Origin of the sequence: Saccharothrix coeruleofusca, from assembly GCF_017876325.1 — a bacterium.
Classification (GTDB): domain Bacteria; phylum Actinomycetota; class Actinomycetes; order Mycobacteriales; family Pseudonocardiaceae; genus Actinosynnema; species Actinosynnema coeruleofuscum.
This window is the reverse complement of the sequence record NZ_JAGINV010000001.1, coordinates 4,107,278-4,164,948: the sequence shown is the minus strand read 5'-3', so window position 1 is coordinate 4,164,948 and position 57,671 is coordinate 4,107,278. Positions and strand designations below refer to the sequence as shown.

Annotated in this window: 43 protein-coding genes, 1 tRNA gene and 1 pseudogene (1 of these 45 cut by a window edge); 16 read left to right on the top strand and 29 right to left on the bottom strand. The window is 70.0% G+C overall.

The genetic code is table 11. The features are described from left to right. Nucleotides 1–1,039: 1,039 nt before the first annotated feature. Nucleotides 1,040–2,449: a glycoside hydrolase family 43 protein gene (locus tag JOF41_RS18470; RefSeq protein WP_209620726.1), complete on the top strand. Its 1,410-nt coding sequence runs from the start codon at nt 1,040–1,042 to the stop codon at nt 2,447–2,449. Between the two features lie 100 nt (nt 2,450–2,549). On the opposite strand, the gene JOF41_RS18465 is transcribed toward JOF41_RS18470, so the two are convergent. Beyond that, nucleotides 2,550–3,491 carry a DNA polymerase domain-containing protein gene (locus JOF41_RS18465; protein WP_209620723.1) on the bottom strand — a complete coding sequence of 314 codons (942 nt, stop codon included), beginning with the start codon at nt 3,489–3,491 and terminating at the stop codon, nt 2,550–2,552. A gap of 50 nt (nt 3,492–3,541) precedes the next feature. On the opposite strand from JOF41_RS18465, the gene JOF41_RS18460 reads away from it, so the two are divergent. Then, complete coding sequence (locus JOF41_RS18460) at nt 3,542–4,453, top strand: Gfo/Idh/MocA family protein (protein WP_209620720.1); 912 nt, start codon at nt 3,542–3,544, stop codon at nt 4,451–4,453. A gap of 84 nt (nt 4,454–4,537) precedes the next feature. On the opposite strand, the gene JOF41_RS18455 is transcribed toward JOF41_RS18460, so the two are convergent. Further along, on the bottom strand, nt 4,538–5,143 hold the full coding sequence (locus tag JOF41_RS18455; RefSeq protein WP_209620717.1) for an acetoacetate decarboxylase family protein: 606 nt from the start codon (nt 5,141–5,143) through the stop codon (nt 4,538–4,540). A gap of 235 nt (nt 5,144–5,378) precedes the next feature. On the opposite strand from JOF41_RS18455, the gene JOF41_RS18450 reads away from it, so the two are divergent. Further along, a complete protein-coding gene (locus JOF41_RS18450) occupies nt 5,379–6,074 on the top strand; it encodes a lytic polysaccharide monooxygenase auxiliary activity family 9 protein (protein ID WP_229795960.1) in 696 nt (231 codons plus the stop codon). Nucleotides 6,075–6,123: 49 nt separating this feature from the next. On the opposite strand, the gene JOF41_RS18445 is transcribed toward JOF41_RS18450, so the two are convergent. Beyond that, nucleotides 6,124–6,987, bottom strand: coding sequence for an alpha/beta fold hydrolase (locus JOF41_RS18445; RefSeq protein WP_189225027.1), 864 nt, complete (start codon nt 6,985–6,987; stop codon nt 6,124–6,126). Nucleotides 6,988–7,048: 61 nt separating this feature from the next. Further along, nucleotides 7,049–8,374 (bottom strand): M20/M25/M40 family metallo-hydrolase, encoded by a 1,326-nt coding sequence (locus JOF41_RS18440; RefSeq protein ID WP_189225028.1) that lies wholly within the window; start codon nt 8,372–8,374, stop codon nt 7,049–7,051. Between the two features lie 142 nt (nt 8,375–8,516). Between JOF41_RS18440 and JOF41_RS18435 the strand changes: the two genes are divergently transcribed. Further along, on the top strand, nt 8,517–9,755 hold the full coding sequence (locus JOF41_RS18435) for an SLC13 family permease (protein ID WP_209620714.1): 1,239 nt from the start codon (nt 8,517–8,519) through the stop codon (nt 9,753–9,755). A gap of 12 nt (nt 9,756–9,767) precedes the next feature. Here the strand turns inward: JOF41_RS18435 and JOF41_RS18430 are convergent, their stop codons facing one another. Continuing rightward, nucleotides 9,768–10,493: a TROVE domain-containing protein gene (locus tag JOF41_RS18430; RefSeq protein ID WP_209620711.1), complete on the bottom strand. Its 726-nt coding sequence runs from the start codon at nt 10,491–10,493 to the stop codon at nt 9,768–9,770. 332 nt (nt 10,494–10,825) lie between these two features. Between JOF41_RS18430 and JOF41_RS18425 the strand changes: the two genes are divergently transcribed. Next, nucleotides 10,826–11,644, top strand: a complete 819-nt coding sequence (locus JOF41_RS18425) for an integrase core domain-containing protein (RefSeq protein WP_244989625.1) — start codon at nt 10,826–10,828, stop codon at nt 11,642–11,644. 278 nt (nt 11,645–11,922) lie between these two features. Here JOF41_RS18425 and JOF41_RS18420 read toward each other — a convergent pair whose 3' ends face one another. The 6 genes from JOF41_RS18420 to JOF41_RS18395 all read right to left on the bottom strand — a co-directional run bounded on the left by JOF41_RS18420 (nt 11,923) and on the right by JOF41_RS18395 (nt 25,268). After that, a complete protein-coding gene (locus tag JOF41_RS18420; RefSeq protein WP_209620709.1) occupies nt 11,923–13,212 on the bottom strand; it encodes a TIGR02679 family protein in 1,290 nt (429 codons plus the stop codon). A gap of 3 nt (nt 13,213–13,215) precedes the next feature. Continuing rightward, on the bottom strand, nt 13,216–17,403 hold the full coding sequence (locus JOF41_RS18415; protein ID WP_209620706.1) for a TIGR02680 family protein: 4,188 nt from the start codon (nt 17,401–17,403) through the stop codon (nt 13,216–13,218). A 24-nt stretch (nt 17,404–17,427) separates the two neighbouring features. Then, a complete protein-coding gene (locus JOF41_RS18410; protein WP_209620703.1) occupies nt 17,428–18,663 on the bottom strand; it encodes a TIGR02678 family protein in 1,236 nt (411 codons plus the stop codon). Continuing rightward, nucleotides 18,660–20,183, bottom strand: a complete 1,524-nt coding sequence (locus JOF41_RS18405; protein ID WP_209620701.1) for a DUF2397 domain-containing protein — start codon at nt 20,181–20,183, stop codon at nt 18,660–18,662. Before JOF41_RS18405 ends, JOF41_RS18410 begins: the two co-directional genes overlap by 4 nt. 193 nt (nt 20,184–20,376) lie before the next feature. Then, a complete protein-coding gene (locus JOF41_RS37855) occupies nt 20,377–24,027 on the bottom strand; it encodes an AAA family ATPase (RefSeq protein ID WP_209620698.1) in 3,651 nt (1,216 codons plus the stop codon). Next, entirely contained in the window at nt 24,027–25,268 is a 1,242-nt protein-coding gene (locus JOF41_RS18395) for a metallophosphoesterase family protein (RefSeq protein WP_307867459.1), read from the bottom strand. Before JOF41_RS18395 ends, JOF41_RS37855 begins: the two co-directional genes overlap by 1 nt. A gap of 295 nt (nt 25,269–25,563) precedes the next feature. Between JOF41_RS18395 and JOF41_RS18390 the strand changes: the two genes are divergently transcribed. From JOF41_RS18390 to JOF41_RS18380, 3 genes are read left to right on the top strand one after another with little or no spacing between them, the layout of a single operon-like run. Beyond that, nucleotides 25,564–27,837 (top strand): tellurite resistance TerB family protein, encoded by a 2,274-nt coding sequence (locus JOF41_RS18390; protein WP_209620695.1) that lies wholly within the window; start codon nt 25,564–25,566, stop codon nt 27,835–27,837. Beyond that, complete coding sequence (locus JOF41_RS18385; protein WP_209620692.1) at nt 27,834–29,156, top strand: ATP-binding protein; 1,323 nt, start codon at nt 27,834–27,836, stop codon at nt 29,154–29,156. The genes JOF41_RS18390 and JOF41_RS18385 overlap by 4 nt, the downstream gene beginning before the upstream one ends. Then, entirely contained in the window at nt 29,131–31,965 is a 2,835-nt protein-coding gene (locus JOF41_RS18380; protein WP_209620689.1) for a DEAD/DEAH box helicase, read from the top strand. Before JOF41_RS18385 ends, JOF41_RS18380 begins: the two co-directional genes overlap by 26 nt. Nucleotides 31,966–32,659: 694 nt before the next feature. On the opposite strand, the gene JOF41_RS18375 is transcribed toward JOF41_RS18380, so the two are convergent. From JOF41_RS18375 to JOF41_RS18365, 3 genes are all read right to left on the bottom strand, one after another. Then, complete coding sequence (locus JOF41_RS18375; protein WP_209620686.1) at nt 32,660–33,256, bottom strand: DUF8817 family protein; 597 nt, start codon at nt 33,254–33,256, stop codon at nt 32,660–32,662. 532 nt (nt 33,257–33,788) lie between these two features. After that, nucleotides 33,789–35,285: a glycerol kinase GlpK gene (gene glpK / locus JOF41_RS18370; RefSeq protein WP_209624289.1), complete on the bottom strand. Its 1,497-nt coding sequence runs from the start codon at nt 35,283–35,285 to the stop codon at nt 33,789–33,791. A 25-nt stretch (nt 35,286–35,310) separates the two neighbouring features. Beyond that, on the bottom strand, nt 35,311–36,075 hold the full coding sequence (locus tag JOF41_RS18365; RefSeq protein ID WP_189225096.1) for an IclR family transcriptional regulator: 765 nt from the start codon (nt 36,073–36,075) through the stop codon (nt 35,311–35,313). A gap of 239 nt (nt 36,076–36,314) precedes the next feature. Between JOF41_RS18365 and JOF41_RS18360 the strand changes: the two genes are divergently transcribed. The 4 genes from JOF41_RS18360 to JOF41_RS18345 are packed head-to-tail and all read left to right on the top strand — an operon-like array spanning nt 36,315 to nt 40,397. Continuing rightward, nucleotides 36,315–37,082 carry an MIP/aquaporin family protein gene (locus JOF41_RS18360; protein WP_209620684.1) on the top strand — a complete coding sequence of 256 codons (768 nt, stop codon included), beginning with the start codon at nt 36,315–36,317 and terminating at the stop codon, nt 37,080–37,082. A gap of 22 nt (nt 37,083–37,104) precedes the next feature. Further along, nucleotides 37,105–38,622 carry a glycerol kinase GlpK gene (glpK, locus tag JOF41_RS18355; RefSeq protein ID WP_189225032.1) on the top strand — a complete coding sequence of 506 codons (1,518 nt, stop codon included), beginning with the start codon at nt 37,105–37,107 and terminating at the stop codon, nt 38,620–38,622. Between the two features lie 25 nt (nt 38,623–38,647). After that, complete coding sequence (gene glpD / locus JOF41_RS18350) at nt 38,648–40,252, top strand: glycerol-3-phosphate dehydrogenase (RefSeq protein ID WP_189225033.1); 1,605 nt, start codon at nt 38,648–38,650, stop codon at nt 40,250–40,252. Nucleotide 40,253: 1 nt separating this feature from the next. Further along, a complete protein-coding gene (locus JOF41_RS18345; protein ID WP_189225034.1) occupies nt 40,254–40,397 on the top strand; it encodes a hypothetical protein in 144 nt (47 codons plus the stop codon). Between the two features lie 326 nt (nt 40,398–40,723). Here the strand turns inward: JOF41_RS18345 and JOF41_RS38635 are convergent. Then, nucleotides 40,724–40,949 (bottom strand): annotated as a pseudogene (locus JOF41_RS38635) (transposase); the annotation flags it as partial. 78 nt (nt 40,950–41,027) lie between these two features. Here JOF41_RS38635 and JOF41_RS18335 point away from each other — a divergent pair. Next, entirely contained in the window at nt 41,028–42,110 is a 1,083-nt protein-coding gene (locus tag JOF41_RS18335) for an integrase core domain-containing protein (RefSeq protein WP_209620678.1), read from the top strand. Then, nucleotides 42,107–42,508, top strand: a complete 402-nt coding sequence (locus JOF41_RS18330; protein WP_209620675.1) for a hypothetical protein — start codon at nt 42,107–42,109, stop codon at nt 42,506–42,508. The genes JOF41_RS18335 and JOF41_RS18330 overlap by 4 nt, the downstream gene beginning before the upstream one ends. Here JOF41_RS18330 and JOF41_RS18325 read toward each other — a convergent pair. The 3 genes from JOF41_RS18325 to JOF41_RS18315 all read right to left on the bottom strand — a co-directional run bounded on the left by JOF41_RS18325 (nt 42,490) and on the right by JOF41_RS18315 (nt 43,483). After that, nucleotides 42,490–42,572, bottom strand: a tRNA-Leu gene (locus tag JOF41_RS18325). The two genes, JOF41_RS18330 and JOF41_RS18325, sit on opposite strands and share 19 nt — an antisense overlap. Before the next feature lie 404 nt (nt 42,573–42,976). Beyond that, on the bottom strand, nt 42,977–43,174 hold the full coding sequence (locus tag JOF41_RS18320; RefSeq protein WP_307867718.1) for a transposase: 198 nt from the start codon (nt 43,172–43,174) through the stop codon (nt 42,977–42,979). 90 nt (nt 43,175–43,264) lie between these two features. Continuing rightward, nucleotides 43,265–43,483: a hypothetical protein gene (locus JOF41_RS18315; protein ID WP_209620669.1), complete on the bottom strand. Its 219-nt coding sequence runs from the start codon at nt 43,481–43,483 to the stop codon at nt 43,265–43,267. Between the two features lie 709 nt (nt 43,484–44,192). On the opposite strand from JOF41_RS18315, the gene JOF41_RS18305 reads away from it, so the two are divergent. Beyond that, nucleotides 44,193–45,146 carry a trypsin-like serine peptidase gene (locus JOF41_RS18305; RefSeq protein ID WP_209620666.1) on the top strand — a complete coding sequence of 318 codons (954 nt, stop codon included), beginning with the start codon at nt 44,193–44,195 and terminating at the stop codon, nt 45,144–45,146. A gap of 858 nt (nt 45,147–46,004) precedes the next feature. Here JOF41_RS18305 and JOF41_RS18300 read toward each other — a convergent pair. The 3 genes from JOF41_RS18300 to JOF41_RS18290 all read right to left on the bottom strand — a co-directional run bounded on the left by JOF41_RS18300 (nt 46,005) and on the right by JOF41_RS18290 (nt 48,565). Continuing rightward, nucleotides 46,005–46,199 carry a ferredoxin gene (locus tag JOF41_RS18300; protein WP_209620663.1) on the bottom strand — a complete coding sequence of 65 codons (195 nt, stop codon included), beginning with the start codon at nt 46,197–46,199 and terminating at the stop codon, nt 46,005–46,007. A 38-nt stretch (nt 46,200–46,237) separates the two neighbouring features. Continuing rightward, on the bottom strand, nt 46,238–47,440 hold the full coding sequence (locus JOF41_RS18295) for a cytochrome P450 (protein ID WP_209620660.1): 1,203 nt from the start codon (nt 47,438–47,440) through the stop codon (nt 46,238–46,240). A gap of 159 nt (nt 47,441–47,599) precedes the next feature. Next, entirely contained in the window at nt 47,600–48,565 is a 966-nt protein-coding gene (locus tag JOF41_RS18290; RefSeq protein ID WP_189225043.1) for a ketopantoate reductase family protein, read from the bottom strand. Nucleotides 48,566–48,653: 88 nt separating this feature from the next. Here JOF41_RS18290 and JOF41_RS18285 point away from each other — a divergent pair, with 88 nt between their 5' ends. After that, the gene (locus JOF41_RS18285) at nt 48,654–49,223 is read left to right on the top strand and encodes a TetR/AcrR family transcriptional regulator (protein WP_209620658.1); all 570 of its coding nucleotides are present in this window, start codon (nt 48,654–48,656) and stop codon (nt 49,221–49,223) included. Nucleotides 49,224–49,795: 572 nt separating this feature from the next. Here the strand turns inward: JOF41_RS18285 and JOF41_RS18280 are convergent. The 8 genes from JOF41_RS18280 to JOF41_RS18250 all read right to left on the bottom strand — a co-directional run. After that, nucleotides 49,796–51,289 (bottom strand): tryptophanase, encoded by a 1,494-nt coding sequence (locus tag JOF41_RS18280; protein ID WP_372448487.1) that lies wholly within the window; start codon nt 51,287–51,289, stop codon nt 49,796–49,798. Between the two features lie 5 nt (nt 51,290–51,294). After that, nucleotides 51,295–52,419 (bottom strand): tryptophan dimethylallyltransferase family protein, encoded by a 1,125-nt coding sequence (locus JOF41_RS18275; protein ID WP_209620655.1) that lies wholly within the window; start codon nt 52,417–52,419, stop codon nt 51,295–51,297. A gap of 184 nt (nt 52,420–52,603) precedes the next feature. Further along, entirely contained in the window at nt 52,604–52,732 is a 129-nt protein-coding gene (locus JOF41_RS37850; RefSeq protein ID WP_268248799.1) for a hypothetical protein, read from the bottom strand. 926 nt (nt 52,733–53,658) lie between these two features. Continuing rightward, nucleotides 53,659–54,261 (bottom strand): SMI1/KNR4 family protein, encoded by a 603-nt coding sequence (locus tag JOF41_RS18270; RefSeq protein ID WP_209620652.1) that lies wholly within the window; start codon nt 54,259–54,261, stop codon nt 53,659–53,661. A gap of 68 nt (nt 54,262–54,329) precedes the next feature. Beyond that, a complete protein-coding gene (locus JOF41_RS37190; RefSeq protein ID WP_244989623.1) occupies nt 54,330–54,914 on the bottom strand; it encodes a NucA/NucB deoxyribonuclease domain-containing protein in 585 nt (194 codons plus the stop codon). After that, complete coding sequence (locus JOF41_RS18260) at nt 54,799–56,034, bottom strand: acyl-CoA dehydrogenase family protein (RefSeq protein ID WP_209620646.1); 1,236 nt, start codon at nt 56,032–56,034, stop codon at nt 54,799–54,801. The genes JOF41_RS37190 and JOF41_RS18260 overlap by 116 nt, the downstream gene beginning before the upstream one ends. A 159-nt stretch (nt 56,035–56,193) precedes the next feature. Then, the gene (locus JOF41_RS18255; RefSeq protein WP_209620642.1) at nt 56,194–57,447 is read right to left on the bottom strand and encodes a flavin-dependent oxidoreductase; all 1,254 of its coding nucleotides are present in this window, start codon (nt 57,445–57,447) and stop codon (nt 56,194–56,196) included. 9 nt (nt 57,448–57,456) lie between these two features. Beyond that, nucleotides 57,457–57,671: the 3' portion of a nucleotide disphospho-sugar-binding domain-containing protein gene (locus tag JOF41_RS18250; RefSeq protein ID WP_209620639.1), read on the bottom strand. 55 nt of this gene lie beyond the right edge of the window; 215 of the gene's 270 nt are visible here — the last part of the coding sequence; the start codon falls outside the window, past its right edge — the gene reads right to left on this strand; the stop codon is at nt 57,457–57,459.

The window sequence follows — 57,671 nt, the reverse complement described above, 5'->3', positions numbered from 1 at the left end:
GCCCAACTGGTCGCGAGCCGAGTCCACCTCGCGTGGAGCCTCCCGACGGGAGCGGGAGCCATCCTCGCCAGCGCACGTCAACGTCCACTGTGGACGAGATGTGGCAGCCCTGGGAAGCCTTGAGCGGTGACTCTCCGTCCCTGACGCTGGACTTTCGGTCAATGTAGCCACGGGAAAGACCGGTAGTCAACGGTTGCCCGGCGCGATCATGTGAACGCTCACTTAGCTCAACCTCGGTGTTGGCGAGCTCGAAGGTGGGGGGGACAACCGTTGCCACCCGGGAAATCCGCCGAAACTTACTCCATATGGCTCATTGGTTTCGAGTCGATTCGACGGTCATTATGTGAGCGTGAACATGAGCTAGCGTCCCCGCCTGGCCGATGTGGCGCGACAGGCCGACAGGTGTCACGAGCGCTTCTCGGACCGTCCCGCCGCCTGCTTCGGACCGGTCGCACCGGGCCGTCGCCCCGACCGCGCTCCCCGCGTCGATCAAGGCGAAGCGCGTTGGCGTGCGCTTGTGCTCACTCGGGACTGGGAGTGCTTCCAGCGCATCGGCATCCTCAACGAGGAGGGGCAACGTGGCCGTACCCGGCAATCCGCTGAGACCGAGGGGATCGTGCTGTTCGCGGCCTCCTGGACCGAGCACCCCACCCCGCCTCCCGGTGCGCGGAGGGGCGGTGCGATGCGACGGATCACCGCAGGGCGGCTCGCCGCGGTGGAGCACCCGTTGTTCACGCTCACAAGACAGGGTCCCCAGGTAGGTGCGACCGATGGTTCGAGCGAATCTCCACTCGAGGCGGAAGTCGTGATTGAACCGGCGATGCGTCTCCTACCTGCTGAAATGTGATTCAGCGTTCGATTGTTCGATGATCCTTCGACGACAGTTTCGACGACAGCGAGGCGGGAGTGGATGAGCGCTAACAATTCGCCGCGATGGCATGTTGGCTGTCCGTCGTCGGCGTGGCTGCAGCTGCTCGCAAGTCGGGGCCCCGCGACCCGGTACGGCACTCGCGGTGACCTCCTGTCGAAGGGGACGACCGTGCGACGTCGAAGGCGCCTGCTCGCCTGGGCCGTGGGCGTCGTATCGGTCCTGGCGCTGTTCCCGGACGCGGCCAGGGCCGACAACCCCGTCGTCCAGCACATCTACACCGCCGACCCGGCACCGATGGTCCACAACGGACGAATGTACGTCTACACCGGACGCGACGAGGACGGCTCGACCACGTTCACCATGCGCGAGTGGCGGGTTTTCTCCTCCACCGACATGGTGAACTGGACCGACCACGGCGTGCCGATGAACCTCGGCACCTTCGCGTGGGCCGACGCCAACGCCTGGGCGGGGCACACGATCGAGCGCAACGGCAAGTTCTACTGGTACGTCCCGGTCCGCCGCCGCGGTGGCGGGATGGCCATCGGCGTGGGCGTCTCGGACAGCCCCACCGGCCCGTTCCGCGACGCCATCGGCCGCCCGCTGGTGGAGAACGGCGAGATCGACCCGCACGCCTTCATCGACGACAGCGGCCAGGCCTACCTCTACTGGGGCAACCCGAACCTGTGGTACGTGCGGCTGAACGCCGACATGATCTCGTTCTCCGGCAGCCCGACCCGCATCCCGCTCACCACCGCCGGGTTCGGCACCCGCACCGGTCACCCGACCAGGACCACGCTGTACGAGGAAGCGCCCTGGGTCTACAAGCGCGACGGCCTGTACTACATGATCTTCGCGGCGCAGTGCTGCTCGGAGTTCATCGCCTACTCCACCGCCCCGAGCCCCACCGGGCCGTGGACCTATCGCGGCACGGTCATGCCGACCCAGGGTTCCAGCTTCACCAACCACCCAGGCATCGTGGACTTCAAGGGCGGTTCCTACTTCTTCTACCACAACGGCGCCCTGCCCGGCGGGGGCGGCTACACCCGGTCGGTGGCGATCGAGAAGTTCACCTACAACGGTGACGGCACCATTCCGGGGTTGACCATGACCAGCACGGGCCCCCCGCCTGCGGACTCGCTCAACCCCTACGTCCGCCAGGAGGCGGAGACCATCGCCTGGGGCTCGGGCATCGAAACCGAACCCGCCTCCGAGGGCGGCGTGAACATCGGCTCCCTCCAGAACGGCGACTACACCAAGGTCCGCAACGTCGCCTTCGGCGCGGGTGCCTCGTCATTCACCGCCCGCGTCGCCTCGGCCACCGCAGGCGGCACGATCGAGGTGCGCCTGGGCGGCGTCACCGGCACGGTCGTGGGCCGGTGCGCGGTCCCCAACACCGGCGGCTGGCAGACGTGGCGATCGGTGACCTGCCCCGTCAGCGGTGCCTCCGGCAACCAGGACGTGTTCCTGCGCTACACCGGTGGGAGCGGCTACCTGTTCAACGTGAACTGGTGGCAGTTCTCGGCCGCGCCGGGCGTCGTCCCCGACGACCGGACACCGGATTTCCTGCCACGGGGGTGAGACCTCGCCGTGGCAGGCGACAAGACCGCCACCGCCGGCCGAGGCAGATCGACCTGGCCACCCCGCTCATCCGGCTTTGCCGACAGGCCCCGGCTCGGATTCAGGTCCGGCGTTCGCGGGCCCGGCGCTTGCCCTCGTGCATGGCCTGCACGCGGGCGACGGGGATGGTGTGGCCCTCGGCGACCAGGTCGTCGGGCAGGGACTGGGGCGCGGGCATCCGCGCGGCCCACGGGTCCTGGCCGCCGAGCAGGTCCACGGCGGTGCGCACGGTGAAGTCGCGCGGCGAGACCGAGTCCAGGTCATCCCACGCCACCGGGAACGACACCGTCGTGCCCGGTCGCACCCGCGGGCTGTAGGCGGCGGCGACCGTGGCGCCGTGGGCGCGGGTGGAGTCCAGGAACACCTTGCCGTGCCGCTCCTCCAGGACGAACGCGGTGGTCGCCAGCTCCGGGTCCAGCCGCTCGGCCCGCGCCGCCAGCGCGCGGGTCGCCGCGGCCACGTCGTCGGCGTGCGCGTCGACCGGCACGAAGACGTGCAGCCCCTTGGCCCCGCTGGTCTTGACCACCCCGGTCAGCCCGTCGTCGGCCAGCGCCTGCCGCACCAGGCGGGCCGCGCCGACCACCGAGGAGAACCCGGCGCCCTCCGGGGGGTCGAGGTCGAGCACCAGGTGGGTGGGGCGGTCCAGCCGCCCGTCCAGCCCCAGCGTCACGTGGTACTCCACGGCCCGCTGGTTGGCCAGCCACAGCAGCGTGCGCCGGTCGTCGCACAGCGCGTAGGTGATCTCGCGCCGGGACCGCTCGGCCCACACCCGCGTCGTGCGCACCCAGTCCGGCGTGTACTTGGGCAGGTTCTTCTGCATGAACGGGGCCTGCCCGCGCAGCACCCGCACCACCGACAGCGGCCTGCCGCGCAGCTCGGGCACGATCCGGTCGCGCACCGCGTCGAGGTAGTCCACCAGGTCGCGCTTGGTCGCCCCGGCGCCGTCGAACAGCGGCTGGTCGAGGTTGGTCAGCGCCACGCCGTCCCGCTGCTCACCGCTCATGGCCCCACCCTCTCCACCGCGCCGCCGCGCGGCAAGTGGAGAATGCGGACGTGCACCAGGTGCGGGTGGGGTTGGTCGGTCTCGGGGTCATCGCGCGGACGCACCTGGAGGTGCTGGCCGAGCGCCCCGACGTGGCGCTGGAGTTCACCGCGGCCCCGGAGGGGGACCCGCTGGCCGGGGTCGCCCACCACCGCGACCTGGCCGCCGCGCTGGCCTCCCACGAGCCGGACCTGATCGTCATCGCCACCCCCACCGACACCCACGCCGAGCTGGCCGAGCTGGCGCTGACGCGGTCCGGCGCCCGGCTGCTGGTGGAGAAGCCGCTGGTGCACGACCTGGCACTGCTGGAGCGGCTGCGCGCGCTGGCCCCCGAGCGGGTGTTCACCGCGCACCACTTCGCCTTCTCCTCGGAGGTGCGCTGGGCCGCCGAGCAGCTGCGGCGGCACCCCGAGTGGGGGCCGGTCACGCGGATCACCTCGGCCTTCCACGACCCGTACGCGGTGCTCGGCGAGCGGGCCTTCGCCTCCTACGCCTCCAGCTGGACCGACTCCGGTGTCAACCAGCTGAGCATGATCGCCCGCTTCGTCGAGCTGGAGGCGCTGACCTCGCTGCGCGAGGACGACGGCGGCGCGACCTCGTGGGGCGCCGCCCGGTACCGCTCGCGCGGGCGCACCGGCACGGCCCGGCTGCGCACCAGCTGGCTGGCCGGGTCCAGCAGCAAGGAGACGGTGCTGGTGCTCGCCGAGTCGGGGGTGGAGCTGTGGCTGGACCACACCGCGCTGACCGGGTTCGCCGCGCGGGAGGGGGAGCTGCTGGCCACCTGCGACACCGACGGCCGCACCCCGCGCAAGATCGCCCACTACCGGCCGCTGTACGACAGCCTGCTCTCCGCCGCGCCGGACCCGGTGCTGGGCTTCGAGCTGACCGAGCGGATCACCGCCGTCCACCGCGCCCGGCCGTGACCACCCCGCACCGCGTCGGCAAGTACCACCCGACCCGTCCCCCGGGGCCGGTTTCCACTACCCGGCGCCCCCGACGCGGAGCGCTCACCGGGCGCGCGGCCCGAACCGCAGCCGCGCGTCCGTGACGGCCACGCTGACCAGCGGACGCGCGCCGGTCACCCACGCCAGCGGCCCGGACAACCGCCACGCCGCCCGCACCGGGCGCACCCTCCCGCTGACGCGCAACGGGGTGCGGACCAGCTCGCCGCCCAGCTCCTGCCACGTCGAGGCCCACGCGGGCGCGGGCACCCCGGAGGGCAGGCCCGCGCACCGCACCGAGGCCACGACCTCGCCATCCACCCGCGCGGACGCGGTGAAGTCCCCGGCCACCTCGAACTCCGCCATCTCCTTGGGGATGCCCCACAGCTCTCGCCCGCCCGCGCGGGAGGCGGCGCTGTCGACCCAGATGTGAGTGATCGACACCCCTGGGCGCGTGCCGCCGCGCACCGCGACCGCGGCCAGCAGCTCCCGGTAGGTCAGCACGCCGCCGGGCAGGTAGTCGACGAACGCGGTGGCCACCACGGCCCGCCCGCGCAGCGCCAGCGGCCGCACGCCCACCGGCAGCGCGGGCAGCCGGTCCCGGTCGACCGACCACAGCGACACGCAGGCCCGCGCCCGCAGGTTCCACGGTTCGGGCGGATAACCGTCCACTCGGGACTCCTCGCTCGCTGGTAGGCGCGGCCGGGGCCGTCCGCGTGCCGAACAGTCTGCGCCGCCCGACCGCCCTCGGCGAGTCCCCGGCGAAGGCGGACGCGCTCCACCGCCGGGTCACCGGGCGGGCCAGGACCCCGGCGGGGTCGACGGGGAGGCGGCGACGGCCGGGGTCCGCTATTCTGGGAACGCTCCCAGAAGGCTCCGTCCGCCGCCGGGGGCCGCTGGAGCTCCGATGTCGTCGATCAACGGAGATTTGGCGGTGTTCATGCTTTCCACCAGCGCAACCACCACCCGACGAGTGCTGACGGTGCTGGGCGCGACCCTCGCCCTGCTCACCACCCTGGTCACCGGCAGCGCCTCGGCCCACGGCGCGGTCAGCGACCCGCCCGCCCGCCACTACGACTGCTACCAGCGATGGGCGGCCAACTGGCAGTCGCCGGAGATGGCCACCCAGGACCCGATGTGCTACCAGGCGTGGAAGGCCGACCCCAACGCCATGTGGAACTGGAACGGCCTGTTCCGCGAGGGCGTCAAGGGCAACCACCAGGGCGCCATCCCCGACGGGCAGCTGTGCAGCGCGGGCCGCGCCCACAGCGGCCGCTACGCCGCCCTGGACACGCCCGGCAACTGGAAGACCGTGGACAAGCCGCGCAGCTTCCGGCTCAACCTGCACGACCAGTCCGCGCACGGCGCGGACTACATCCGCGTCTACGCCACCCGGCAGGGCTTCGACCCGACCACCCAGCGCCTGCGCTGGAGCGACCTGGAGCTGGTCGGCCAGACCGGCAAGATCTCCACCGGCCCCACCACCCCGGTCGAGGTCAACGCGGCGGGCCGCACCGGCCACCACGTCCTCTACACGGTGTGGCAGGCCAGCCACCTCGACCAGTCCTACTACTTCTGCAGCGACGTCAACTTCACCGGCTGACCACCGCGTCCCCGCCGCCGGGCAGCAGGCCCGGCGGCGGGCGGGGTGCTCACGCGGGGGAGGGGGACAGCAGCCCGACGATCCGCTCCGCCACCTCCGCGGGCCGCTCCAGCGGCAGCATGTGCCCCGCGTCGGGGACCACCGCGCACTCCCCGCCGACCGCGCGGGCCAGCGCCCTGGCGTTGGACTCGGGCACCAGCCGGTCCTCGTCGCCCACTATCGCGGCCACCGGCCGCTCCCCGGCCACGGTCAGCGCGGCCTCCCGGTCGTAGCGGTCGATCGCGGGCCGGAACAGCGCGACGGTCTCCGGCCAGTGCCGCCACACCATCTCCGCGGTCAGCTCCACGTCCTGCGGTCGCGGCTGGTCGCCGAACAGCCACCAGCGCAGCCCCGCGGTCTTGGCGGGCTCGATCCGCTCCCGCACCGCCCGCACCAGCGGCCCGAACGCCCGCTCCAGCTCGCGCACCAGCTTGCCCAGCGCCCTGGGCCAGGCCAGCGACGTCTCGGCCAAGTCGGTCGCCGCGGTGGACACGAACAGCACCCCGGCCACCCGCTGCCGGTACAGCCGGGGGCGGCGCTCGGCCATCGCCATGACCGCCATGCCGCCCATCGCGTGCCCCACCAGCACGACCCGCCCCGAGGGAACCAGCCGCTCCACCAGCTCGCCAAGGTCGTCGCCGAGCCGCTCGATCGTGGCGGTCTCCCCGGTGGCGGGGGAGGAGTCGCCGTGCCCGCGGTGGTCGTAGGCGACGACCCCGACGTCGGCGGGCAGCTCGGCCACGACGCGGTGCCAGCTGCGGTGGTCCAGCGCGTAGCCGTGCGCGAGCACCACGGTCACCTCGGCGTCCGGGGGACCGCCGCGCACCACGTTCAGCTCGGCGCCGTCCTCCAGCCGCACCCGTTCGGTCGCCATGCCGCTGCCCCTTCCGGCCGTCGTCGACTCCGCGATGACCAACGACGGCCGGGGCGATACGTCACGAGTTGCGCAGGAACCGCTCCAGCACCCGCACGCCGAACCGCAGCGCGTCGACCGGCACCCGCTCGTCCACCCCGTGGAACAGGCCGGAGAAGTCCAGGTCGGCGGGCAGCTTCAGCGGCGCGAACCCGAAGTTGCGGATGCCCAGCCGCTGGAAGGACTTGGCGTCGGTGCCACCGGAGAGCATGTAGGGCAGCACCTTCGCGCCGGGGTCCTCCGCGGAGATCGACGCCACCATCGCGTCCACCAGCGCCCCGTCGAAGGTCGTCTCCACCGGCGGCAGCCCGATCCACTCGCGCTCCACCTCCGGCCCCAGCAGCTCCGCCAGCTCCCGGTCGAACGCCTCCTCCCGGCCGGGCAGGATGCGGCAGTCCACGGTCGCCTCGGCCACCGACGGGATCACGTTGGCCTTGTAGCCGGCGGACAGCATCGTCGGGTTGGCCGTGTCGCGCAGCGTCGCGCCGATCATCCGCGACAGCGCGCCCAGCTTGCCCACCGCCCCCTCGATGTCGTCCTCGGGGAACTCCAGCCCGGTGATCTCCGAGACCCCGTCCAGGAACTCCCGCACCGACGGGGTGAGCACGATCGGGAAGCGGTGCTGGCCCAGCTTGGTCACCGCCGCGGCCAGCTTGGCCACCGCGTTGTCCCGGTGGATCATCGACCCGTGGCCCGCCGTGCCGCGCACCCGCAGCTTGAGCCACCGGATGCCCTTCTCCGCGGTCTCCACCAGGTAGGCGCGCACGTCGTCCTTGAGCGTGATGGAGAACCCGCCGACCTCGCTGATCGCCTCGGTGACGCCCTCGAACAGCTCCGGCCGGTTCTCCACCAGCCACTTGGCCCCGAACAGCCCGCCCGCTTCCTCGTCGGCCAGGAACGCGAACACGATGTCGCGCGGCGGCACGATCCCGTCCCGCTTGAACCGGCGGGCCACGGCCAGCGACATGGCGACCATGTCCTTCATGTCGACCGCGCCGCGCCCCCACACGTAGCCGTCCTGCACGGCGCCGGAGAACGGGTGCACCGACCACTCGGAGGCGTCCGCGGGCACCACGTCCAGGTGGCCGTGCACCAGCAGCGCGCCGCGCGACGGGTCGCCGCCCGCCAGCCGGGCGATGACGTTGCCCCGTCCCTTGGCCCCGGACTCGACGTAGGTGGTCTCGTAGCCCACCTCGGCCAGCTTCTCCGCGACCCACTCGGCCGCCGCGCGCTCGCCCACCACGGTCGCCGGGTCCCCGGTGTTGGTGGTGTCGATCCTGATCAGCTCGCTGGCCAGCGAGACGACCTCGTCCTGCGCCAGGTCCAACCCGTCACCCAAGTTCTCCACCAGCACTTCCTACCACTGGGCGCGGCCCGCGCGCGGACGAGTCCCACCGCCCGCCCGGCGCACCGCGACCGGGGACGGGCAGCTACTTGACCAACGCGGCGAGTAACCACGACAGTGGCTCAGACCACTCCAGGAGGTGTCGTTGACAGCCCAACTGGTCTCGATCCTGGTCCTCGCGGTGATCTTCCTGCTCGCCACCACCCTGCCGGTCAACATGGGCGCGCTGGCCTTCGCGGGGGCGTTCCTGGTCGGCACCCTCGCGGGCGGGATGGACGGCGACGCCATCTTCGCGGGCTTCCCCGGCGACATCTTCGTGGTGCTGGTCGGCGTGACCTACCTGTTCGCGCTGGCCAGGGCCAACGGCACCACCGACTGGCTGGTCGCGGCCGCGGTCCGCCTGGTCGGCGGGCGCACCGCGCTCATCCCGTGGGTGATGTTCGCCATCACCGCCGTGCTCACCGCCATCGGCGCGGTCAGCCCGGCGGCGGTGGCCATCGTCGCCCCCGTCGCCCTGGGCTTCGCCGCCCGGCACGGCATCAACCCCCTGCTCATGGGGGCCATGGTGGTGCACGGCGCCCAGGCGGGGGGCTTCTCGCCCATCAGCGTCTACGGCTCGATCGTCAACGGCATCGTCGAGCGCGACGGCATCCCCGGCAACCCGCTCGTGCTCTTCCTGGCCAGCCTGGTGGCCAACACCGCCATCGCCGCGGTCCTGCACGCCGTCCTGCGCCGTCGCGGCACCGCGCCGCAGGAACCGCCCCCCGAGCAGGCCGCCACCACCAAGCCGCGCCTGCCGGTCGTGGCCACCCTGACCGGTCTGGTGGCCCTGGTCCTCAGCACCCTGGTGCTCGACCTGGACGTGGGCCTGACCGCCATCACCCTCGCCGTGCTGCTCAGCATCGCCTGGCCCGCCACCAGCCGCCAGGCCGTCGCCGAGATCACCTGGCCCACCGTGCTGCTGATCTGCGGCGTCCTGACCTACGTCGGCGTGCTGCGGGAACTGGGCACCATCGACTACGCGGGCAACGCGGTCAGCGACGTCGGCATCCCCGTCCTCGCCGCGCTGCTGCTGTGCTACACCGGCGCCGTCGTCTCCGCCTTCGCCTCCTCCGTGGGCATCATGGGCGCCCTGATCCCGCTGGCCGTGCCGTTCCTGGCGCTGGGCACCGTGGGGCCGGTCGGCATGGTCGCGGCACTGGCCGTCTCCGCGACCGTGGTCGACGTCAGCCCGTTCAGCACCAACGGCGCGCTGGTGCTGGCCAACGCCAAGGACGTCGATCGCGACCGGTTCTTCAAGCAGCTGCTCGCCTACGGCGGCGTGGTCGTCGCGGTCGCGCCCCTGGTGATCTGGCTGGTCCTCGTCGTGCCCGACTTCGGCTGAGCCGCCCCGTCCTCAGAACGGCCACGTGGCGTCCCGCCCGGCCTCCAGCAGCGGGATCATCCGGAACGCCTGGTCGCCCAGGCCGCCGAAGGTGTGCCGGTTGCCGCCGCCCGACGCCGCGTGACCGAACCGGTACCCGGCGAGGTTCCACGTGTAGAGCGGTACGCTCGCGGGCAGGGCGCGGCCGACGTCGCCATAGGCGGCCTGCTCGTCGGTGAGGATCACGACCCGGTCGTGGCCGTCGAAGTGGCGCCGCACGGCGGCCTTGGTGCGCGTGCCGCTGCCGATGAAGTAGCCACCCTCCTTCCAGCGCTGCACAGCGCGCAGCAGCGACTCGCCCTTCGCCACGTCGAACGGCCTGGTGCTGTCCGAGAAGGACACCACCTCGCCGTGCTCGCAGCGCAGGCCCAGCGCGATGCCGAACACCGCGGCCGCGTCCCACCGCATCAGGCTGCCGTCCCTGGAGAAACGCGAGTCCATGGAGCCCGAGGTGTCGACCAGGATCAGCGTCCGCCCGCCGAGCGCGGGCACGTTGGGCAGCGAGTGGTCGATCGCCCGCTCCAGCGCCCACGCCCACCGCAACGACGGCACCGCCCGGTGCGCGGACAGGAACCGCATCGGCAGCTGTCGCGACCGCTGGACCCGCGCCGGATCGGCCAGCCGCGCCGCGACCTCGGCCGCCACCGCGTCCGAGACCCCGGCCTGGTCGAAGTTGCGCAGGTTGCGCAGCAGCGCCATGTTGTGCCGCTCGAAAAGTCATCGTCGCTGGTGGAGCGGGGTGTCACCGTGTTGAGATCATGTCTGGGTGATCGTGTCCCTGCTGTACAAGGTGACCCGGAGGTTGCTGTCCGTTCCGGCGGTCCTGTTGCGCGGCGAGGCGGCGAAGGAAGCCGAGCTGCTTGTGCTGCGGCACGAGAACGCGGTACTCCATCGGCAAGTCGCGGGCCCGGTCCGCTACGAGCCCGCGGATCGGTTCTGGTTCGCTGCCCTCTTCGGGCTGGTGGATCGTCGACGTTGGTCAGAGGTCTTTCCAGTCACGCCGGGCACCCTGCTCGCCTGGCACCGCAGATTTGTGGCTCGTTGGTGGGACTACTCCGCGCGTCGACGTACCGGACGTCCACCGACACGAGTCGCGACCAAGTCGCTCGCGCTGCGGCTCGCCAAGGAGAACCCCCCGATGGGGTCACCGGCGAATCCAGGGCGAACTGGCCCGCCTCGGCCATCACATCGCACCCTCGACCGTCTGGCGGATCCTGCATGACGCGGGCATCGACCCGGCACCACGCCGCTGCGGCCCGACCTGGCGGGAGTTCCTCACCGCCCAGGCCGACAGCATCATCGCGGCGGACTTCCTCCACCTCGACACCGTGCTCGGTCGAAGGCTCTACGCGCTGGTGTTCCTCGAACACGGCACCAGACGCCTGCACATCACCGGCGTCACCGCCCACCCGACACAGGCATGGACCGTGCAGCAAGCCAGGAACCTCGCCGCAGACCTCGACACGCGCATGGAATCTCTGCGCTTCCTACTACGCGGCCGCGACGGCAAGTACGGCCAGACCTTCGAGACCGTCTTCCACGCTGACGATCTCCACGTGATCAAGAGCGCACCGCAGGCGCCCCGGATGAACGCCTACTGCGAACGGGTCATCGGCACCATCAGACGCGAACTCCTCGACCACATCCTGATCACCGGCGAGAGCCACGCACGGCATGCCCTCAAGACCTACGAAGACCACTACAACCGATACCGACCCCACCAGGCCCGCGACCAACTACCACCCGAGACCCAGGAGCAACCTCCGCCAGTCCACGACCTCGACACCCACAGACTGCTTCGCACCCGCATCCTCGGCGGACTCATTAACGAATACAGACAAGCCGCCTGACCAGCAGCGATGACTTCTCGAGCGGCGCACGGTCGAGTTGCCCCGTCCGATCCTGCGGGCCGCATAAACACAAAACCACGGGTCCGATCTGATAAACTCAAGATCGAACCCGTGGGGTAAAACTGTGTCCGAGAGGTTTACCCGAACACGCAGGTGTGGGAAATTTCCCACTCCTCTCGAAGTGGAGTGGCTCATAACTGCAGCTTAGCAGTGGTTTGGAGCACCTTCGTAAGAGTGGGGAATTCCCCACTCTTACTTTCGTTCAGCGGAACAGAGTGTCACCGGTTCAAGTCGTCGAGCAGCAGTGCCAGGACCGCTTCTTCGTGCACCGCTACCCGGTGTTCGCGCATCGCCTCGGCCAGCCCGGGACTCCACGGTGTGTCCGGCATCGGGCCGCTGAGCGGGAGACGAGCCGAAACGACCGCATCGAGGTAGTCACCGGCCGCGTAACGCCAAGGCCGCACGCCCCGGTCGAACAGCCGCTTGGCGATCTGGATACCCGCGACATCGAAGTCGCCGTGGTACCTCACGGTGGCGCCATCGGCGATGAGCCGATCCAGCGCATGCAGTGCGACGGTGGCGGGGTTGCCGGAGGTGCACAGCAACGGCATCGACGTGCCCGCCCGTGCCGCTGCCTGGAGGACCTGGGGGTTCTCGCAAGCGAACACCTCCTGCCCGGCGACGACCCAAGGGCGGTTCGCGCCGGCGCGCCACTCCTGCGCCGTCACGTGGGTGACCAGACCGAGGTCGGCACGGGCGCGCATCATCACCGACCACGGGTCGTCGCCCGGCGGACGCACCGCCCACGTCAACAGGGTGCCCGACACCGCGTCGGGGCTGACTCCCACCGCGCTCCACAGATCTCGGCGAGCAGCGGCGGTCGCGGGGAAGGGCATCCCGGTCGCAGCGGCGACAGCCCGGAGGACCACGGCCGCGGTGACCTGCCCGTCATCCAACGCATGGGCGTCTGCGCAGACGGCGCCGGCCAGTTCGGCGAGTTCGAAGGTCGACTCGACGGGAACCGCGTCCGCCACGGCGCCTGGCGTGCGGGACGCCAGCGGCACGGTCCGAGCCAAGGTCCGCAACACCGCCATCGCTTGCCGGATCACGGTTTCCGCTTCGTCCCCCGCGCGGCTGAGGAGGCCCGTGCGACGCAACCCGTCCCGCCAGACGGGTATCCACGGCGCGGCGTCCAGTCCGGATTCGGCGACGGCGCGCTCCCAGAACGCCCATAGGTCGAGCTTCGTCACTTCGCGCGCCTTGCTCGCCGCCTTCCGGTCCACGAGGGGACCGCCGGTCAGTTCCGCGACCACGGTGACCAGTCCGTGGGCGATCGCCGAAGCCCTGAGCACGGCATCCAGCTCGGCCAAGCGGACCCTGTTCCGCCCTTGCGGCACAGTGCGGCCGAGCAGCCCGGACAGGTCTTCGGCGCCCTGGTAGTCCAAGTCCACGACGACGACTCCGGTCGCGGAGAGGCCGTTGCCCTCCAGTCGTTTGCGGATCAAACGCCACAACGGTTCCAGACCGGCCAGGTAGTCGCGGGCCGGTGCGGGGATGTGGTCGGCCACGGCTCAGTCCGTCGAGTGCAGGTAGTGCCGGTTGCGGCCGTCCCAGTGCACGTGGGTGGCGGCTGCCGCGGTTCCTTCGGCTCGGCGGATCTCGTAGACGTCGACACTGGGAACCTGCGGGTAGGCGCCCCACAGCGCGTGACCGGTCATGCAGAAGTCGACGTCCATGCGCACGAGAAGACCCATCAGCTCGGCGATGGTCCGGTCGTCGACCTTGGCGAAGGCGTCGTCGAGCAGGATCAGGCGCAGCGCGCTGCCCGTGTCCGGCAAGCCGGACAGGTATGCGTCCGCGGCGGCGAAGAGCGCGACGTAGGAGACGAACCTGGTCTCGCCTTGGGAGAGCTTCGCCCGTCGGCTGATCTTGCGGATCTGGCCGGGCTCTGGACCGGTGATCGACACCTCCACGCGGTGCCACTGCCGGTAGTCCAGCGCCGCGCGCAGGTGTTCGCCGTACCCCGCGTCGGCGTCGTGCTCGAACCGCTCGTCGACACGGTCCTTGAGCAGCCGGATGAGTTCGTCCGTGTGCTCCGCCGGGCGCACGGCGGCGCTGGCCGCGACCAGTTCGCGGATGCGTCCGATGGGGCTGTCCTTGGGCTCGACCAGTTCCCAGCGCAACCGCACGCCGATCCCGTGGCTGGTCCTGATGTTCGTGAGGCTGGTGTTCATCGCGCGCACCAGATCTTCTGCCTGCATCAGCCTGCGCCGGAGTTCCTCGCCCACGCCGCCGATGACGAAGTCGGTGAACACGCGGTGCTCGCGGTCGGTCAGCGCCGCTGCCGCACTGGCGGCTTGCTCGCGCAGCCGCGCCGCGGCGACGGCCACCGGCTGTCGGCCCACCGCGTCGGTGAGGTCCACCAACCACATGCCTTCTTCGTTGGTGGGCGTGAGGTCGAAGGTGTTGGCCAGGTTGCCGCCGACCGTGCGCAGCGAACGCATCAGGCCGTTGTCGTCGACCGCCTGCCCCTTGCGGTCCAGTACTTGCTGCACTGCAGCGACGAGCCGCTCCACTGCAGGACCCGTTGGCGCATCCGACGGCGTGCACAGCGCGAGCAGATCCGCTGCGGCGGTTCCCGCAGCGGCGTCCGCGATGCCGGGAAGGCTCACCTGCACCGTGAGCCGCGCCAGAGCCTCATGGGTGTGCACGACGGCGTTGTCGGCTTGGGTCTTCGTCGACGTCACAGATTGCTTCGCCTTGTCGACCTCCTTGTCCAGTCGGCGTTCCTCGGCGGACAAAGTGCCGACCAACGTGCGTACTCCGCGGTGTTCGGCTTCGGCCGCCTCCAGTTGCCTGGTCACCTCGTCGGCTTCGGCCCCCAGCGAGTCGCGGAGGGTGGTGAACTTCTCGTTTTCGCCGTGCCACACGGACCACGATTCCTGCGCGGCCGATTCAGCCTTCCGACGCAGGACCGAGGTGTTGCCGGCGGTCTCCACCGCCTCTTGGTGCTCAGTGCGGCGTCGCTGGACTGAGTCGAGCCGTTCAGCGAGAACCTGGCAGTTGTACTTGGCTGCGTTCGCGCCCGCTTTGACCTCGCCGAGCTGCGCCCGGTCGGCCGGAAGCCCCAAGCGGGCGCAGCTCTCCTCGTGGTCACGGCGATCAGCCGCCAACTGCTCTTGCTTCTGACGGGCAGTCTGGTGCGCCTCAGCCGCCGCCGCCTGCGATCTGACGGCTTCTGCCGCCGTGGAACGCGCAACACTCCGCGCGCGGAGCAGGTCGCTGGTGCGGGGCGCGGTGCGCACGTGCCGGTCCAGGTCCTGGGTGACCGTGCTCAACCGCTTCCGCTCGTCGTCGCGTTCGTCCGTCCGGCGAGCCAGTTCGTCGAGTTCTGCGGCGATGGCTTCGAGCCGCTCGGCCCTGGCCCGAGCGCGGGCGGCGGCCCCGATGAAGCGGGGGTGGTCGACGCGGTGCTTGCCACGCAGCGGGCCCGCGGCCCAACTCCCGTCCGCGTCGACCCACACGTGATGCCCTGGCCCGTAACCGATCCTGGCGAGGACCGAGGTGACGACCTGCTCGGGGAGCAGCCCGGCCGGGTCGGGCCGGAGCACGTCCCCGAGGGAACGGGGAGCGACTGCGGCCTCGACGGTCAGCAGGACCTCGCCGTCTTCGGCTCGCACGGAGCCGTCGCCGCCGACTGAGGCGGACAGCATCCCGGCTGCCATCAGCGCGGCCTCGACCCCGGCTCGTTCGTGGTCGGCCAGCTCGGCGGAGAACTCGACCAACCGCCACAGGGGCACCGCGCCAACGGGCGCGCCGCGCACCCACGGCGCGATGGGCGGCTCCGGGTCGCGTTGCGCGCGCAGCTCCGACTGCTCGGAGCGCAGCTCGCGCGCGGCTCTGTCGTCCGATCGTTCCTCCTGCTTCAACTCGGCGAGCCGGTCGGCGATGGCATCACGCGCGGGTGCGGCGGCGTCGGTTGCGACGTGCTCCAGGAGAGCGAGGTCGTCATCCGTGCGCTCGCCCACCATGGCGTCCGCATCGACCAGGAGCGGCCCTACCGCGGTGTCCCGCCAGGGAACGTCGCCGAGAAGCGTCCGGCTCTGCTCGCCGGAAGTCCACTTCCGCCAGTCGGCAGCCAACGTCCTCGCGGTCCCGTCGCGTTCATCCGCCGCGTCCTGAGCTCGCTCGGCGTCTTCGCTCGCGCGGATGCCGAGTCCCTCGGCGTGCTCCATCGCCTGCGCGACTTCTCGGACACGGGCGTCGAGCGCTGCGGCATCCTGCTCGCGCCTGCCGGCCTCACTGGCCCGCCGGTCCGCGGACCGGCCGGTGTCGCGGACCACCCGTACGACCTCGTTCAACTCATCCGGAATGACCACGAGCTGCCGGGGCGACGGCCGTTCGACCTCCTCCGCCGCGCCGTCCAGGGAGACCCGAACCGCCTCGCGGTCACCAGGCAGCGGTTCGACCGACGCTCGAACCGCAGCCGGCAACGCCGTGACCGGCAGCCGCGCTTCGACCAGCGCTTCGCGCGCTCGGGACAACGCCGTATTGACCCGTTCGACCTCGGCGCGAACGCTTTCGGCTGCTGTGTCTGCCGAGCGCACGGCCGCCGCCTCGTCCTCGCGACGACCGCGTGCCACCGCCAGGGCCGCAGACGCGGTGCCGGCCAGAGCCTCGACGCTCCTGCCGAGGATCCGGATGTCGAGACCGGCTCGGTAGGCGGGAAGTTCCTTGATGCCTTCGATGACGGATCGCAGCGTTTCCTCGCGCTCCTCAGCGGTGGCGAGTTTGCCGCACACGGTCGTGTGCTGGTCGACGAGTCCGGCGTGTGTGCGGATGGCCGTGTCGTGCTCTTTGGCGAGTCGGGTCTCCTCGGACGCAGCTTCGCGCGTCTTCTCCGCCGTGGCGAACAACGTGCCCGCTGTGTACCTCCGGTAGACGTCCAGGAAGGCGTCGATCTGCTCGACCGCCGACAGCAGGCGTCGTTGCTCCTCCCTGGAGTCCGACAGGGCGTCCAGGCGCTCACCCGCTTCGCGCAATGTCACCTCCGACAGCGGGGGCAGCGCGTCGGACAGGATCCTGGGCAGGTTGCCCTCGTCGATGCGGTTGCCCATGTCCGGCGCGCGCAGGGTGTGCAGCAGCTGGAGGAGACCCGCGTACCGCTCCTTGCCACTCGTTCCCGTCAGGCCGAAGACGTGGGCCGCGATCCGTTCGCGATGGGTGTCGGGCTTGTCGGTGATCCGGTCCGCGCCGATCGCCTGCCCCAGGTGGTCGCGGGACAACGGCTGCCGCCGCTCGTCCATCAGGTGCAGGTCGATGCCGACCCGCAACGGCGTGGTGAAGTACCACGCCTTGGCCTCGCTGGTGCTGGTGGAGAAGCGCACGAGCGCTCCGACGGTCAGGTGCTCCTCCGCTGCGCCGGTGTCGCGGCTCAACTCCAGCCAGAGGTAGCCCAGGCGGTTGGTCTGCCCCTGCGCGCCGTGGCGCATCAGGTCCTCCAAGCGGACCTTGCCCGAACCCGTGGCGTCCATCTTGCGGCGATCGGCGTCCAGCAGGAAGGGCAGCAGCATCTCCAGCGCGCGGCTCTTCCCGGAACCGTTGGTCCCGCGCAGGATCATGCGTCCGCCGGCGAACCGGAAGACCGTGTCGTAGTAGTGCCAGACGTTGACGATGCCCGCTCGTGCCAACCGCCAGCGATTCGGGTGGTGCTTGGGCTGCGCGGGGGCCAAGGTCTCCACACCGGGCGATTCGGTCACGTGATCTCCATGAACTCGGGCGGTTCAACCGAACAAGGTCGGCGTTTGCTGGTCGCCGATCCTGCGCATCGCGCGCGTGCGCGCCGGGGCGCGGTGGGGCTCCGGTCGGTACCGGGCGGCGGCCGGGTGCAGGACCAACCCGTCCTCGTCGGCGACCACGATGCTCACCGATTCCAGCAGCAGCACCGCTTCCTGCATGAGCGATGACGGCTTCTCGACGTAGCCTTTCGCGAATGCGCTGCCGTATTGCTCGATGATGAGGTCGATGTTCGCTTCAACGGCGCTCCACGGGACGCGGACACCGGGCACGGTACGACCCGCGATGGTCGCGGTGTGTCCTGCCGCTGGTCTTGAATCGTCGTTGAGGGCGTTGACCAGCAGGAGGGCTGCGTGTGCGACGGTCCCGGAGCCGGGGAATGCGACGTCGCTGATCGCCTCTTCGGGGTCGTAGGCGAGGACGCCTTCGGACCGCGCTTCGAGGACCAGGCCGAACGACTCGTCGAGCATACGGGCCACCTCTCGCCGCTCGCGGGACAGCACGTCCCGCTCGGCTTCGGTGAGGTCCTCGCGGCGTACCAGCGGGTTCTCCACCAGCTTGCGCCGGAGGCTGCGGCGCGGTTGTTCCGGCTCCAGCGGATCGGCCTGCGCGCCGTCGAGCAGGGCGACGGGCGAGTCGAACCCGGACAGCGCCCTGGACAGCAGGTGGGGGAGCAGGGGGCGGTGGATGTCGAGCAGAGCTTCCTCCTGGCGCGTCTCCCACCCCGCCACGGAGCCATCGGTTTCCGTGAGCACGCCCCAGTCGATCAGCATGTCCACGGCCCGCACGAGGTCACGCGACGCACCGAGGTCGTCGTTCAGCGCTATCCCCGCCGTCACCGCGTCCGCGCGGACCTGCTCGACCAGGGCGCTCATGAGCACCTGGTCGCTGGTGTGCGGCGCAAGCAGGCTCGCGCACACCAGCGCCAGGTAGGAGTACGTGCGGGCGGTGAACCGCTTGTCGTTGCGCGTGAGCGCGGGCCGGGGAACGGTGTCGGCGCTCAGCGGTGCCTTGAGCAGGCGTGCGAAGGTCGACTCGACGACGAGCTGGTACCCGAGCACCGTGGTGAACATGCGCTTGAGCTGCGGTGAGTGCTTGCGTACGAGAGCCAGCTGTTCGGGGTGCCGCGCGGCGGTGAGCACCGGCTGCATCAACAGCGCCCTCGCTGCGAGCCTGCGTTCGTGCGCCTTGTGCTCCTCGGTGCCGGTGGACCCCTGGCTCACGCGGTCCTCCCGGCTCGGCCTGTGCCCTCGGTGGCGTACCTCCGCGCGACCAAGCGGAGTTCGTGCACCACCAGGTCCCCATCCTCGGAGTGGACCAGGGTTCGGGCACCGGGTGCGGTTTCGGCGACGATCTCCAGGTCCAGGTCGGTGTCGGCCTCGAAGGCGATGCCGGGGTGGTCCTGGTTCTTGGCGAGCAACGCTCCCAGCAAGGCGAGGAGCAGTTCCCTGGCCGCGGGGCTGACCCTGGCACCGTCCAGCGCGCCCGCGGCGACCAGCTCATCAGCGGCGACCCGTCGGGCTCTTGCCTCGACCTCCGCCTCGTGCAGGAGCCGCTCCTGGTCCAGTCCGGGATCGGGCACCGACGAGGTCCGCCCGCGGGCCGCGCGGTCACCGCGATCACGCAGGCTGACCGGCACGTCGATGGGAGTGGCATCCCACCACGAGGTGTTCACCCCGTCCCGGACGCCTTGCTCTTCCGGGCCGAAGAACAGGTGGCGGGCCGGGTAGGAGCCGAACGTCGCCGCGTAGAGCCGGTGGGCGGTGTCGTCGTCCACCTTGTCGAACCAGGACGCCAAGGCGAGCAGGTCCGCTCGCCTGCTGACACCCGTGCCCGCCGCCGCGAGCATCCGCCTGGCGTTGGTCAACAGCTGGCGCAGCGCCTGGTCCGCCGCCGTGCGCAGCGTTTCCGGACCCGAACGCCCGTCCGCCTCGTGGTACCAGGCGTGCAGGCGTTCCCAGTCCTCGCGGTGGCGACCGGGCAGCCGGTCGGCTGGCGTGCCGTCGGGCATGATCAGCACCGGCAGGCTGTCCAGCACCTGCACGACCCGGTCGAACAGCGGACGAAGTCGGTCGCAGCGCGTGGCGATCACCGGGGCGTGGCGCGACACGTCGGCCGTGATCAGGTCGACGTAGTCGAGCAGCAACTCCTTGAAGTGCTGGTATTCCTCCCCGGCCAGGTCGTAGCGGGAAAGCACCGCGTTGAGGTAGGCGTAGAAGTCGCGGACGCTCTCGTTGAACAACCGCTGGTTGTTGAACACGGTGGTCACGTCACCGGCCAGCGCCTCGGCATCCGGGTCCGGCTCGCCGACGCGCGTGATGATGCGGTCGAGGACGAGGACGGTGGCGCCGAGCAGTTCGCGTGCCACCTCCTGCGCCCCTTCACCGGCCGCGAGGACCGCCTCGGCGTCCCGGTGCACCCTGCCGCCCAGCTTCGAGGCCTGGAAGCGGCTGCGCGACCTGAGGAAGTCCCGAACCGTGGGTACGCGGGCATCGCGCACGCCGCGAACGAGGTTGCCCCACCCTTCGAGCTTCTCGCACCGGTCGGTCACCTCGTCCACGGACAGCGCGACGCCGCGCTCGGCGAGCTGCTGCGCCACCTCCGCCGCGGACAGGTCGGCCAGCAGGGGACCGGCGAAGATGTCCATGATCGATCGGTACTCGAACGCCGAAGACGTGGTCAGGTAGCTGAACAACTTCTCCCGACCTGCGGGTTCCCCCGGATCGTCACCGCCGACTCGCATCGTGTGCGCCCTCCTCGAAAGGACATCGCTTCGCGCGCAGCTCCTATAACTCGACACCGCGGCGGGCCCGTTCATCCGGAGAACGCCTACTTGTCACCCGTTCTAGTGAATTCGCCAGCATGCCAGCGCGCGCAGCGTCAACGATCGGGACGTTGATGTCGCGGACTTGTGTCCGCGCGCTCGTCCGACCCGTTCACCCGTTCGCCGCTTCGTACGCCTTGATCACGTCACTGGGCACACGGCCCCGTTCTTTGACCTGGAACCCGTTCTGCCGTGCCCACACCCGCACAACCGCCAAGTCCTGCACCGGGCTGGGGCGGCTGGTGCGAACCGGTGCGACCTGCTCCAGGGCCGTGCCCTCCCGGATCGCGGCGCGCACTTCCTCGGCGGCGCGCGTCGGCTCCAGCACCGCCGGTGTCCCCAGTTCCGACACGGTCACGTTGGCCAGGCCCAGGTCCTCCGCCACCTGGCGGATGTGCGTGTGGTGGCTCAGCACGATGATCTGCCACCGCTGCGCCAACTCGGCCATCACCCGGATGGCCGCCGCGGCGCGCGCGTCGTCGAACGTCATCAGCACGTCGTCGAGGACGACCGGCAGCGTGGGCAGACCGCGGGCGACGCGACTCTCCTGCAACGACGCGATGCCCGCCAGCCTCAGCGCGAGGAACGCCTGGTCCGCAGTCCCCTCGGACAACTCGTCGGGTTCGTGCGCCTGTTCGTCCGCTCCCACGACGCGCAGCGACCGCCCGTCCTTGCCGTGCAGGGGCCGCAGCGCGACGTACCGCCCGTCGGTCAGCTGTTCGAGGATGCGGCCCGCCGCGTCGAGCAGCGGGGAGGCGTGCTTGCGCTCGTAGGCGTCCAGCTCGCTGCGCAGGACCGTCCGCTGGATCTCGACGACCAGGTACTCCTCGACGTGCTCGGCCAGCGCCGCCAGCTTCTCCTCGGCCTTGGCGTGCAGTTCCGCCGCTCCGGCACGTGAGGTCAGCTCGCGGTACTGCTGCTCCAACCGGAGGTGCTCCTCGAGCGCCTGCTTGTAAGCTTCACCGGCTTCGCGGGCGGATCGGTCGGCGGATTCCACCTCGGAGCGCAGGGACTCGGTGTCGGCATCGGCCAGGTCGGACACCAACTGCTCGACGTCGAGGTCCGGCAGCGCGGCCCTGATCACCCCGGTGTGCTTCGCGGCTTCTTCTTCGAGGTCGGTGAGGAGCCGCCCACGCCCCGCCGCCTGGTCCAGGTCGCCGGAACGCACGCGGTCTTCGAGGGCCGCCAACTGGTCGAGAGCGGATTGCCGCTGTCGTGTGATGCGCTCGGTCTTCGTCTTCAGCGCGTCGAGCTGGTGCGCGAAGTTGTCCGAGGTGGTCTTGGCCTGCCGCGCGGCGCGCAGGCGGTCGGCCAGCAGAGCGGTGGTCTCGGTGGGATCAACGGCCGCGTCGACGCCCAGCAGGGTGGTCACGCGGGAGAGTTCCTCGGTGAAGACCCTGTAGCGCTCGCTGAGCTCGTGAGCCTTTTCGCGGCGGCGGTCCGCGTCGGTGTGGAGGTCGCGGGCCTGCGTCACGATGTCTCGTCGTCGGTGCCATCCCGTCGGACTCATCATGGGCAGTCCGGCGGTGGTGAGGGTGCGCTTCCACTTCGTGTCGACCGAGTCTCGCTTCGCCACCGCCCGGTCGTGACCGAGCTGCGCGGCCTCCCGCAATCGCCGCATCTGCTCTGCCACGGCGCGTGATTCCTGCGCTTTGGCGTCCGCGGCGAGCACTTCCTCACCGGCAGTCAGCAGGCTGGCCAGGTCTGCGCCGGGACGGGAGCGTCCGGCCTGCGCGAGCAACTGGGCCAGGTAGGTGTGCTGCTGTTCGACCTGGGGGCGCAGGTCTTCCACGCGGTCCCGCGCTGCCCTGGCCCTGCCCTCAGCCGCCAGCGCATCGACCAGCAGCGCACGGTGCGCGAGCGCCTCCGCGGGTGGGGGAGCGGCCACACCTGCCGGCTGCCAGACGGCCGTCCAGTCCTGCCGCGCCAAGGCCAGCGCGGACATCGCCTCCTCGACCGCCGTTGCCGCGTCGGAAGCCTCGGCCCGGGCCGCCGCGGCCTGCTCGACCAGTTCCGCTCGTGCGGCGGCTGCTTCCCGGTGCTCGGAAACCAGGTCGGCTACGTGGTCGGCCTGCCGAATGGCGCGCTCCGCCGCCACCGGCAGGTCCGGCGCGTTCGAGGCGGGAACCCCCGCGACCCATGACCGCACGACGTCGTCGACGAGCCTGTCCCGCTCGGCGCGCGCATCCGCCACCGCGGCGGGGTCGGGGACATCGCGATCACTGCTCGTGCGCAAGCGCTGGTCGAGGGAGTCGACCCGTTTCGCCGCTATCGCCGCCGCGGAACGCGCCGCGCGCACTGCCTCTTCGCACGCGGCGAGCCGGTCGCCGCCGGTCTTGACCGCGTCGAGCGACGGCACGGTGCCGACGGCCGTGACGACCGGATAGCCCGCTCGGGTGAGCAGCTCGGCGCGCTCGGAGGTCGCTTGGTGCGCTGTGCGCAGCGCTTCGTCGAACGCCGTCGACGCCGAGTCCGCCGCCTTCAGCGAGTCGAGCGCCTCGCGCAGGGACGCAACGGATTCCGGAGGTGTCGCGGACGGGTCGGAGCTGGCGGCGGTCTCCTGATCGCGGGCGGTGGACAGTTTCTCCTCGGCTGCGGCCAGCTCCTCGTCCGCCTCGGCGAGCTTCGACGCGACAGCGTCCAGCTCGGCGATCCGGTCCTCACCGAGCCACAGGCGGGACAGCGCGTCCCCGACCGGCAGGTCCTCGCAGGTGAGGTCGAAGAGCAGCGCGTGGGCTTCGGTGTCCAGCCGGTCGGCTTCGGCCAGGGCGTCCTCGGCGGTGGTCATGCCCTCGACTCGTGCCGTGCACTCCTGCGCCAGCCGGGTGATCGCGGACTGCTCGGCCAGGACATCGTGCTCGACGGTGACGGTCGCCGACTGCGCGAGCACCTCCTCCCGCTGTCGCTCGATGTCCGCCCTGTCGTCGCCAAGCTCCTGGAGCCGCTCGGTCGCGTCTTTCCAGGCCACCAGGTCGTCGCCCAGCAGACACGGCCCGGCGGCGTGCAACTCGGCTGTGCGGGCTCGCACGCGTGCCAGGTCCCGGATCTCCCCGGCGACCCTGAGCTTCGCGCTCCACGTGTCGTGCTCGGACTTGGTGCTGTCGGCCTCGGCACGTTGCCGGGCGAGGTCGTCGGCGGCCCGTTCCAACGCCTTCCGCACGTCCATGACGCGGGAAGCGAGGGCCGTCGCCTGCTCCGCCTCGTCCGCGGCGTCCTGGTACTCGGTGAGTGCCCGACGCGCCTCGACGTTCTTGTTGTTGCGGTGGCTTTTGTAGAGCGCGTCGGCCCGTGCCGACAGGTCTTCGAGGATGCCGTGAACCGAGTGCCCGCTGCGCGCCCGGAAGATCAGCGACGCCAGGTCGCCCTTCGCCTGGCACAAATCGCGCCCACCGGCGCGCAGCGCTTCGTGCGACAACCCGAACGAGGTCTTCCACAGGGCGCGGTCGTCCCCGTCGCCTTGCCACACCGCCGTGATCCCGGCCCCCGTCGCGGTGTCGCTCAAGCCGCTCGCGACGCGCTCGACGTGCAACTCCGCCTCGTCCGGCAGGAGCAGGGCGGCGCGCAGCACGAGCGCCTGCCTGCTGAAGCGGAAGCTGCGCGACGAGTTGAGGGGGATCGACCACAGCAGGTCGGCCAGGGCGTCGAGGGTGGTGCTCTTGCCGGTTTCGTTGCCGCCGAGGACGAGGCTGAGGCCGGTGCCGAACTCGACGGACCTGTCCTCGAAGGCGCCGTAGCGCGCGAGTTCGAGCTTCCTGACGCGCATCAGTTCACCTCGGAGGACATCTTGGCGACCAGTTCGTCCACTGCCGTGGCGGCGATCCTGCGCAGGAGTTCGTCGTCGCGCAGGTCGAGCACACCGTTGCGGCGCAGTTCGCGGCCGAAGTCGCGGTCGGGCCACTTCGCCACCTCGTGGACGAGGCCGAGGTCTCCGGTCAGCTCCCGGCCCCTGCGGCGGATCGCGTCGAGCAACCGGTCCTCGACCCCGCTCCCGGCTCGGGGTGCCCGCGCCTGCGAGACGGCTTTCTCGACCGTGACCCCGACGCGTTCCGCGAGCGAACGCACGTTCTCGGTCAACCGGACCCGGTCGCTCAACGCCCCGGCCGCTGTGGTGTCGCCGGTGATGGTGACGCGGGCCAGCAGCGGACGGTCGCCGGTGGACGCCCGTTCCTCGGCCAGGCGGCGTTCGACCGCGTCGAAGACGTCGTCGATCGAGCGCAGGCCGGTGGCGTCCACCGCGACCTTCTCCCACCGGGCCACGTCCAGCGGCTCGAAGGCGAGGACCGCCTCCTGGTCAACGGCCAGATCCACCACCAAGGCGCCCTTAGGGCCCGTCTCGTTCACGTGCCTGCCCTGGAGGTTGCCCGAGAACGCGGCTATCCGGTGTCCCCGGTTCACCACCTTCCGGGCGTGCACATGCCCCAGCGCGAAGTACTCGTAGTCCCTCCGCTCCAGGTCCGCGGGCGAGCACGGGGCGTACCTCGCGTGCCCTTCCGCCCCGGAGACCGCGGTGTGCAGGATGCCGACGTTGACCAGGCCGCCGACCCGGTCCGGGTAGGACAGCGCGAGGTTCTCGTCGACGGCCTTCGACGCGAAGCCCTGTCCGTGGACGGCCAGGCCGAGGTCGTCGACGGTCAGTGTCTGCGCCTTGTCGGTGCTCATCACCGCGACGTTGTCCGGCAGGGAAACGGCTCTCGTGACGACGCTGGCGGCGTCGTGGTTGCCGGCCACCATGAACACGCGCACCCCGTGCTGGTGCAGGACGTCCATCTGCCGGGCGAAGAACTGGCCCGTCGCGTAGTCGCGCCAGTCGCCGTCGTAGATGTCCCCGGCCAGCACGAGCGCGTGGGCGCGCTTGTCGACGACCAGCCTCACCAGGTTCTCCATCGCGTGTCGCGAGGCCAGCCGCAGCTGCTGGGCGAGGTCGTCGTCGGCGAACCTGCTCAGCCCGCGCAAGGGGCTGTCGAGGTGGATGTCGGCCGCGTGCACGATCCGCACGCCGGTCACCGCTGGAAGCTCCGGTGGCGCGGGCGGACCGCAGGCAGTGGCGCCGGGTGGTGATCACGCAAGAGCATCATGGCCGGCACATCGCGGCCGTATGCCGTAGCGCTACATCGACTGTTCACGTGATCGGGTGAGCAGTCCTCGCGTATCGGCTCGTTGCTGCGACAAGACGAAAGTCGCACCGGCGTAATTCACCCGTTCGGGCGCTAACGCCGAACGGAACTGACGCGACGTAGCCGCTGTCACCGTTTTCGAGAGGCCGTCCTTGCCCGGACGGCGCAAGATCCGAGGGGGCCGAGTGGGGTTGTTCGACCGGCTGCGGCAGAAGTTCGGGAGCAGGGCCGCCGTGATCGCGCCACCGCCGCCCGCACCGCAGTATTCGCCGCCCGCACCGCCGCTGGTCTCCGCGCCGTACCCGCCTCAGGTGGTCCCGGCTCCGCCCGTCCGCCCGCCACGACCGGCTCCACCGCGCCGCCCCGCGGTCCCTGCTCCGTCCTGGGTGCCTCCCGGCACGACGACGTCGGTGGCGGGGCGGTCGCTGCCCGGCGGGATGATCTACTTCGGCAAGCTCTCCCGCGGTGACGCCGCGCCCGGCCGCAACGTCGAGGTCGTCGACCCCACGTTGCCGATCGACTGGCGCAGGCCGGACTTCGCCGGTCAGGACATGGACTACTGGCCCGCCTACCACTCGATCACGCCACGGAGCCGGGCCGCCTACCTGCTCTGGCTGGAGAGCGGACGGTGGGCGCCCGACGCCTACATCGGCTACGTCTTCCTCTACTTCTACGGCCTGGAACGCCGAGCACTGGTCGACGCGCAGCAGGACCCGGCCGCACGGGCCGACCTGCCGCACATCCTCGGCGAGGTCACCCGCCTGCTGACCATCTACGGCGGCAACTCGTCGTTCCGGCAGTACGCCACCAGCTTCCAGCAGGTCCTGCGCGCCCTCATCAGCAGGGGAGAGGGAGCCGCACCCGATCCGGCCGAGCACGACAAGTGGTCCCCGCCGCTCACGCTGCGCATGGGTATCGGCCGCTTCGCCGCCGAAGGGCGTCCGGTGCCAGTGGACTGGGCGTGGTCGTGGGCCCTGCTCCACCCCGAGATCTACGCGCGAACGCCCGCGACGCGGTGCCCGGACGAGTTCCGCGCGCTGTTCACCACCCGCTACCGGGCCCGCTACACCGACGGCATCAAGGTCCGCCCCCTGAAGAGCAGGGTGGACCTGTCCTACCATCCCGCCAGCGGCGGGCTCCGCACGATGAGCTGGCAACTCGACGTGCCCGACGTGCTCACCGCCGCCGCGCCGACGAAGGTGCTCAAGGCGCTGGTGGAATCGTGCACCGACGACCTGGACGCCTACAGCCGCCTGATCGGCAGGCAGCCCGAGGCGGCGGGCACCCTGCCCGCGCTGGCCCTGCTGCCGGACGAGCTGTTCACCGGCGACCTCGAAGGTCTGCGCCCGGTGCGCGAACTGGTCGACCGAACGCTCCCGGACGACGTGCGGCAGGCCCGGTTCGAGCTGGCCGACCTGACCTCCCTGTGGCCCGCCCGCACCCCCGGCAAGTTCGCGAAGGCCGACGCGGTGGGGCTGGCGCAGCTGCTGGACAAGCTGGGCGTCGGCATCGAGCCCGACGTGCGCATGGGTGCTTCCGTGCAGAGCGCGGGACCGGCCGTGCTGTTCCGCATCACCGCCGCGCAGCCGGCGACCGCGACACCGGAGTACACCGCCGCCGCGACGTTGCTGCACCTCGCCGCCGTCGTCTCGGCAGCCGATGACGAGGTGTCCGCCGCGGAGCGCGACCACCTGGTCTCGCACCTGGAGTCGAGCCTGCACCTGACGCCGGGGGAGCGGATCAGGCTGACCGCCCACCTGGACTGGCTGCTGGCCGCGAAGCTGAAGCTGACCGGCCTCACCAAGCGCCTGGGCGCCCTGACCGACGCCCAACGCGCCCACGTCGCCGAGTTCGCCACCGCCATCGCGGCCGTGGACGGCGTCGTCTCGCCCGGCGAGGTCGACACGCTGCGCAAGATCTACAAGCTGCTGGGGCAGGAGCCGGACTCGGTGTACACCGAACTGCACGCCCTCACCGCCGCGTCGACCCGGCCCGCGCCGGCCACCGAGCCGGTGGTCGTCGTGCCCGCGGACACCGGCCCGACCGGCTACCTCATCCCGCCACCGGCCAAGCCCGAGCCGCCGGCCGGAGCCGTGCGCCTGGACCCCGCTCTGGTGGAAGCCAAGATGCGGGAGAGCGCCGCCGTGGCCGCCCTGCTCGCCGACGTCTTCGACGACGAACCGGACGAGGCGCCACCACCGCCCGCACCGGTCGTCGCGGTGGCACTCGTCGGTTCCCTTGACGCCGCCCACTCGACCCTGCTGCGGGAGCTGGCCACCCGACCGTCCTGGAGCCGCGCGGAGTTCGACGCCCTGTGCGCCGGGACAGGTCTGCTGCCAGAGGGCGCGCTGGACGTGCTGAACGAAGCGGCGGTCGAGGCCGCCGACGAACCGGTCGTCGAGGACGACGGTGACCCGCTCGTGATCAACGACTACGCAATGGGAGAACTGCTCGCATGAACGACACGCGCATCCGGCCCCGCGATCGCGACGCGATCATCCAGTCGCTGCGGGCCGGCGTGGTGCCCCGCTCGGGCCAGCAGCACGTCCAGGTCGGGCGGGCCCGCGAGGTCGAGTCGTTGCTGCGCGACCTCGACAGCGTCGCCGACGGCGGCTCCACGGCCCGCTTCGTCATCGGCGAGTACGGCTCGGGCAAGACGTTCTTCCTGAACCTGATCCGGGCAGCCGCGCTGAAGAAGCGCCTGGTCACCATGCACGCCGACCTCGCGCCCGACCGGCGCCTGCACGCCACCGGCGGTCAGGCGCGCAGCCTCTACGCCGAGCTGGCCCGCAACACCTCCACCTCGGCCAAACCGGACGGCGGCGCGCTGGCGGGCATCGTCGAGCGGTTCGTGTCCCAGGCGCTCACCACCGCCCGCGAGCAGGGCACGTCGCCGGAGAACGTCATCCGGCAGCGCATGGCCGAGCTGTCCGAGCTGGTCGGCGGCTACGACTTCGGCACCGTCGTCGAGGCGTACTGGCGCGGCCACGACACCGGCAACGAGCAGCTCAAGATCGACGCGGTGCGCTGGTTGCGCGGCGAGTTCACCACCAAGACCGAGGCCCGCGCCGCGCTCGGCGTGCGCACGATCGTGGACGACGCGAGCTTCTACGACCAGCTCAAGCTGCTGTCCCGCTTCGTGCGCATGGCGGGCTACAGCGGCCTGCTGGTGTGCCTGGACGAGATGGTCAACCTCTACAAGCTGACCTCCGCGCAGGCCCGCTCCGCCAACTACGAGCAGATCCTGCGCATCGTCAACGACAGCCTCCAGGGCATCAGCACCCACATCGGCTTCCTGTTCGGCGGCACGCCGGAGTTCCTCATGGACACCCGTCGCGGCCTGTACTCCTACGAGGCGCTCCAGTCCCGCCTGGCCGAGAACGCCTTCGCCACCAACGGCCTGGTCGACCACTCCGGTCCGGTGCTGCGGCTGACCAACCTCACCCAGGAGGACTTCTACATCCTGCTCACCAAGCTGCGCCACGTGCACGCCTCGGGCGACCCGCAGCACTACCTCGTGCCCGACGAGGCGCTGCACGCGTTCATGCACCACTGCTCGCAGAACATCAGTGACGCCTACTTCCGCACCCCGCGCACCACGATCCGCGAGTTCCTCAACCTGCTGTCGGTGCTGGAGAACAACCCCGGCCAGCCGTGGGAACCGCTCGTGGGCGGCGTGCGGTTCGAGGCGGAGACGAACCCCGACCTCGAACCGCTGGAACCGACGGCGCAGGACGAGTCGAGAGTGGACGATGAGCTGGCCACCTTCCGCCTCTGACACGCCGCAGGGGTCCTCGCAGTTCTTCCGCCTGCACCAGAAGGTGCAGCGCTGGATCCACCGGCAGGGCTGGCCCAAGCTCAACGACGCCCAGGAGCGGGCCATCCCCCTGGTGCTCAAGGGCACCGAGGACGTGATCGTCTCGGCGGCCACCGCGTCGGGCAAGACGGAGGCGGCGTTCCTGCCGATCTGCTCCGCCCTGCTCGACGAGGTGGACGACGGCGGTATCCGAGTGCTCTACGTGTCACCGCTCAAGGCGCTGATCAACGACCAGCACCGCCGCCTCGATGAGCTGTGCGAAGACCTCGACCTGCCGGTGCACCGCTGGCACGGCGACGTACCAGGCTCGGCCAAGGCCAAGGTCCTCACCAAACCCGACGGCATCCTGCTGATCACGCCGGAGTCCCTGGAAGCCATGTTCGTCCTGCGCGGCATGGAGATCGGATGGCTGCTGCGCGCCCTACGGTGGGTCGTCATCGACGAGATGCACTCGTTCATGGGCACCGAGCGCGGCGCGCAGCTGCAATCCCTGCTGCACCGCGTCGAACTGGCGACCCGCCGCCGCGTTCCCCGCATCGGGTTGTCGGCCACCCTGGGCGACATGGAGTCGGCGCGCGACTACCTGCGCCCAGGCAACGGTGACGGCGTCCACCTGCTGACCGCCTCGCATCACGGCACGGACATCAGCGTCATCGTTCGCGGGTACGTCAACAAGGCGCCCGTCACCGAAGACGATGAATCCGCCGAGCCAACCGCCGTCGAGAACATCAGCGAGCACGTCTTCGCCGCCCTGCGCGGCGGCAACAACCTCGTGTTCCTCGACCGGCGCGGCGACGTCGAGCTGTACGCCGACCGGCTGCGCCGCCGCAGCGAGGAACGCGCCGTGCCCAATGAGTTCTTCCCCCACCACGGCAGCCTCGCCAAGGACGTCCGCGAGCACGTCGAAGACCTGCTCAAGAGCAACAGGCCTGTCACCGTGCTGTGCACCTCCACGCTGGAGATGGGCATCGACATCGGCACCCTCACCTCGGTCGCCCAGATCGGGGCGCCGCCCTCGGTGGCGAGCCTGCGCCAGCGCATCGGCCGCTCCGGACGACGCGGCGAGCCCGCCGTGCTGCGCATGTACGTGACCGCCCAGGAGATCACCACCCACATCACACCCCAGGACGAACTGCGCGCCGAACTGTTCCAGGCCGTGGCGATGATGAGCCTGCTCGCCGAGCGCTGGTACGAACCCGCGGACACGTCCTCCCTGCACCTGTCCACGCTCGTGCAGCAGATCATGTCCGTCATCGCCCAGCACCAAGGCGCCCACCCGGTCGAGCTGTTCCAAGCGCTGTGCCTCTCCGGGCCGTTCGCGCACATCGACAAGACCACCTTCGCCGCCCTCCTGCGCGACCTCGGCCAAACCGAACTCGTCCAGCAGGAACCCGACGGCCTGCTCCTGCTCGGCAGGGTGGGGGAGCGCATCGTCAACCACTACTCGTTCTACGCCGTGTTCGCGGAGAAGCAGGAGTACCGGCTGGTCCACGGCTCCCGAGCGCTCGGCGTGCTGCACGTGACCACCCCCACCGAGGTCGGTTCGCTCGTCATCTTCGCGGGCAGGCGCTGGAAAATCATCTCCGTGGACGACCAGGCGTCCCTGATCCAGATCGAGCCCTCCCACGGCGGACGGGCACCCAAGTTCGCCGGCGGCCGTGCCGAGATCCACGACGAGGTCCGCCGCCGGATGCGCGCCTGGTACGAGTCCGACGACGTCCCCGCCTACCTCGACGCCACCGCCCAACACCTCCTCGACGAGGGACGCGCGGCCTACCGCCGCTTCCACCTCACCAAGAACGGTGCACTGGCCAGGGGCAACGACACCATCGTGTTCCCCTGGCGCGGCGACCGCATCCTCAACACCCTCACCGCCTGGCTGACCCGCGCGGGCGTGCAGGCCGTCCGGGACGGCATCGCCTTCACCGTGCCCAAGTGCACACCGGCCCAACTGCGCGCGGTCCTCCAGCAGTTGCTCCTGGAGGACGGCACCACCGCCGAGGACATCGCCGCCGCACTGCCCGACACCGTGGTCGAGAAGCACGACGTCCACCTCGGCAAGCCTCTGCGCGCCCGCGCCTACGCCGCCGGATACCTCGACATGGCAGGCGCCCGCTCCGCGCTCACGGACCTGGTCAACCGACTGCCCGAGCAGGACGTGGACGTCATCACCGGAACCCCCTACGCCCCGCCACCCCTCATCACCACCCCGACGGCCTACGCGGTTGTCGACGTCGAAACCACCGGCTTCGCTGCCCGAGGACGCGACCGGATCGTCGAGGTCGCAGTCGTCCGCATCGCCCCGGACGGCACCGTCCTGAGCGAGTGGAGCTCACTGGTCAACCCACAACGCCCACTAGCAGCCACCGAAATCCACGGCATCACCGAAGCCGACCTGACCGGCGCCCCGACATTCGCCGACATAGCGCCCACCCTCGCCGCCCACCTGCACGGCGCCGTCGTCGTGGCCCACAACGCCTCGTTCGACCTGAGCTTCCTGGACGCGGAGTTCACCCGCGCGGATCACCCGTTCACCCCGAGCGGAGCGCTGTGCACCATGAAGCTCGACGACCACGTCCACCGGACAGGACGCCGCAAACTGCACGACTGCCTCACCGCGATCGGCATACCCACCACTCACGGCACAGCTCACCGAGCCCTCGCCGACGCCAAGGCCACCGCCGATCTGCTGTGCCACTACCTGACCCACACGCCCCACGATGTGCAAAACCTCGTCACGCCCCCGAGCGCAGCACCTCGTAGTCCATGAGATACCGAAGCGCCACGAGCGGACTCATAGGTGATGTCGATGGTGTCCCACTCCGCAATCACAGCTCCCTCAACCGCATACCCACCTTAAGCAGGTAGACCGTAGTGATCACGGGTGCGAGGACTCCGTCGAGAGTCAGCGGAGCGACCGCGCGCAGGGAAGTGCCTCCGGCCAGGTCGACAACAGTCCGAAGTCGACTGGCCTCGACGCCGATTCGCCGTTTCGGCATGGACTGAGCGGCATCCTTTGCGTAGCAAGGCCTCTGCTGCAGGAGTGCTTGGATGAGATCGAGGGCTTGACGAACGCGGCGGGGCGGTCGCGCGCTCGGGCTGTTCTCCTCCACTCGTGTGGCCAAGGCCGCCACGAACGCGTCGAGGGACAAGCTCAACCATCCGATCACGTGCAGCTCATGCTCGACTTGACGGTTTGCTGGTCAAGAAGTTCTCCGAGGACAAGCGCACGTGCCTGTTCAGCATGCTATCGCTGTAGCGAGGGCGTGGACGCGTCCGGCCCTGTCCCTCCAGCTCGTGACCATGGACAGGATCACGAGCTGGAGGCCGGACGACCCGCGGGCGTTCGCGCGCCGGGAAGCCGTCAACTCCGGGGGGAAGGAGGCAATGGCTTCCCACGGCCCGTTGCGGCGGCTTCCTGCGCGCCTCACTCCCTCCGCTCTGAACGACCTTCAGGGCCGCGCTCAAGCGTCTGGATGCGGCTCGCACCCGTTGATTCGTTCGATGAGCTCGTCGCGGTACTCCTGCGCCGCCTGGAACTCCGGTTCGTCGCCGGTCGCCCGCTTCAGCGCGCCTTCCAGGATCTTCAGCCCCTGGCGTTCGTCGCCGCGCGCATCCGCCTGCCTGGCGGCGTTCTCCATGGCCTTGGCGAGCCTGGTCCGCGCCTCGGGTTCCTCGGTGGCCTTGTTGATCCGGATCCAGTTGCCGCCGGGATCGACGACGGTGAACCCGGTGTACCGGTCGTTGCGCAGCCGCGGCCGGGTCATGCGCGGGATGCCGGAGAGGAGCAGTTTGCCGTGCACGGCCCGCATCCCCGCCGCGAAGCTCTCGAACAGCTCGCTGGTGTCGGCCACGATGACCAGGCACGTGCTGTACGACTGCGCCGGGTCGTAGCCGTCCATCCCGAAGAAGTGCAGGTTGATGTCTTCCCGCCGCACGGCGACGTGCGGGTTCGGCCGCGTCTGCCGGTAGGTGATCTCGAAGCCGAGCATTTGGTAGAACGACGCGATCTCGTCGATGGAGGGACAGGGCAGGAGCGGAATGGTCAGTTCGTTCGCCACCGCCCGAAGCTAAGCCCGGACCTGCCGGAACGACACCGAGCTATTTGCTCGTGCGAACACTACGGGGGCTCCGCTGCCAAGGCTGCGCGACAGGCGCGCGCGATGCAGATGCATTGCGACTGGCGCGCCCGTGGCGAGACGCCCACTGGTCCCGCCACGTCACCGCTGATCACGCCGAAGATCGAATACCCACCTCGAGATCGCGGCCGGATGGCACCGACTCCTGGTGAATCGGTCGGAGGCGTTCCGGATGTGCTGGGGGTGATTCCGCAGATCCGCCCCATCCGGTCACGTCCGCTGGCAGTCGACTGGGCGACCGCACCTGCGTCTTGCGCTGGAAAATCGAACATGACCGCTCACTGGTCCCGCCGCTAGCCGTATACCGATCCATCACCCCCAGTGACCTGCGGTGATCTACATGGCACCCGCATGCTCGGCGGCCCCGCGACGAGCACAGACAAGCCGCCCTGACCAGCATCGATGACTTTTCGAGCGGCACAGGCATCGCCGCCCGGGTGCGCGAGCAGCGGTCCTAGGTGGACGGTGGTGTGGAGCGGGCCCAGGCGAACGTCAGCTCGACGGCCCGCTTCCAGTTCGCGTACTCGTCCTCGCGGTGCCGGGTCTCCATCGCCGGGTTCCACCGCGCGGCCAGGTGCCAGTTGCGCCGCAACCCTTCGAGGTCCGGCCAGTAACCGGCAGCGAGTCCAGCAGCGTAAGCGGCACCCAGTGACACGGTTTCCGCCACGAGCGGGCGCATCACCGGGATGTTCAGCACGTCCGCGATGAACTGCATCAGGAGGTGGTCGGCGGTCATGCCGCCGTCCACCTTCAACACGGGCGTGGGCGCACCGAGATCGGCGTTCATGGCGTCGACGACCTCACGCGTCTGCCACCCGGTCGCCTCCAGCACCGCCCGCGCGAGGTGCCCCTTGTTGATGTACGAGGTCAGCCCGACGACGATGCCGCGCGCCTGCGCGAGCCAGTGCGGCGCGAACAGCCCGGAGAACGCGGGCACGATGTAGCAGCCGCCGTTGTCCTTCACCGTGCGCGCCAGCGTCTCGATCTCCGGTGCGCTGTGGATCAGCCCGAGGTTGTCGCGGAACCACTGCACCAGCGACCCCGCGACCGCGATCGCCCCTTCCAACGCGTATGTGGGCTCGGAGCCGATCTGGTAGCCGATCGTGGTCAGCAGTCCGTGGTTCGAGCGCACCAGTTCGGTTCCCGTGTTCATCAACAGGAACCCGCCGGTGCCGTACGTGCCCTTGATCGACCCCTTCTCGAAACAGGTCTGCCCGAACAGCGCCGCGTGCTGGTCACCCAGCGCCGCGGTGATCGAGATGTCCGGCACCACCCGCGTGGTCCGCCCGGAGATCTCCGACGACGGCCGGATCTCCGGCAGCATCGACGCGGGCACGCCGAAGAAATCCAGCAGCATCGGATCCCATCGCCGGGTAGCGAGGTTCATCAGCATGGTCCGTGACGCGTTGGTCACGTCGGTGACGTGCAGGCCGCCGTTGACTCCGCCGGTGAGGTTCCAGATCAGCCAGGTGTCCATGGTGCCGAACAGGACGTCGCCGCGTTCGGCCTTCGCGCGCAGCCCGGCCACGTTGTCCAGCAGCCACCGCAACGAGGGCGCGGAGAAGTACGTCGCCAGCGGCAGGCCGCAGCGTTCGCGCACCTCCTCGATACCCGGCTGCTTCTGCAGCCGTGCAACGAGTTCCTCGGTGCGGATGTCCTCCCAGACGATCGCGCGTCCCACGGGCACGCCGGTGTGGCGGTCCCACAGCACGAACGTCTCGCGCTGGTTCGTGATGCCCAGCGCGACCACTTGGTCCGCGGTGATCCCCGCCTGCCGCAACGCCTGCGGCATGATCCGGTCGACGTTGCGCCAGATCTCCACCGCGTCCTGCTCCACCCAGCCGGGCTTGGGGTGGTACTGGCGGTGCTCGCGCTGAGCGACCGCGACGAGGCGGGCATTCTGGTCGAACACGATGCAGCGCGTCGACGTGGTGCCCTGGTCGATCGCCATCACGAACCGTTGCACGACAAGCCCTTCAGTTCTCGTCGACGAGTGAGGTGGTGACCGATTCGGCTGCCTGGCAGACCTGGCGCACCAGCGTCGCACGCGGCCTGCCCGCGGAGTCGCACAGCCGGTCGACGGTACCGGAGATGCCGATCGCGCCGACCACGAGACCGCCGGGAATCCTGATGGGCGCGGCAATCGAGGCCTCGCCCGGCATGTACTCCTCGGCCTCGCCCGCCCAGCCCTGCGAGCGAACCTCCGTCAGCACCCGTTCGAGCGCCTGCGTCCGGGTGATCGTGCGGCGGGTCAGCGACGTCAGCTCCCGCCGGCGTGTGGCCGCCGACAGGTCCGGGTCGTAGGCGAGCAGCACCTTGCCCAACGCGGTCGCGTGCAACGGCAGCATCGCGCCGATGCCTAGTGTTTGCACTGAGTCATCGGGCCGGAACACGTGGTGCACGACGAGCACGGCGCCGTCGTGGTGCATGCCGATCCTGACCTCCTGGCCCGAGCGCGCGGCGAGCGTGTCGGCCCAGTTGGTCGAGCGCGAGCGCAGTTCGTTCGCGTCGAGGTAGGAGGTGCCCAGGTGCAGGAGTGCGGCGCCGAGGCGGTAGCGGCTGGTCGCCTGGTCCTGTTCGACGAACTCGACCCGCTGCAGCGTACGGAGAATCCCGTGCGCGGTGCCGCGCGCGAGACCGAGCGAGTCGGCGATCTCTGTGAGACTGTGGTGGCCGGAGCCACGCGCGAGCAGCCGCAGCACGGCTGCGGCTCGTTCGATCGACTGGATGGGGCCCGGCACGCTAAGAACGTAATTGAGAAGACCCGTGTCGGCAATGTCGAACAGCTCCGTCGCGCATCGCCGCAGGACAACGGTGGAAAACCGCCGGAAAAGCCTGGTCTGAGCGCAGCGTGACCGGTTGGTCACTCGTTGGGGTTCACCTGGTGTCGACATTGTCGAAACGTGCCCGTTGAGCAGTCGTGACGTGGGTCATTACGTTCCGCTCACTCACCACAGGGTGATCAGCCGTTCAAGGACGAATGGAGGCCAGCGTGGGTCTCGGGGCAGTGTTCCTCAGCGAGGTGCTCGGCACGGGTGTCTTGCTGTTGCTGGGTGCGGGCGTGGTGGCCAACGTGCTGCTGACCGGGTCGAAGGGCAAGGACGGCGGGTGGCTGCTGATCAGCTTCGGTTGGGGCCTCGCGGTCTTCGCCGGCGTGTACGTCGCCTACAAGTCGGGCGCGCACCTCAACCCCGCCGTCACGATCGGCATCCTCACCAGTGGTGCGGCTGAGTACGCGCCCGGTGTGCCCGTCGGTTTCGGCTCGACGATCGTGTACTTCGCCGGTGAGGTGCTCGGCGCGTTCCTCGGCGCCGTGTTCGCGTGGCTCACGTACAAGCCGCACTTCGACGCGGAGCCCGACGAGGGCCTCAAGCTCGCGGTCTTCTCCACCGGCCCGGCGATCCGCAGCTACGCCTGGAACCTGGTCTGCGAGATCATCGGCACGTTCGTCCTTGTCTTCGTGATCCTCGCGTTCGCAAAGACGCCGACGCAGATCGGCCCGCTGGCCGTCGCCCTGCTCGTCGTCGGTATCGGTGCCTCGCTCGGTGGCCCCACCGGCTACGCGATCAACCCGGCCCGCGACCTCGGCCCGCGCATCGCGCACGCCCTGCTGCCGCTGTCGTACAAGGGCACCGATGGTGAGGCCATTGGCAAGAAGGACTCCGACTGGAGCTACTCCTGGGTCCCTGTCGTCGGCCCGATCATCGGTGGCGCCATCGCCGGTGTCGTCACCTCGCTCGTGTTCTGACACTCCTGAAAGGACAGCTTCGATGACGCAGTACGTTCTCGCCGTCGACCAGGGCACGACCAGCACCAGGGCGATCATCTTCGACCACTCCGGCTCGATCGTGTCGGTGGGGCAGAAGGAGCACGAGCAGATCTTCCCGAAGGCCGGCTGGGTCGAGCACAACCCGGTCGAGATCTCGGAGAACACCCGGTTCGTGATCGGCCAGGCGCTCGCCACCGCCGACCTCAACACCGGCGACCTGGCCGCGGTCGGCATCACCAACCAGCGCGAGACCGCGGTGGTGTGGGACAAGAACACCGGTGAGCCCGTTTACAACGCCATCGTGTGGCAGGACACCCGCACGCAGGCGATCGTCGAGGAGCTCGGCGCGCTCGGCGGCGGTGCCGAGCGGTACTGCGCCAAGGTCGGCCTGCCGCTCGCGACCTACTTCTCCGGCCCGAAGATCCGCTGGATCCTCGACAACGTCGAGGGCGCCCGCGAGCGCGCCGAAGCCGGTGACCTGCTCTTCGGCAACACCGACACGTGGACGCTGTGGAACCTCACCGGCGGCCCGAACGGCGGCGTGCACGCCACCGACGTGACCAACGCGTCGCGGACCATGCTGATGGACCTCGACACGTTGCAGTGGGACGCCGACATCGCTGCGGAAATGGGCATTCCGCTGTCGATGCTGCCGGAGATCCGTTCCTCCTCCGAGGTCTACGGCACCGGCGGTCCCGGCGGTGTGCTGAAGGGCGTGCCGATCGCGGGCATCCTCGGCGACCAGCAGGCGGCCACGTTCGGCCAGGCCTGCTACGAGCCCGGTACCGCGAAGAACACCTACGGCACCGGCAACTTCATGTTGCTCAACACCGGCACCGAGAAGGTCCAGTCGAAGAACGGCCTGCTCACCACGGTCTGCTACAAGATCGGTGACGAGGCTCCGGTGTACGCCCTCGAAGGCTCGATCGCGGTCACCGGTTCGCTGGTGCAGTGGCTGCGCGACAACCTCGGCATCATCGGTTCGGCGCCGGAGATCGAGACGCTGGCCCGCAGCGTCGAGGACAACGGTGGCGCGTACTTCGTGCCCGCGTTCTCCGGTCTCTTCGCACCGTACTGGCGGGCGGACGCGCGTGGCGCGGTCGTCGGCCTCACCCGGTTCGTGAACAAGGGCCACCTGGCCCGCGCGGTGCTGGAGGCCACGGCCTTCCAAACCCGTGAGGTGCTCGACGCCATGAACGCCGACTCCGGCGTGCCGCTGACCGAGCTGAAGGTCGACGGCGGCATGGTCGCGAACGAGCTGCTGATGCAGTTCCAGGCCGACGTGCTCGACGTGCCGGTCGTCCGTCCCGTCGTGGCTGAGACCACCGCTCTCGGTGCCGCCTACGCCGCCGGTCTGGCCGTCGGCTTCTGGTCGGGTCTCGACGAGCTGCGGGCGAACTGGGCCGAGGACAAGCGCTGGACGCCGGAGCTCGACGCCGACGACCGCGAGCGCCAGTACCGCAACTGGAAGAAGGCCGTCACCAAGTCCTTCGACTGGGTCGACTCCGACGTCCGCTGAGTTGGTTTCCTTCTAAGGAGTAACGGTGTTTGCCAGGCTGGATTCGGCTCGACGTGCCGATGCGCTCCGCTCGATCGACAGCGCGGAGTTCGACGTGCTGGTAGTGGGAGGTGGTGTGGTCGGCGCCGGTGCCGCGTTGGACGCGGCGTCGAGAGGCCTCTCGGTCGCGCTCGTCGAAGCACACGACTGGGCGGCGGGCACGTCGAGCCGGTCCAGCAAGCTCGTCCACGGCGGGCTGCGGTACCTGGAGCAGCTGGAGTTCAAGCTGGTCCGGGAAGCACTGAAGGAACGCGGGTTGTTGCTGCGCCGGCTCGCACCGCACCTGGTGCGGCCGGTGCCGTTCCTCTTCCCGTTGGAGAAGCAGTGGGAACGCGCCTACGTCGGCGCGGGCGTGCTGCTGTACGACTCCATCGGTGGCGCTGGGGCGGTGCCGATGCACCGGCACCTTTCCCGTCGCCGGATGGCCGAAGTGGGGCCGTCGTTGAACGCCTCGGCGTTCGCAGGCGCGATCCGGTACTACGACGCGCAGATGGACGACGCGCGTCTCGTCATGACTCTGGTGCGCACGGCCGCTCAGCACGGCGCCACGGTGTTGTCCCGTGCTCGGGTGACCTCGTTGTTGCGCTCTGAGGGTGCGGTTCGCGGCGCTCGTGTCGAGGTGGACGGGCAGACTGTTGATGTCCGAGCTCGTCGCGTGATCAGTGCGACCGGGGTGTGGACGGATTCGTTGAACTCCATGAGCTCCGCTCCTGCGCCGTTCAACGTGCGGATGTCCAAGGGTGTGCACGTTCTTGTTCCGAGGGAACGGATCCAGCTCGACGGCGGGCTGATCACGCGGACCGAGAAGAGCGTGCTGTTCGTGATCCCGTGGGGTGCCTACTGGATCGTCGGCACCACGGACACGCCGTACGACGGTGACCCGGCGGCTGTTTCCGCTTCTGACGAGGATGTCGCGTACATCCTCGACCACGTCAACGCGGTGCTCCGATCACCGCTGACCGTGGACGATGTTGTTGGTACGTATGCGGGATTGCGTCCGTTGCTCGACGGAGCCTCCGGCGACACGGCGAAGCTGTCGCGTGAGCACGCGGTGGCGCAGCCGGAGCCGGGCTTCTTCGTGATCGCGGGCGGCAAGTACACGACGTACCGGGTGATGGCCGCCGATGTCGTCGATGCCGCTGTTTCCGGTCTTGGCCAGGCGGTCGCTCCGTCGTTGACCGCGCGCCTGCCGCTGTGCGGAGCGGTGGGCTACCACGAGCTGTGGGCGGACCGGGCTCGAGTCGCCGCCGAGTCCGGCCTGCCCACGTCCACTGTGGAGCGTCTGCTCGGCCGCTACGGCTCCGCTGTCTCCGACGTGCTGGCTCTGGCCGCACAGGATCCGGCGTTGAAGGCCGAGGTGGCCGGGTACCTGGCCGCGGAGATAGTGTACGCGGTCACGCACGAGGGCGCGCTGGACCTGGAGGACGTGCTGCACCGGCGCACCCGGATCGCGGTCGAGCACCTCGACCAGGGCGCTTCCGTCGCGGATCAGGTTGCCGATCTGATCGCGGGTCCGCTGAGGTGGTCGGTCGCTGACCGCGATGCGGCTGTCCAGGCGTACCGGGCGAGCACGAAGATGGTGGCGAGATGAGATGGACGGCCTGGAGCTGATCGAGCGCCTTCGCCGGCAGGGTGGCTTCCGGCTGTTACCCCTGCTGGGCAACACCGGGCAGGTGGCGGGCGTGCACCTGACCCGGTTCCTGCCCGGCGGCCATCTCGACGTGATCCAGGTGTAGGACGAGCGCTGGGCGGCGTGGGCGCGGCTGCCCTACTCCCTCGGCGCCGCTCCGTCCGCGCTGGGCGAGCGGAAGCGGGCTTATAAACCCAGGGGTCGGTGAGTCGGGTCGGCCGTGACCTCCGCCGCTAGGGCCTGTCCTCAAAGCAGATTGACCACACCTGCTTTGAGGACAGGCCCTAGTAGACCGTCGCGGCTAACTCTTGGGGTATAGGTGGTGGAGTTTGACACGTGCGTCGTCGGCGGTGAACTGCCAGCGGACCTGGCGTTGTTCGGCGTTGATGGCGTGTTGCCAGGCGGCGAGTTCGGTGTTGAGGGTGTCGAGGTCGCCGATGCGGCGGTCGAGGCATTGCCGGGACAGTGCGGACAGTTCGATCTCGGCGATGTTGAGCCAGGACCCGTGTTTGGGGGTGTGGTGGATCTCCAGGCGCTGGGCCAGGGCGAAGGCCTGGCCGGATTCGAAGGCCTCGTAGAGGGAGGCGATGGTGTGGGTGTTGAGGTTGTCCATGACCAGCACCACGGTCTTGGCGTCGGGATAGTCCACGGTCAGAAGGTGTTTGACCTTGTGCCGCTCGAAAAGTCATCGTCGCTGGTAGAGCAAGGCGTGTCGCCGTGTTGAGAGCATGTCCGGGTGATCGTGTCCCTGCTGTACAAGATGACCCGGAGGTTGCTGTCCGTCCCGTCGGCCTTGCTGCGCAGCGAGGCGGCGAAGGACGCCGAGCTGCTCGTGCTGCGGCACGAGAATGCGGTCCTTCGTCGGCACCTGACAGGCCCGGTCCGCTATGAACCCGCGGATCGGGCCTGGTTCGCGGCCCTCTCCGGGCTGGTGGATCGTCGGCGGTGGCGGGAGGTCTTTCCGGTCACGCCGGGCACCCTGCTCGCCTGGCACCGCAAACTCGTGGTCCGCAAGTGGGACTACTCCGCGCGGCGACCTATCGGACGCCCACCGACCCGAGCGGCGGTCAAGTCGCTCGTGTTGCGCCTCGCCGGGGAGAATCCGAGGTGGGGTCATCGACGGATCCAGGGCGAACTGGCCCGGCTCGGCCACCGCATTGCCCACTCGACGGTCTGGCAAATCCTGCACGATGCGGGCATCGACCCGGCGCCACGTCGGAGCGGCCCGACCTGGCGCGAGTTCCTCACCGCCCAGGCCGAGAGCATCATCGCGGCGGACTTCCTCCACCTCGACACCGTGCTCGGCACACGGCTCTACGCGCTGGTGTTCCTCGAACACGGCACCAGGCGCCTGCACGTCACCGGCGTCACCGCCCACCCCACCCGGGAGTGGACGACACAGCAGGCCAGGAACCTCGCCACCGACCTCGGACGCCGGATGGAGTCGCTGTGCTTCCTGCTCCGCGACCGTGACGGCAAGTACGGCCAGGCGTTTGACGCCGTCTTCCAAGCCGACGATCTGCGTGTGATCAAGAGTGCGCCGCAGGCACCCCGGATGAACGCCCACTGCGAACGGGTCATCGGCACCATCCGACGCGAAGGCCTCGACCACATCCTGATCCTGGGCGAAGCCCATGCACGACAAGTCCTCAAGACCTACGAAGACCACTACAACCGACGCCGACCCCACCAGACCCGCAACCAACTACCGCCCGAGGCTCAGCACCACCCCACCGCGGTAGACGACCTCGACCACCGCAGACTGCTCCGCACCCGCATTCTCGGCGGCCTCATCAACGAGTACAGACACGCCGCTTGACCAGCAGCGATGACTTTTCGAGCGGCACAGGGGCCGCGAAAAAACGATTGGAGGCGGCTGAAGGACGGTTGAAGCGGTTTCGCGCAGCCATTGACGCCGGTGTCGATCCCTCAGCGCTGGTCGAGGCCATCAACGAAGCCCAGGCACAGCGAGCGGCTGCCCGTGCCGAACTGGAGGGGAGCAGCCCACCGGGTTCGATCGAAGATGCCGAGGTCTACGCCATGATCGACTCGCTCGGCGACGCGCGGACCATCATCAGCCGCGCTGACCCCGCCAAGCTGGAAGAACTGTTCGCCGGGTTGGGGCTGGAGATGGTCTACAACGCCGAAGGGCGGACGGTCGATGTGACCATCCGCCCTGTCGGTAGGGTTAGTGCGCGTGTCCGAGGGGGGACTTGAACCCCCACCCCCTTGCGGGGACTAGCACCTCAAGCTAGCGCGTCTGCCATTCCGCCACCCGGACTCCTCGGCTCCCGCCGCGGTGGGGATAGATTACATGATCGTTCCTGCTAGCCAAAATCGGGGGTTCAAGCGGCGCCTTCGACCGCCGCCACCTGCGCCGCTCGGCTGGCCGCACCGGTGGTCGAACCGGTCGTCAGGCGCACCGACGCCCCGGCTTGCCGCCTCCCAGGGGCACGCGGGCCGGATCAGGCTTGCCGTGTGGTGGTAGGCAGCGCTTGGTTGAGGATGCCCAGGTCGCAGTCACGTCCGGCTTCGCGATCATCGCCGCCATGAGGCCCGAACCTGCTGAAACAATTTCCGATGTTGAATCGAAAGTGTTTCGATTGCCTACATGTCGGCGTAGCGGACGTGCGGGGCGCGGAAGTAGCCGCGGACGAGCTGTCGCTGGCGGCGGCGTAGGAACCGTCAGGTCTCGTGGGCGAGTCGGTCGACGTTGTGGGTACGGGAGGCGTTGACGTTGCGCTTGAGGTCGGCGTTGAGCGGCTCGTCGGGGTTGAGCTCGGAGCTGTAGCCGGGCATCAGGTGCAGCTCGATCCTCTCGGTGTTGGCTTCGAGCCAGGCGCGGACGGCCTTGCGGCCGTGCACGGGGTGTAGGTCGGCGATGACGTGGACCTTCCGGTCGGCCTAGCGGGCGACGCGGTCGAGGAATCCGGTGAACACAGGTGCGGTGAACCGCTGGGTGAATACGGTGAATCACAGCGCGCCTCGTGAGGCGACGGCGGACATGACGTTGACCCGCAGGCGTTTCCCGGTCACCCGCACGACCGACGTGGGGCCCGGCGGTGCCCGGGACCGACCGGGCGGCGCGGCATCCGAGCGCAACCCGCACTGGTCCACCCAGGTGATCACCGCACCCTCGGCCTTCGCCGGTGCCTCGATCGCCGGATAATCCTCGTCCAGCCAGGCGAGCACCCACAGCGGACTGCTGTTCATGGGCGCGGCGGGCCGGGCGCTGAAGGGTGAAGCCGTGGCGACGCAGCCACAACCCGACGCCCTGCTCGGTCATGTCGATCCCAACGACCAGCCGGATCGACTCGACCACCGCTTGGCGGATCCGCAATGGGCCACCGATCAGCAATTCCTCCGGGGGTAGTCGGCCATCGCCGCGAACAGCGTGCCCCGGTCCTCAGGACTGATCAGCCCGGCGGGACCGGGATGCCCCCGGCGGGTCGCCAGACCGTCGCGACCGTCCTGCCGGTAGGCGCACCACCAGGTACCCACCGACCGCACCGAGACCCGAACACCTCCGTCGCCTGCCGGTAGTCCTCGACCCGCCCGGACTCCAACACGGCCACTACCCGCAGCCGCAGGACCTCTTGCTGGGCAGGCGACAACCGGTGCGCACCCTCAAGCTCGACCACCCGGTCAACATCCAGGCAACCGATTGCTTTCGATTCAATAGGGCCGAAATCGCGTCGAGCTAGCCTGAACGGACGCACTGCGCAGCGCAGCCTTGTGATCACTGCTCGCATGCGACACGATCGTTGTCGCGAGGGGGATCACCAGGCATTCGCCATCATGTGCCCCACCGAATTCAAAGGTGCGATGACTCGTGGCACGCCCTCCTCTCACTATTTCGCCATGGGGAGGAATTGTGCTCTTACTTCGCAAGTTCGCGGTCGTGCTCGCCGCCTGCGTGGCGGGGATCGGCATGATGGCCAGTCCCGCGCTCGCGCGATCGGCGGGCCAGTCGGTGGACGCCGAGGCGGCCGCGGGCAACGCCAGCTCGGAGACATCTTCAGTGAACGGGCTCAGCGCGGAGGAGTACTGGACGCCGGCGCGCATGGCCGAGGCCATCGCCGCCGGGCCGTCCGGGGTGACCGCGGCGGACACGGCGGACCAGCCCAAGCCGAGACCGGGGCCGAAGGGGAGGGTCGACGGCGCGTTGCCGACGGCGGTGAGCCCGCAGGCGGACATCCACACCATGTCCGGTCGGGTGTTCTTCGTGGACGACCACGGCGATAACCGCTCCTGTTCCGGCAGCACGGTCAACAGCGGCGGCAAGCGGTTGGTGTTCACCGCGGGCCACTGCGTGCACGGCGGCGGAGGCGGTCGCGACTGGTTCGACGTCAACCGCTGGGTGTTCGTGCCCCAGTACCACGGCGGCTCGCCGTTCGGCACGTGGAGCGCCTACCAGCTGTGGGCCAAAACCGGGTGGACCAACAATGAGAATCGCGCTTTCGACGTGGCGGCGGTGGTCATGCAGCCCAAGAACGGCGTGCGGATCGTGGATGCCGTTGGCGGGCAGGGGATCAAGTGGGGATACGGCTACGGCCTCCCGATCTACATGTTCGGCTACCCGGCCAACCCGCCGTTCAACGGGAGCGGTCTCTACTACTGCTCGGGCACCACGTGGAACGAGAGCGGATTCCCGACTTTGGGCTGCAACATGACCGGTGGCGCGAGCGGCGGTCCGTGGCTGAACGAGTACGGCGCGACGTTCTGGGCCTATCTCAACGGCGTGAACAGCTGGATGTTCTGGGAAACGGATCCGACGCAGGTGTTCAAGTGGCAAAGTCCTTACTTCAGCTACGATACCGCTGGAAGCTTGTTCGACACGGTGAAGGACATGTAGCGGGCACGAACTGCCCGGACGATCGGTCCGCCGCGATGACGGGCGGACCGATCGGTGCCTTCGCGTAGCGGACCGGAGGTGTGATGTGGGGCCACGACGACGAGCGGTCACGCTCCTCGCGGCGGCGGCGACGGTCGTGGCCCTGATCGGGCTTACCGTTCTGCTGTCCGACTCTCCCGAGGACCCCGATCCCGGCTCGTGCGACACGCCCTCCGGTCAGGCCGCAGGTCCGGTCGCCGACACACCGGGACGCGGCGAGGAGTACTGGAACCCGGAACGGATGAGCAGTGCCCGAGGTGCTCCGATCCCCGGACAGGCGGGACCGGAGAGCTGCCGCTGAGCACGACTTCAGAGCGGTCCGGCACAGCCCGGTCGCACCGACTCGCGTGCCCGCTGGACGTCGGGTCGAGCCGCCGCCTGGACCGGCCCAGGACGGCACCTGCTGTCGCCTGGACATCGCCCCCGGTGAACTGCTGACGCCGATCCTGAGCTTCCCTCGACAACCCGGGGTGGTTGTTACCTGGATCGGGTCGCGTCGGCGATCCGCAACCGCTCCGACGGGGTGCGCTGACCTCCCGGTTCATCCGATCGGGGAGCCCCTCGGACTACTTCGACTGCCGGGCGCGGACCGCCCTTTCCCGGACCGCTGTCTGGGGAAGAATGGCCGGTTCAAAGGGGACAACCTCACTCCGCGGCAGGGCGGCCAAGACGCAGGCCCGATGCCGGTCGGGTCGAGGCACGCTGTCGCGCGGCGGACCCATCGTGGGAGTTCGCCCTGTTTGAGCGGAGATGCGCCGTTCAACGTCCCGCACTGATCAGCGTGATCGTCGCAGGTTGTGAGGCCACCCACGGATTGGCTCACGCCTCCAGCGAGAGGGCCTGGCCGGGGCACACGCGTGCCGCTTCCCTGGCCTTCTCGACCAGCTCGCCCTCCGGCGCCTCGTTCAGCACGATGATCGTTCCGTCGTCCTCGCTCTGGTCGAACAGTGCGGGCTCGGTGAGCACGCACTGTCCGGCACCGACGCACCTGCCGGTGTCCGCGATGATCCTCATGGTCCTGTCCTCCTGAGGTGGGGATGGCAGTTCGTCCGCTACCAGGTCACCGGGAGCTCGTACAGGCCGTAGATGTTCGCGTCGTCCTTGAACGGCAACTCGTCGACATCCACCGCCAGCTCCAGCGTGGGGACTCGGCGGAACAGCGTGTCGAACACGATCTGCAGTTCCATCCGAGCCAGGTTCTGGCCCAGGCACTGGTGCGGCCCGAACCCGAACGCGACGTGGTGGCGTGCGCCGCGCTCGATGTCGAGCTCGTCCGGGTTCTCGAACGCCCGCGGGTCCCGGTTGGCCGAATAACCCAGCGCCAGCACGCCTTCGCCCGCGCGGATCAGCTGCCCGCCGACCTCGATGTCCTCGACGCACAGCCGGGCCGTCGCCACGTCGATGATCGTGAAGTACCGCAGCATTTCCTCGACCGCGTTGAGCGTTCTGCCGGGGTCGGCCTCGATCAGCGCGAGCTGCTCCGGGTTGCGCAGGAACGCCACGGTCGACAGCGAGATCATGTTCGCCGTCGTCTCGTGGCCCGCGACGAGCAGCAGGAGGCCCATGTTGACCAGTGCCGTCCGCCGGTAGGTGCCTGCCGCGCGCAGCTTGACGATCTGCCGCCCGAGCAGGTCGTCCGGCGGGTTGTCCTCCTTCGCCGCGATGAGGTCGGCCATGTAGCCCTGGATGGCCCCCATGGCAGCCCACCGCTCCTCGGGCGGCGTCGACTGCTTGATCACCTTCACCGTGTGCTCCTGGAAGAACTCGTGGTCGGCGTAGGGGACACCCAGCATCTCGCAGATCACCAGCGACGGAACCGGCAGCGACAGCGCATCCACCAGGTCACCGGGCTTCGGCCCGGCCAGCAGCACGTCGATCTGTCCGTCGACGATCTCCTGGATCCGCGGCCGCAGCGCCTCCAACCGGCGCACCGTGAACTCGCCGAGCACGGCCTTGCGCGCCGGCCCGTGCTCGGGTGCGTCCATCGCGATCAGCATGCGCTCCTCGTCCGGCCTCCGGGACGCCGCCTCGCCCTTGACCAACTGTGGAAAGTCCGGATGCTGCCGGTCGGCGCTGAACCGCCGGTCGTTCAACACCGTTCGCACGTCCTCGTGGCGGCTGATCACCCAGGCCCACCCGTCGGGCAGACGAACCCGCGAGACCGGCTCTTCTTCGCGGATCGCTTCGTACGCGGGCGGCGGCGCGAACGGGCACGTGCGGGACATGGGGAACTCGTGCTTCTCAGCGGTGGTCATGACTTTTCCTTCCACGACGTCAGGGACAGGCGGCAGAGGCCGGACAGCGAAGAGCCGTGTGTGAACGGCACTTGGCCGACCGGTGCGACTGGGTTCGCTCCGGGATGCGGCGGACCACGGAGCCGCGGTGGACCACCGGGACCGCCAACATCGGTGAAGTCAGATCCGACCCGTCCCCTCACGGGCGAAGTGCGGTTCGGCCGCTTCCAGTCGCGGTACCGGGATGCCCAACCGTCGTGCTTCGGCCAGGGTGTCCCGGCAGATCTCCCTCGGCTCCTGAGCCTCGGGATCGGAGTGGGTCTGGAAAGTCATGCGCGCCAGCGCGACATGAGCGGTCAGCCAGGCGAGCGCGCGGGCCGTCAGCCGGGTCGGCGTCTGGAACAGCAGCACACCGCCCCGGTGACGTCGCAGGTCGACGCCGCGCGCCTGGAGGAGCGGCAGCAGCTCGCGGCCGGTCAGCAGTGCCTCGCGGAAGTCGCTCGTCGACCCGGTCAGCTCGGACAGGGAACCCAGCCTCAAGCCCTGTGAGAACAGGGCGGCGTCCGACACGAAGTGGACCCACAGCCAGCCGCGGAAGTCAGGCTGCTCCTTCGGGCGGAGCCCGGCCTCGCGGAACGCCTGGCGCACGGCCCGCTCCCGGTCGGTCGGGGGACGGCCGAGGGTGCCGAAGACGACCGACGGCAGCAGCGCCCCGCGCAGCACGCCGTCCGCGCCGAAACCGCCACCGGCCTGAGGAGAGCCCCAGGCGACCTGGTCGACGGGGAGCGCGCCGATCGCGGCCAGCGGCTCGGCCCAGATGTTGCCGAAGACCAGCACCGTGGCCTGGCCGATCCGCGTGGCCAGGAAGGCCGTCGCCTCCGCGAGGCGGTGGTGCGGCACGCTGAGCACGATCAGGTCGAAGTCGTGGTCCGGCTCCAGCGCCTCGCGGTAGCGCACCGGCCACTTCTCCACGACGCGCCGCCCCCACACCCGGCGCCGCATGTCGAGCAGGTCGAGGTCGACCGCTTCCCCGTACGTCGCCGCGCGGCCGGGGCGGACGTAGAACTCGACGTCATGTCCCGCCTGTTGCAGGGCTCGGCCGTAGATGGTGGCGATCACGCCTCGGCCGAACATCAGGATCTTCACGCTGCACCTCGCGGGGTATGATTGAAGTGGAGGTTATCTCCGCTTACTACCATATGGAGGTCATCTCCATTTGTCGATAGGGGAGCGCATGACCGCCGACAAGCCGCTGCGGGCCGACGCCCGGCGCAAGCGCGAGGCCCTGCTCGCCGCGGCCAGGCAGGCCTTCGACGCCGGGGGCTTCTTCGACCTGCGCTTCGACGACTTCGCTCGTCTGGCGGGGGTGGGCACGGGCACGCTGTACCGCCATTTCCCCACCCGAGAGGCGCTGGCCGAGGCGGTCTACCACGGGGAAGTCGCCACGCTGTGCGACCGCGCCCGCCAGCTGCAGGCCACGCTGCCGGCGGCGGAGGCGTTGGCGGCCTTTCTGCGCGACATGGTCGACCACATAGCAGCCCATCAGGGCCTCGCCCGGACGTTGGCCACGCTCATGGCCGATCGCTCGAGTGCCCTCGCCGAGGGCAGTCGAGCGCTTGAACAGGCCGTCACCGACCTGGTGACCGCCGCCGTACAGGCGGGCGCCGTCCGCGACGACGTGGACGCCGGTGCCGTCATGATGGCGCTGCACGGCATCGGCGCGGCCCATGACCGCCCCAACTGGCGGGCCGAGGCCGACGATGTCATCACCCTCGTGCTGGACGGGTTGCGCCGCCCGCTGTGACGGTGTGCGACACGAGGTCGCACACCGCGAGCGAAGGACCGGTCAGTGGTACGGCGACGACGCGGTCCAGGTCGGTCACCCGGCTGATGTCGCCTGCACCTGTGAAGTCTTGGTGAGGTCGTCCCCTTGAACCGGACACCCCGACCCGGACAGCGGTCCGGGAAAGGATGATCCCTGTGTCCGGCAAGTCGAAGTACCCGGAGCGGTCCCGCGAGCATGCGTGGAGCCGGCGCGCTCATTGACGCGGGTCGGAGACAGAACTCTACTTCTGGCACTCCCACAGTGGAGCTGCTGGACGAGCCGGCCGTGCGCAACCATGAGAGTGGCCTCGTGCCGTGCTGGCGGGCGCAATCCGGCGGCGAGCGTCGTGGAGGCACCGAAGCGGGCGGACACGCCACGGATGCCGGGCCGGAGCAGCGGCGGACGAGCACCGGCGGGAAGCGGTTCCGGCGCAGGGGCACTCACCGCAACCAGCCGGGCGGTGACCGCCTGCCGGAATCGCGCGTGCTCGGCTGGGTCGGACGCACCCCGTATGGCAGCCTGGAGCAGCGGGGCCAGTCGACGGCCGCCGTTCAGCGGCTCGCGGTGGGCGCGTCCTGGTGTGGGGCCACCGGTGTCGTCGGATGTGGTTGCGGGCTCGGCTGGGCGGTGGACTCGGTCCTCGCCCCGAACCCGTCGGTGTGGACTGGTACGGGTTCCAGCGCGCTTTTGAAGTGCCTCAGCAAGGGGGCTTGCTCGGTGATGCGGTAGCCGGGCAGGCGGTCGGTGTTCCGGGCGATCCTGGCCAGGGTCCGGCCGACGTGCTCGATGTGGCTTTGGCTGTAGACCCGGCGTGGGATGGCCAGGCGGAGCAGTTCCCACGGCGCGCTGACCAGTGGGTTGCCGTGCTCGTCCTCCTTGCCCAGGTAGAGGGAGCCGCATTCGACGCCGCGGATGCCGCCTTCCAGGTACAGCGCGCAGGCCAGCGCGTGCCCCGGGAAGCGGTGCGGGGGGATGTGTGGCAGGAGCCGGCCTGCGTTGAGGTAGACCGCGTGCACACCCGGCGGCTCCACCACCGAAACGCCTGCCTCCCGCGCCAGTTGGGCGAGGTAGGCGGTCATGCCCGCTCTGGACCGTAGGTAGTCGGGGTCGGTGACTTCGAGCAGCCCCTGGGCGAGCATGTCCAGGTCGCGACCTGCCAGGCCGCCGTAGGTGGGGAAGCCTTCGGTGGCCACGAGCAGCAGTTCGCACCGCTGGGCCAGGTCGGGGTCCCGCAGGCCCAGGAAGCCGCCGGTGTTGACCAAGCCGTCCTTCTTCATGCTGGCCGTGCAGCCGTCGGCGAGCCGGAACGCCTGCTCGGCCACCTCGCGCGGGCTGTGGTCGCGGTAGCCGGGTTCGTTCCGGGTGACCAGCCACGCGTTCTCCGCGAAGCGCGCCGCGTCCAGGAACAGCGGCACCCCGTGCGCGCGGCACAGCCGGGCGGTTCCGGCGAGGTTGGCCATCGACACGGGCTGGCCGCCCATGCCGTTACTGGTGAGCGTCATGACGACCGCGGCCACCCGCGGGCCGTCCGGGCCGGTGAGGGTCCGGTGCAGCGCGTCCACATCGATGTCGCCCTTGAACGGGTGCGGGCTGTCCAGGTCCGCCGCCTCCCGGCACGGCAGGTCGCGAGCCTGTCCACCGGCCAGTTCGACGTTGGCGCGAGTGGTGTCGAAGTGCGTGTTCCCCAGGGTGATCTGCCCCGGTCCCAGCAGGGTGGAGAACAGGATGCGCTCGGCCGCCCGTCCCTGGTGCACCGGCAGGACGTGCGGGTAGGAGGTCAGGTCCCCGACGACTTGCCGGAACCGGTGGAACGAGCGGGCCCCGGCGTAGCTCTCGTCGCCCAGCATCGCCGCGGCCAGCTGCGCGGCGGACAGCGCCCCGGTGCCGGAGTCGGTCAGCAGGTCGATGGTCACCTCCTCGGCCCGCAGGTTGAACAGGTTGTGGTGCGCCCGTTCCAACGACCGCTCGCGTTGGGCGCGCGTGGTGAACGGGATCGGTTCCACGACCTTGGCGCGGAACGGCTCCATGATCGGCGCTTCGCCCATGCCCCTCACCTGCCCGACACCGCGTGGGGAACGCGCGTGCGGGGTGGCCGGACCTGGTTGGCCTCGGCGGACAGGTACGCGGTCAGCCGCTGGGCGCGCGGCGTGAACACCTGCGACAGGTAGGAGATCAACCCCACTCCGGCATCCAGCCGTCGTCGGGTCACCGCAGCCAGTGCCCGGTCCAGCACCGCAGGGTCGTGTCCTTGACGGTGCATCACCGCGACCGCGCGTGCGCGGGCTTCCCCATCGTGCTCGACGTAGTCCCGAATCGGGACGTGCACGGTGTACCCGTCAGGCGGTTCCGGCTCGGCGTCGACCAGCGAGTAGCACGAAACGAGAGGCCGCATCGCGAAAGGGCCCGGCCCGGCGACGGTGCGGCAGAACTCCTCGACCGCTGCTCCGCTGCTTCCCTGCACCGCGCTCGCCGCCCGCGCCGCGTCCTCGGGGCCACCGCCGTCGTGGGCGAAGTAGACCTTCACCCGCGGCCGGGACCACTGCCCCAGATCCAGCGCGAAGTACATCAGCCGACCTCCGTCGGCCACCGCGTCGCCGACCAGCGGGCGGGCGCGGTGGAAGCCCAACCGGGCCAACCCCTCCTCCACCAGCTCCGGGGCGCGCCCGGTGCCCTGTGCGCCGGGGTCGAGGTAGACCTTGAACGACGGCTCGCCGTGCGGGGTGAGCACGACCGCGCACCACAACCCGAACGCGCCCTGCGGTCGGTCGGGCAGGAACAGGTCCTCGATCAGCGCGAACCGCCGCAGGTCGAAGCCGTAGCGCTCAGCCAGCCCGTGCAGGACCCGTCGACCGACCGCGACGTTCTCGCGCACTCCCGGCGGTATCCCGTTCGGCTCGGCCAGCAGCCGCAGCTGCGGGGGCAGGCCCGGCTCGAACGAGAGCGAGTACTCGACGGGGGAGTGGTCGTCGGACACCTCCGAGTACCACCATCCCGGCGCGCGGACCGGTAGCGCGGCGGAAGGCCCGAGCATCGCGTCCCCGAGGTGCTCCAACTCCTCCCTCGGACCCGTCAGCCCCGCCGCCTCGGCCAAGGCGGCGAACTGCCCGCGGACGAGGGTTCCCAGGGAGTCGGAGTCCGGAGTGGAGCGATGACGGAAATCGATCGCGTCGAACACAGCGGAATCACCTGCCCCCGAATCATATCGCGACTCCAGGTAACCCACGCATCCCATGATCACGAAAGCGATTAGGCCCGTACGGGTGACGCATACCCCCCGATAGGGTTGTCGAACGCGGCTGTGATTTCTCGACCTCGCACTTGTCAACGTCGTCCTCGCCGGTCCGGCGACGTGGCGGTGCTCACCCAGGGGTCACCCGGTCGTTGCTGCCGTCGATGCGGTGGTCGGGCGGCCGCTGCTCGACCAGCAGCGGGGTTGCCGCGGCAGAGGTGATGTGCTCGACGTCGGCCACGACGGCTGACAGCGCCACCCCGCTCGATCCCGGCGACGCCGCCCCGACGCGACGGACCGATCGCCGTCGCGGGCATCCCGATGGGTGGTGGCGGGCTGTTCGCGCTGTGCCTGGCGGCGCGCAGGCACCGCACCCCGGAGCGGGAATTGGAGGTGCGGCGCGGCGAATTGCCCGGCCGACAGGTCGAGTCGGAGCAGCGGGACCGACCGCGGCACCATGTCGAAGATGTCGCCGAGGTGAACCGGAGGCACGCGGAGCAGGTCGTGGCCGACGGTCGACCAGCCGACCTCACTGGTCCCCACACGGTCGGAGCGCTCGATCCGAGGATCTGTCGAACACACACGGCGCTGGCCCGCAGTCGGTGGTGACGTCGAGTAGCGGACCGTGATCTTGAGGACCGCCCCGTCACCACCTCCCGCCACGCAGGTCACCTCCTGCTCGCCGAACACGACAACCCGCGCCCGGAGGATGCGACCCTGCTGGAGAAGATCACCGCGGCCTGCCCGGAGATGACCGCACTCGCCGACCTGAAGAATCGTGGGGCAAATGCACGGGTGCGCCGGATTCGACCTTCTCCGCCACCGCGTCCTCCGCGCCTGACAGGTGCTCAGCGTCACCACCGACTACGGGCCAGAGCCGCTTGTGCTCGGACAGACCCGATCGGCGACGTCGAGCCCGGCTCGGTGCACGACCCGACCGCCGCCCGCGAACAGGCCGCTTGGCGGACCGACTCGGCCGAGGACCTGGTCGCGGGCTCAGCGGATTCGCGCGAGGCGATGTCGGCGGATTCGGCTGAACTGGAGGATGTGGCACTCCGAGGGACCTGGATCGTCGCGCCGAACCAGGGGCTCGAATTCAGGGTGTTCCCGGTGACGACGAGCACCGGGGCGCCTGATCAGAGCGGTCGACCTCGCCAGGGGCATGACGTCCGGTGTTCGGCCCGTTCACCGGGTCCAGTCGATGCCCCACGACTCGATCGTCGGCTTCCACACGGGGGCGTCGCCGTGCAACGCGTTCGCGGTCCCCTCCAGCAACGCTGCGGTCGAAGGCCACGTGCCAGATCCCTCGAAACGGGGATTGGACTCGGGATCGAGCACGCCCACGGCACCGTGGCGGGAGCCCTCCCGCAGTTCCACCACGAGGTGACACCCGCTGCCGTCCACCGCGATCGGCAGCCAGGCCGGGCTCCAGCCCCAGAAGGCGTCCTCCTCGCCCTCCTCGACCTCCGACCAGTCCTCGTCGTCCTCGTCACTCATGTCGTCGACCTCGGCGGCCTGTCGGGCGGCCAGCTCCTCGGTGTTGCGCCGCCAGGTGTCGACCGCCGTGTCCAGCGGCAGCAGCGTCCAGCGCGACGGCACCAAGGAGCGGGGTGCACCGTCGTGGCGCAGCAGGGACTCCACCAGATCACGGGGGAACGCGTACCCGACGGCAACCTCCGCCGCGGCCAGTGCGGGCACCGCCGCCGGTGCGGGGAGCGGGATATCCGAGGCGTTGCTCCCCAACCACTTCTCGATGCGGTCCCACGAAGCGGCCACAGGTGCGCTCATGCCGGCCATCGTCGCACGAGGGTGGTGGGCGGTGACGCCGCCCACCACCGTGTTCAGGCGTTCCGCCCTCAAATGTCCATCTTCACCACGAACGGATCACCGTCGAGCACGCGGTGCACCTTGTAGAAGTCGGAGTTCATCCAGGTGCCCGACAGCTTGTTGTCATCCCCGTCGATCGGACGTGCCGAACCGCGCCACGCCCGCGTACCGCTGCTCGTCGACGTGTACGCGCCCTCCCTGGTCGAGGCGAACGGGTACTCGTCGCAGTTGTACTTCGCCGGCTCGTAGTCCACACCCCGGATGTCCTTGCACACATTGCCCGCGTAGGCGCGGTTGGACCCGCCAGGCGGTGGTCTGGCTGGTCGTCGGAGTCGACACGACCGAACAGGGGCGGGGTTGTGCCGCGTCGGCACGGCTTCGCCCAGCAGCGTCCAGCCCCTCGGGCCTATGAGCGGCAACCTGCCGCGGTGCGCCCCCGCGGGTAGCAGTCCGGCGGCCGGAACGTGGTCGGGATCGGCGGTGCGCGCGTCTCGTCGTTCAGACCATGCCCGAGGCGGCGAGCGGGTCGTAGCCGGGGGTGCGGAACAGCGACTGCAGCTGCCTGCGGCGCACGCCGACGTTGCTTCCCTCGATGATCGGGTAGGACAGGGCATCGACCAGGTGGCGGATGATGGGGTGGTTCTCGTCGTAGGCGGTGACGCCGATGATCTTGATGAGGTCGTTGACGACCTGGACACCGGTTTCGGAACCGAAGATCTTGCTGTGCAGGGCGAGTTCGGGCCCGCTGGGGTGCATGGACATGACGGCGTCGAGCGCGCGCCAGGCGAGCAGTCGGACGGCTTCGATCTTGCCCTTGGCGTCGGCGAGGACGTCGGACACGGCTTGGTGGTCGATGATCGGCACCGGTCCGCCGCGGGTCTCGGTGAGCGCGAAGCGGTAGGCGATGTCGAACGCCTGCCGCATGGCGGCGGTGGCGAAGATGCCGATCGACGCGCCGCTGGGGAAGAACGCGCCACGGGTCAGGGACACGCCCTGGCCCTCCGCTCCGAGCAGGTTGTCGCGCGGGACGCGCACGTCGACGAGTCGGACGCGGGTGGTGAGGCAGCCCTTGAGGCCGGGGAGATCGTAGTACTCCTCGACTTCGATGTGGCCTGCCAGGTGTTCGCGTTCGGCGACGACGAGGGAGACGCCGCCGGGGGTCCGGCAGACGATGGTCATGATGTCCGGGCCGTCGCCGTCCCAGCCGCAGAGGTGGGACGCCCATGCCTTGCGGCCGTTGACGACCCACTCGTCACCGTCGGGGATCGCGGTGGTGCGCGTTCCCCGACCGGGGCCCTCAGCGTCGAAGTTCGCGCTGCCTTCGGGCTCGCTGAAGGCCATGGCCGCCAGCGGTGCGCCGGAGCCTGCCAGGAAGGGGCGCACGAAGCGCTCGACCTGCTCCGGGGTGCCCACCTGGTAGACGGGCGCCAGCGCGATGAGCGGTCCGGCCATGGAGATGACGAAGTCCGGCATCTCGACCGCCCACTCCTCGATGAAGATGGCGGCGTCGACGCCACTGGCGGCGCTGCCGCCGAACGGCGCCGGGATGAGCCCCTTGAGGAACCCCGCGGCGACGGCGTCCTCGAACACCGGCCGCACCAGCAGCGCCCGCCTCCTGGGGTCGGGTTCCGCGCGCGTCGCCGAGGTCAGGCCCCGCAGCCGTTCCCGCGCGAAGGCGCGAGCCGCCGCTTTGAGCTGTTCCTGCTCAGGGGTGAGCAGGAAGGAAACGGTCATCGGCGCGATCCCTTACCGGTCGTGTGCGGCCATCGTCAGTCGGATCGTCGCACCGGTGCGAGGTGGTGCGAACCGCCCCGAGAACCCGCAGTGCCCGAAGTCCGGAGGCGGAACCGGCTCGACGGGAAATGGGCTCCGACTACCCGACCGCACGCGGGGCTACCCACGTGGTCCGCCGACGGTCGCGTTGTAACTCGCCCGCTCGTTGAGCATTTCGGGGTCGAAGCCCGCCGTGCGCTTGTAGCGCGCCGCGATTTCCGCGCGCTCGGCCAGCGGCAGCACCTGCTCGATGTCGGCGAACCCGTGGGGCGCCCGCTCGTGGGCGAGCTTGATGACCAGCTCCGGCCCCATTTCCCGGTTCGCCAGCTGGGTCGCCGCGGTCGGTGGCCTGCGTTCGGCCTCGTACGCCTCGCACGCCCGCACCGGGTCGCCAAGCCGGGCGAGTGCGTCGCTGAGCACGCGGGCGTCCAGCACGGCCTGCGAGGCGCCGTTGGAGCCGATCGGGTACATGGGGTGCGCCGCGTCGCCCAACAGGGTCACCCGCCCGTGGGTCCACTTGGGCAGGGGATCGCGATCGACCATCGGGTACTCGTACGCCACGTCCGCGTCGCGGATCGTGGCGGGGACGTCGAGCCAGTCGAATTGCCACTCCGCGAAGTGCGGCAGGAACTCGTCGACGTCGACGAGCCGGTTCCAGTCGCCGCGGGCCGCGGCGGAGCCGTCGACCGGGCGCTCGGCCACCCAGTTGATCTCCACGTCGCCGTTGTGGTCCGGCTCGGAGATCGGGTAGGCGACGAACTTCTGCTCGTGGTCGCCTGCCATGATCATCGACCGACCGCCGCGGAACGGCTTGCCCCTGGTGACGCCGCGCCACAGCACCAGGCCGTTCCACAGCGGCGCGGACTCGGCCGGGTACAGCCGCGCCCGGACCGCGGAGCGGATGCCGTCGGCGGCGATCAGCAGGTCGGCGGTCAGCCGCTCGGCGCCCAGCTCGACGACCACCTCGTCCGGGGTGGCGGCGAACCCGGTGAGGCGGCTGCCGGTGCGCACCGCGTCCGGTCCGAGGCGTTCGCGGACCGCGTCGAGCAGCGCCAGCTGGAGCCTGCCCCGGTGCACCGAGTACTGCGGCCACCGGTAGCCCGCGCCGAGCCCGCGGGGCTCGGACCAGATGAGCTGGCCGTGCCGGTTGAAGTAGGCGAGTTCGCCGGTCGGGACGCCGAGGCGGGTGACGCGGTCGGCGAGCCCCAGTTCGGTGAGCTCGCGGACGGCGTGCGGCAGCAGGTTGATGCCGACGCCGAGTGGTTGGATCGTTCTCACGGCTTCGACGACCAGGACGTCGTCGAAGCCCGCGGCGTGCAGGCTGAGCGCGGTGGTCAGTCCACCGATGCCGCCACCGGCGATGATGATTCGCATCTGCGCTCCTCAGCGTCCTAGCGAGTCGGTCCGTGCTGTTGGGCGAGTGCCTCCCGTGTGGTGCGCGCATGTCGTCGTGGCGGCGGAGCCGGGGGCGGAGACGACGAGCTCGCGCGCCGGGATGGGCGTGTCGTGCTGCTCCGCGAGCGGGATTCGCGGCACCCCGCGCAGGGCCACGGTGTTGACCGTGCCGAAGCCGCCATGCTGGATCACCGCCGAGCAGG

Coding starts and splice junctions, on each gene's coding strand:
- JOF41_RS18255 (WP_209620642.1), bottom strand. CDS start 57,447: ATGCGAATCATCATCGCCGGTGGCGGCATCGGTGGACTGACCACCGCG.
- JOF41_RS37855 (WP_209620698.1), bottom strand. CDS start 24,027: ATGCGCGTCAGGAAGCTCGAACTCGCGCGCTACGGCGCCTTCGAGGAC.
- JOF41_RS18445 (WP_189225027.1), bottom strand. CDS start 6,987: ATGGCGACCGAACGGGTGCGGCTGGAGGACGGCGCCGAGCTGAACGTG.
- JOF41_RS18260 (WP_209620646.1), bottom strand. CDS start 56,034: ATGACCGTTTCCTTCCTGCTCACCCCTGAGCAGGAACAGCTCAAAGCG.
- JOF41_RS18430 (WP_209620711.1), bottom strand. CDS start 10,493: ATGGCGCTGCTGCGCAACCTGCGCAACTTCGACCAGGCCGGGGTCTCG.
- glpK (WP_189225032.1), top strand. CDS start 37,105: ATGACGCAGTACGTTCTCGCCGTCGACCAGGGCACGACCAGCACCAGG.
- JOF41_RS18380 (WP_209620689.1), top strand. CDS start 29,131: ATGAGCTGGCCACCTTCCGCCTCTGACACGCCGCAGGGGTCCTCGCAG.
- JOF41_RS37190 (WP_244989623.1), bottom strand. CDS start 54,914: ATGCCCTGTCCTACCCGATCATCGAGGGAAGCAACGTCGGCGTGCGCC.
- JOF41_RS18280 (WP_372448487.1), bottom strand. CDS start 51,289: ATGGGCGAAGCGCCGATCATGGAGCCGTTCCGCGCCAAGGTCGTGGAA.
- JOF41_RS18385 (WP_209620692.1), top strand. CDS start 27,834: ATGAACGACACGCGCATCCGGCCCCGCGATCGCGACGCGATCATCCAG.
- JOF41_RS18360 (WP_209620684.1), top strand. CDS start 36,315: ATGGAGGCCAGCGTGGGTCTCGGGGCAGTGTTCCTCAGCGAGGTGCTC.
- JOF41_RS18465 (WP_209620723.1), bottom strand. CDS start 3,491: ATGAGCGGTGAGCAGCGGGACGGCGTGGCGCTGACCAACCTCGACCAG.
- JOF41_RS18285 (WP_209620658.1), top strand. CDS start 48,654: ATGACCGCCGACAAGCCGCTGCGGGCCGACGCCCGGCGCAAGCGCGAG.
- JOF41_RS18450 (WP_229795960.1), top strand. CDS start 5,379: ATGTCGTCGATCAACGGAGATTTGGCGGTGTTCATGCTTTCCACCAGC.
- glpK (WP_209624289.1), bottom strand. CDS start 35,285: ATGGCGATCGACCAGGGCACCACGTCGACGCGCTGCATCGTGTTCGAC.
- JOF41_RS18405 (WP_209620701.1), bottom strand. CDS start 20,183: ATGCGAGTCGGCGGTGACGATCCGGGGGAACCCGCAGGTCGGGAGAAG.
- JOF41_RS18295 (WP_209620660.1), bottom strand. CDS start 47,440: ATGACCACCGCTGAGAAGCACGAGTTCCCCATGTCCCGCACGTGCCCG.
- JOF41_RS18270 (WP_209620652.1), bottom strand. CDS start 54,261: ATGAGCGCACCTGTGGCCGCTTCGTGGGACCGCATCGAGAAGTGGTTG.
- JOF41_RS18300 (WP_209620663.1), bottom strand. CDS start 46,199: ATGAGGATCATCGCGGACACCGGCAGGTGCGTCGGTGCCGGACAGTGC.
- JOF41_RS18345 (WP_189225034.1), top strand. CDS start 40,254: ATGGACGGCCTGGAGCTGATCGAGCGCCTTCGCCGGCAGGGTGGCTTC.